The following is a 56,635-nucleotide window of genomic DNA, read 5'->3' as shown; positions in this document are numbered from 1 at the left end:
ATGCTGGTGCGCGGGCAGCAGGGCCCGACCGTCGCCCCGAGCCGCCCGCAGGACACGGATGTCCAGGTTGGCGTGGAACGGGACCCGGGCGCTGAGCTCTTCGATCGTCACGACCCCTCCCTCGACTATGCCAAGTGTCATAACCGTGTACTATGACACTCGTCATGGTCAAGCGAACGGAACGTGAACTGGGCACCCGCGACCGGATGGTCGCCGGGGCGGCGGATCTGGTGCGTATGCACGGAGTGCACGCGGCGGGCATCCGCCAGGTCGTGGCGCACGCGGACGCGCCGCGAGGATCGGTGCAGCACCACTTCCCCGGCGGCAAGGACCAGCTGATCGCCGAGGCGGTCGCCTGGGCCGGCCGGCACACTGAGGAAGCGCTACGCAAGGCAGACCCCGGGGAACTGATCCCCAGGGTCTGCGGCTACTGGCGAAAGTCGTTGCAGGACACGGACTTCCTCGCCGGCTGCACGGTCTTCGCAGCCGCGGTCGACGGCTCGGACCCGGTCCGCGCGGCCATCGTCACGGCCGTCGCCGGCTGGCGTGAGGCACTGGTGGCCAAGCTGTCCGGCGTCCCCGAGCCGAACCGCCTGGCCACCGTGATCCTCACCGCCGTCGAGGGCGCGATCCTGCTGGCCCGCGCGCAGCGGTCCGTCGCGCCGCTCGACGACGTGGAGGCGGAGCTCAGCTTCCTGCTTGCAGCCCGTACGACCCGACCAGCGTGACGTCGGAGCGCTCGGCCCCGCCGTCGATGCGGGCTTCGACGTCCTGCTGGAACTCCTTGAACGCGGCCGACCGCTGCAGCGGGTTGTCCTCGCCGTCGAACGTCGCGACGTGCACGAAGGTGACGCCGTCGGCCAGCCGGAACGTCGCGTAGCGCAGGCCGCCCGGGTCGTCGGCGTTGAGCTCCTGGAACACCGCCTCGACCAGGCGCTGGTTCTCCTCGGCGGCCTCCGGCCGGGTGCGGTAGCGGACCATCACTGACTTGCTCACTGGTTCCTCCCGATGGTGGTGTTCGCCAGTACCTACCCGGCAGCGGGGAAGAACTCATCGCGATGATTTCGGGGGCGGCGGCGAGTATGTACGTCGTGGACCTGAATGCCCATCGCCGTGAACTGCTCGCCCACTGCTACCGGATGACCGGTTCGGTGGTGGACGCCGAGGACCTGGTTCAGGAGACGATGCTGCGGGCGTGGCGGGCCCGCGAGGACTTCGACCCGGGGCGGGCGTCGCTGCGGACCTGGCTCTACCGGATCGCCACCAACGTCTGCCTGACCGCCCTCGAACGCCGCACCCGGCGACCGCTGCCGTCCGGTCTCGGCGGCGACACCTTCGATCCCGACACGGCCTTGGTGCGCGGCCCGGAAGTGCCGTGGCTGCAACCGATCCCGGACGCCCTGATCACCGATCCGGCCGCTGTCGTCGCGTCCCGGGGCAGCGTCCGGCTCGCGCTCGTGGCCGCCATGCAGCACCTGTCCGCACGGCAACGGGCCGTGCTGATCCTGCGTGACGTCCTCGCCTGGCCGGCGGCCGAAGTCGCCGACCTGCTCGACGTCTCCGTGGCCGCCGTGAACAGCCTGCTGCAACGGGCCCGCACCCAGCTCGCCTCCGTCTCGCCGGCCGAGGACGACACGACCGAGCCCGCATCCGCCACGCAGCGGGCCACGCTCGACCAGTTCGCCGCCGCCTTCGAGAACGCCGACGCCGCGCTGCTCACCCGCCTGCTGGCCGAGGACGTCACCCTGGAGATGCCGCCCCACCGCACCTGGTTCGCCGGCCGCCACGCCGTCGGCACATTCCTCGGACGGGTGATTCACTCCGGCTCCTGGCGACTGCACCCCACCCGCGCCAACGGCAGCCCCGCGTTCGGCACCTACCTGGACGGGCACGTGCACGGCATCACCGTGCTGGAGCTGGCCGACTCCACGATCACCCGGATCGTCGCATTCCACGACCCGGCGCTGTTCAAGACATTTGCCTTCGATCCGCACTGAAGCTTCAGGGTGTTGGATCACGGCCGCAGCGGGCATTCCAACAAGGCCAGCCTCGGCATCGGGGGGTAATCGTGTTCACGGTTGCGGTGAAGGCGCTGTCCTGGCCAGGGTGGACGGCATGGAGCCGACCGAGCTGTCCGCCAGGATCTTCCAGAACGCCGTCGGCGCGCTGGAGCTGTACACGATCTATCTCGGGGAACGCCTCGGCTACTACCGGACACTGGCCGCCGACGGCGCGCTGACGTCCGACGAGCTGGCCGAGCGGACCGGAACCGCCGAGCGGTACGCCCGCGAGTGGCTGGCCCACCAGGCCGCCGCCGGCCTGGTCGAGGTCGTCGAGCCCGACCGGTATCTACTGCCCGCCGGCCACGTGCCGGTGCTGGCCGACCCGTCGAGTCTGCTTTTCGGCACCACGATGAGCATCGAGCTGGTGCGGGCCTCGCGGCGGCTCGGCGACGTCGTCGACGCCTTCCGGACCGGCGGCGCGCCGTCCCCCACGACCTGGGAGCCCGAGGGCCGCTCGCCGTCCAACCGCGCCGCTTTCCTGAACCTGCTGGGTCAGGAGTGGCTGCCGGCGATCCCATCCGTCCACAAGCGACTGTCCGGCCCGGCCCGGGTCGCCGACGTCGCCTGCGGGCTGGGCTGGTCCAGCATCGCGATGGCCCTGGCCTATCCCGAGATCACCGTGCACGGCCTCGATCTCGACGCCCGGGCCATCGCCGCCGCCACCGCCAGCGCCGTCGAGTCCGGTGTGGACGATCGGGTCCGCTACTCCGCCACCGACGCCGCCACCGGCCTCGAAGGCTCGTACGACCTGGTCACGATCATCGAGGCCCTGCACGACATGTCGTACCCGGTGGCGGTGCTCGGCGCCGCCCGGAAGTCCTTGGCCGACGGTGGTTTCGTGCTCGTCGTCGACGAACGCACCGACCCCGAGCCCACCACTCCCGCCTCCCCGCGGGAGCAGTACCTCTACGGCTGGAGCGTCATCTCCTGCCTGCCCGACGCCATGGGCGTGCCCGATTCCGCCGCCACCGGCACCGTCATGCGGCCGGCCACCCTGCGCGAGTATGCCCTGGAGGCCGGTTTCCGCACGGTCGAGGTGCTGCCGGTCGAGGCCGACAAGTGGCAGTTCTACCTGCTGTCCAACTGAAAGCGGCGAGCCGCCCGGCGCGGGCGGCTCGCCGGACGGTCAGCCCAGGTCGCGGACCGCGTCGTCGATCAGGTCCACGATCGGCAGCGGCTGCGAGGCCAGCGACGCGTGGCCGGCGTTCAGCTCGATCACCTTGCGCGGGTTCATCCGCGCCGCCATCCGGCGCTCGTTGTCCGGGTGGATCATCCGGTCCTCTGTGGACACCTGGTACCACGCCGGCTTGTTGCGCCAGGCCGGCTCCCCGGCCGGGGAGACGTAGGCCGCGCCCAGCGGGGCCTTCTGGGTCACCGCCATGACCAGTGCCTCGTCGTCCGGCAGGTCCTGGCAGAAGGCCTGCTGGAACTCGTCCTGCTTGATCCACAGGTAGCCGTCCGAGTCCGGCGCGATGCTCGCCCCGCCCGGGGCCGGCACGACCTCGCCGATCGAGGCCAGGCTCTCACCCTTGTCCGGCGCGAAGGCCGCCACGTAGACCAGGCCCACCACGTTCGGCAGGTCGCCCGCCTCGGTGATCACCGCCCCGCCGTACGAGTGCCCCACCAGCAGCACCGGCCCGTCCACCTGCTTGATCATCTGCTGGGTGCGGGCCGCGTCGTCGGCCAGCGACGTCAGCGGGTTCTCCACCGCGTGCAGCGAGTCGTATCCCCGCCGGCGCAGCTCCGGGATCACCTTCGCCCAGTGGGCCGCACCGCCCCAGAAGCCGTGCACCAACACCACAGTCGGTTTGTTGGTGGCCATGTCCGGTTGCCTCCTCGGCTCGAATCGGGTGGACTCGTTCAGGCTACGAGGAGGATTGGACAAGAAGAATGCCCGTGAACCCAGATAACTTTGCCGTTCCCCCGGACGACGCCCTGTCGGACCTACTCCAGACCGTCCATCTGCAGGGCGACGGGATCGTCCGCTCCGCCACCGACCACCCGCGCCGGGACCGCCACCCCGCCGGCACCCGCATGCTGCACGTCGTCGAGCGGGGCGCCGTCCACCTCGACTTCCCCACCGCCTCCGCCACCGACCCGATCGACCTCGGCCCCGGCGACATGGCCCTGCTCGCCCGCGGCGAGGAGCACGTCGTCCGGGCCGACGACGCCGGCTGGGTCACCGGCACCTTCCTCGTCGACCATCTCGTCGCCGACCCCTTGCTCACCGTGCTGCCGGCCGCCGTCGTCATCCGGGCCGGCTCCCCCAACGGCTCGTGGGCCGCGCTGGGCCTGGAGCTGATGATCTCCGAGGTCAGCGCCCCCGGCCCCGGCTCCCGGGTCATGCTCTCCCGGCTGCTCGACCTGCTGTTCATCCGCTCCCTGCGGGTCTGGGCCTCCTCCGGTCTGCAGGCCAGCCCGGGCTGGCTCACCGCCGCCATGGACCCCATCGTCGGTCCGGTGCTGTCCGCCATCCACCGCGACCCCACCCGCGACTGGTCCGTCGACGACCTCGCCGCCCTGGCCGCCTTGTCCCGCTCCGCCTTCGCCACCCGCTTCACCGCCCTGCTCGGCCAGTCCCCCGGCGCCTACGTCCAGCGCCAACGCCTCGACCGCGCCGCCCACCTGCTCGCCTCCACCACGGAGCCCGCCGGCCGCATCGCCGCCCGCGTCGGCTACACCTCCGAAGCCGCCTTCAGCCGCGCCTTCGCCCGCGCCTACGGCGAACCCCCACGCACCTGGCGTCGCACCGTCAGATGACGACGCCAGGCGAACAGCCCGGCGCGTAAACGGGCTTGCGCTGGAGCGCACTCCAGGTGATGGGATGGAATCCATGACGAGGAACGGGCGACTGGCGCTGGTGACGGGCGCCAACAAGGGAATCGGTCGGGAGATCGCCCGTGGTCTGGGGCAGCTGGGATTCACGGTGCTGGCGTCGGCCCGGGACCTGCACCGCGGGGCGCAGACGGTGGCGGAGCTGGCTGACGACGGCCTGGACGTGCGGTTCCTGCAGCTGGACGTGACGGAGGAGGCGTCGGTCGACGCGGCGGCGGACCGGGTGGCGGCCGATTTCGGCTGCCTGGACGTGCTGGTGAACAACGCGGCCATCGCCAACGAGCTGGAGACGCTGCCGAGCATGACGGTGCTGGACGACATGCGCCGGGTGTACGAGACCAACGTCTTCGGCGTGGTGGCGATGACCAACGCGATGCTGCCACTGCTGCGCAAGTCCGACGCGGCGCGCATCGTGAACGTGTCGAGCCGGCTGGGCTCGATCTCGCAGCAGGCCGCGGCCGACACCGCGCTGGGGCTGTCGATGGCCTACGCCAGCTCGAAGTCGGCCCTGAACGCGATCACCGTGCACTACGCCCGGGAGCTGGCCGACACCCAGATCAAGGTCAACGCCTGCACGCCGGGCTATGTGGCGACCGACCTGAACGGGCACCGGGGCGTGCGCACGCCAGCCCAGGGCGCGAAGATCACCGTCGAGCTGGCCGTGCTGGCCTCGGACGGTCCGACCGGCGGCTTCTTCGACGAGGACGGCCCGGTCAGCTGGTAGGAACGACGTCCTTGCGCACCAGGCGATCCCCGCACGAGGAGCAGTCCAGCGCCGCGACGAAGTCGGTGCCGCAGGGCAGGTGCCGGTGGACCAGCGCCGGTCCCTCGGCGGCTCGGTACCACCGCTGCGCCCAGCCAACGAGGCACATCACGACCGGGAAGAAGGCCAGGCCCTTGGCGGTGAGCCGGTAGTCGTCGGCGAGCACGCCCAGGGCGTGCAGGGTGCGGATCCGGTCGGCGACCATGGTGGGCGAGGTGTTGAGGCACCGTTGGAAGTCGCTGAACCGGTGCACGCCCTGGAAGGCCGCGCCGACGAGGGCGGCGGACCAGCGATTGCCGATGAGCGCGGTGGTCTGCGGAAAGAAGGCGGCGTCGGACGATGGCCGCCGGGGGGCGCCATCGGCGGCGCGGCGGCGGGTGGTGGCTTCGGGGACCGAGCGCTCCCAGGAGCCTGACGGGCCGAAGCCGCCCTCCAGCGAGTGGTCGATGGCCAACACCGGTGTGTCGCAGGCGGAGCAGACCAGCACCGGGTCGAAGGGCTTGCCGCACGGGCGATGCACGCGACCGGGAAGGCGTTCGACGTGGCTGGCCACCCAGCGGTCCTCCCAGGCCCAGATGCTGAGCAGGATGGACCAGACGTCGGCGCCGCGCTCGGTGAGCCGATAGCCGTTGCCGCGCAGGAAAAGGCCGGCCTCGGTGAGGCGGTTGAGGCGGGCGGTGAGCACGGCGTTGGAGATGGGCAGCCGGGCCCGCCAGTCCACGAACCGGTCGGCCCCGAGCAGCGCCTCACGCAGGATGAGCAGGGACCACTCGTCGCCGAGCAGCCCCAGGGTCACCCCGATGGCGTTGCGCTGCCCGGCGGGCAGCTCGGTGACCTCAAGCACGCCAGCCCGGCAGGGATGAGCCGGGTGCCCACGTCGAGTGGGTGCCGCTGGAAATCCGTTCGGGCAGGCGGATCCGGGCGACGGGACCGTCGGACACCCGCTGGGCGTCGAAGACCAGGCACTCGGAGCGGTCGTTGGCCATGTCCGTGGTCAGGGTGACGAGATAGCCGTCGTCCTCGCCCGTCGACCCGACTCGGGGTGCGACGGCGGTTTCGCTGCCGTAGACGTTGTCGCCGAAGGAATAGCGCTGCTCGGTGCCGCTGACGAGATCGTGCTTGACGAGACCGTCGAACAGGAACCAGCCGGGTTTGCCGGTGGCGGCGTAGGTGTACCGGTATGGCCGGCCGCCGAGGCTGGGGTTGATCATGCCGAACTCGGTGATGGAGTCGGTGAGCTGCTCCTCCTTGCACTGCCCGGTGGCCAGGTTGAGCCGCCAGCGGTGCAGGCGGGTCTGGAGGCGGTCCAACGCCAGGAACCGGAAGATTCCCCGAAGACCTGCTTGCAGGGTCGAGCGTTGATACTGCACGGAGCCGGGTTGGCCGTTGTCGGCGGGCATGGGGTCGTGCTGGAAGAAGCCGTCGAGCACGATCTCGTCGCCCTCCTCGTACGCGTTGACCCAGTGCAGCACATACGTGGGATCGGCCTCGAACCAGAGCACCTCGTCGCTGCCGCCCCGGCGAGGCAGCACGCCGAGCCGCAAGGGCATGTCCCGGTGGAAGCGGGGCACGTGCACGCCTTTGGCCATCAGGTCGGCATCCCAGAACATGGGGCAGTCGTTGAAGATGGCGTAGTTCTCGGTGAACGCCATGTCGTGCGGCAGGCGCGGACCCGGCAGCGGCACATCGACGTAGTGCACCAGGGAGTCGTTGGCATCCACGACGCCGTAGTGCAGATACGGGGCCTCGGTGCTGTAGTTGAAGAACAGCAGCTCGCCGGTGTGGTCGTCGACCTTGGTGTGGGCGGAGACGCCGCAGTCGGGCGTCCACGGGGACTTGCCCAGGGTCTCCAGCGTCAGCGGGTCGATCCGGTACAGGTCTCCACATTGGTAGAAGCTGCTCAGGGCGACGCCGTTGTGCACCACGATGTCGGTGCTGGACGAGTCCTTCATCCGACCCCGGGCGCCCCAACCGTCCCGTGTGGACTGACCGGCCCGCTCGGCGATGCCGGCCCACAGCGGACCGCCGGCCTCGGCCTCGGCCAGGAAGCCGTCGGTGCGGACGAAGCTGTTGCGGTAGAAGGCCTTCCCGTCCCGGAAGCCGACCATGTGGATCATGGCGTCGCCGTCGAACGGGTGGTAGCGCTCGATCGCCGGATGCACCGGGTTCTCGGTGTTGCGCAGGTACACACCGTCCAGATCCGCCGGCAGCTCGCCCACGACCTCCAGGTCGTCGGCCCGCCACTCGGTGTGCTGCGGCCGCCACGGTCCGATCCGGTACGGGTGGTCGTCCTCCGCCGGCAGCGTCGACAGCACCCGTCCGACGATCTCAACGTCCATCCTGGCTCCCCACCACAAAAGTCACGGTTGTCGTCGTGCTGCCGCCGATGTTGAGCGTGCCGACCCGCCGGGCGCCCTCGATCTGGCACGCGCCGGCCCGCCCGGTCACCTGGCGGGTGGCGTCGAGCAGCATCCGCACGCCGGTCGCGCCGACCGGGTGCCCGCCGCCGATCAGGCCGCCGCTCGCGTTGACCGGAAACCGCCCGCCCCGCTCCAGCTCGCCGTTCTCGACGGCCTTCCAGCTCTCCCCCGGCCCGGTCAGGCCGAAATGATCGATCGCCAGGTATTCGGACATGGCAAAGCAGTCGTGCGTCTCGATTCCGTCCACCGATTCGATGCCGGCCCGGCCATAGGCGTCGAGAATCGCCTGCCGGACATGCGGCAGCACATACGGCTCGTCCCGGCTGCGGTCGAGCTTGGCCTGCAACGGCAGGCCCACGGTCCGGTGCCCCCAGCCCTCGATCCGGGCCGTGCCCGGCGTGCCGGCGCGCGGGTGGCGGTCGGAGACCAGCACCACGCCGGCGCCGCCGTCGGTGACCTGGCTGCACTGCTGGCGACGAACGCGGCCTTCGACGCGTGGATTGGCCGTGTCGTCGTCGGTGAAGCTGGCCGGCCCGAACTCCCAGGCCCGGGTCTGCGCCCTGGGGTTGGCCCGGGCGTTGCGGAAGTTCAGCGCGGCGATGGCGTTGAGGTGGGCGTCGTCGATGCCGTAGCGGCGGTCGTACTCCTCGGTGAGCAGGCTGAACATGTGCGGCCACATGTACTTGGCCTGCTGGCCCTCGTGCCCGACCCACGCCGCGGCCCCGAGGTACTGGGCGCTCAGATCGCCGGGCACGGTCTTCTCCAGCTCGACGCCCAGCACCAGCGCGCTGTCGTAGCGACCGGACTCCAGGTCGGCCATCGCGGCCAGGACGGCCACGCCGCCGGAGGCGCAGGCGGCCTCGTGCCGGGTGGCCGGCACGCCCCACAGCCGCTCGTCCATGGTCGCCGGCATGCCGCCGAGCTGCCCCTGGCCGGTGAACAGCTGACCGAAGGCGTTGCCGAGGTGGATCACACCGATCCGGCTCGGGTCGACCCGGGCGTCCACCAGGGTCTCCCGGACCACCTCCGCGACCAGGTCGGACACCTCAAGGCCGGCTCGCGGCCAGTTCAGCGCGAAGTCGGTCTGGTAGCCGCCGAGGACCCACACCATGCCGGCGATGCTACAACTAACAGAGTGACCGGGGTTACCCCCGAATCGGTGGCGCGAGCCGGACCGGGATCACGGCGGCCCGGGAGCGGGACTCGCGGAAATGCTGGCGCACCGCCATCCCGCCGACCGCGACCAGGGCGGCCAGGCCCAGCACCACAGCCGCCAGCGCGGAACGGCCGTTGAGCTGGAGCTGGCCGAGACTGTCGAGGACGAAGCCGGTGTAGACGCCCCAGCAGACGAAGGCCGTGCCCAGGGCGGCCGGCAGCGTCGTGGCCAGCGACACGGCGAAGGTGACCACCGCCAGCGCGACCAGCACCACGACGGGATGGGCGAACGCGCCGACCGCGGCCGATCCCAGCGCGACCGCGATCGCGGCGACGAAGCCGAGCGGGAAACCGAACCCGCCGGCCAGCAGGTGCTTGTCCATAGCCTCCAGTGCAGTCCACCGCGGCCCGGTCCGCGCCGCCCGTTGACACCGTCACTATGCGGTCGACCTGGACTTTGACGGGTTCCTGACACACGCGGAGGAGACATCCGTAGGCTGTACGGGTGACAAAGCATGGGGAGTACGACCCGCAGCAGAGTGGGCGGCATGCCGCGGCCGAGGGGGCCGAGCGGCATCCGCTGATCGACATGGACCGGGACCCCACGCCCGGCAAGGCCGACCACGCCCGTCCGGGCGAGGACGACGAGTAGAAAATTGCTCGGAAGGGGGCTTTCCTGGCGTTCAACGCCAGGAAAGCCCCCTTCCGAGCAGGTCCGGCGCGGTCAGGACCGGGCGGCGAGCCGCGCTCGCTGCCCGTCCACGGCGACCACGTCGCCGTCGACCAGCTGACGGCCGCGCCGGTTCTCGGCGCGGCCGTTCACCGTCACCTCTCCGTCTTCCAGCAGCTCACGGGCGTGCGTGCCGTCCTCGGCGAGGTCGGCGAGCTTGAGGAACTGGCCGAGCCGGATGGTGTCGTCGCTGATCTCCACGGTCCGGATGGGTGACGTGCTCATACCGACATGATCTCGCACCGGGCGGCCGGGCTAGGCTCGGGACGTGGCACAGGAGCATGTGGTCCTCCTGGACGAGGACGGTTACAACGTCGGCACCACCGCCAAGGCGACGGTCCACCACGCCGAGACCCCGCTGCACCTGGCGTTTTCCTCCTACCTGGTCGACGACGAGGGCCAGGTCCTGCTGACTCGGCGGGCCCTGTCGAAGGCCACCTTCCCGGGCGTGTGGACCAACAGCTGCTGCGGCCATCCGGCCGAGGGCGAGTCGATGGCCGACGCGGTGCGCCGCCGGGTCAAGGACGAGCTGGGCCTGGACGTGGCGCAGGTGGAGCTGATCCTGCCGCGGTTCCGGTACGTCGCCGAGCAGGACGGCATCGTCGAGAACGAGATGTGCCCGGTGTTCCGGGCGCGGGCCTACGGCGAGGTGGCCCGGGACCCGGCCGAGGTCGAGGACGCCCGCTGGGTGAGCTGGCCGGAGCTGCTGGGCATGATCGAGGACCCGCGGCTGTCCACGTGGTGCCGGCTCCAGCTGGAACAGCTGCGTGAGCTGGGCGAACGCCCGGCCGACTGGCCGGTCGGGGACCCGGCGCAGCTGCCGCCGGCCGCTACGCTCTGACCGGGGTTCGCAGCCGGGCCATGGCCGCGGCCCCGAGCAGCGGTCCGACGGCCAGCAGCGGCACGGCCAGCCGCCAGCCGACCAGGTCGGCGACCGCCGGCAGGGCCTGGATGGTGAGCACGCTGACCAGGAAGCCGATGGCGGTCTGCGCGGTCAGGGCGGTGCCGATGTACTCCTGGTCGGCGACCTCGGTCAACGCCGCCGAGAACTGGGCCGAGTCGGCGACGGCGGTCGCGCCCCAGGCGGCCAGCACCACCAGGAACAGCACGGGGTTGTCGAACACCAGCACCGAGGCGAGGCCGCAGCCGGCGCTGAGCAGCATGGCGATCATGGCCACGTGGGCGCGGCCGCGGCGGTCGGCCCAGAGGCCGGCGACCAGGCAGCCGACCAGGCCGTAGAGGCCGGCGACGACAAACGCGGCCACACCGATGCCCAGGCGGCCGTGCACCGCGTTGCTGGCCGCGAGATAGGCCGGCAGCCACGACCACAGGGCGTACAGCTCCCACATGTGGCCGAAGTAGCCGAGATTGACCAGCCGCTGCCGGGGGTCGCGGAACATCCGCGCCACGTAACGGGGATCGGGAACGCGAGCGGGTCTCATCGCCGGCCCCGATCGGACCAGCAGCAGCGACACCGCCGCGCCGACCAGGGCCAGCACCGACGCGGTGAGCAGGACGCCGCGCCACGGCAGCGTGCTCAGGCCGTTGATCAGCTGTGGGGCGGCCGAGCCGACCGCCAGCGCCCCGACCAGCAGCCCGAGGGCCGAGCCGCGGGCGTTCGGGAACCAGGACACGACGATCTTCATGCCCGGCGGGTAGACGCCGGCCATGCTGACGCCGGTGAGCAGCCGCAGAGCCAGCACCGTCCAGGCGTCGTGGGCCAGCAGCGCCAGGGCCGCCGTCGCCGCCACGCCGACCAGGGCGCTGAGGGTGATCAACACGTTCGGTGGAATCCGGTCGGCCAGGTTGGCCAGCGCCGAGCCGACCGCCCCCAGCGCGAAGCCGACCTGCACGGTCGCCGTCAGCCAACCGGCCTGCGCCCCGGACAGCGCGAACTCCGCCCGCAGCGCCGGGGCCACCGCCGAGGCGGAGAACCACAGCGCCAGCACCAGGACCTGCACGAGGGCCACCAGCCCCAGCTGCCACCGATGACCCATTCGGCCGAGGCTAGTGGTCCGCCCGCCGCCACCACGATCGGCCGGCCGGGTGACGGCCCGGTGTCAGGAAAGGACCTTTCCTGACGTTCAACGTCAGGAAACGCGCCTTGATCTTGGTCAGTGGCCGGGGGCCTGGAACATCACCGGGGCGACGGCGGGGGCGGTGCGGGGCTTGTCGGCCGGCGGCGTGTAGGTGAGCTGCTGGGCCGGCTCGGGCTCGGAGTCCGACTTCTTGGCGGTGAAGGCGGGCTGCACCGGCGCGGGCTTCTTCTCGGCCGCGGGCGTTTCCGTCGCCGCGGCGGCCGGCTTCTCCGGAGCCGTCTTCGCTGGGGACGCCTTCGGCGCCGAGGCCTTCTCCGCGGCCGGCTTCTGCTCCGACGCCTGATCCGCTACCGGCTTCTCGGCGGCCGCCTTCTTCTCGACCGCCAGCTTTTCCGCTGTCACCTTCTGCGGAGCCGACTTCTCCGGGGAAGCGTCGAGCACCGCCCGGGCCTGGTCGATCCACATCGTCCACATGACCTCGTCGCGGGTGCCCCGAACCTCGGCCCGCAGCGCGGACAGCGCGCCGCGGACCTGGGCGGCGAGCACCGAATCGGCGCGCACGTGGGCCCAGATCTGCTTGGCATCCGCGTCCCGGCGCTTGACCACCTGGCGGACCTTGTCCTGCAACACCGTCCTCGGCAGGCTCTGCCACTGCTCGACAACGGAGGCGGGAGTCGGGGGCATACGACAGCCATCCTTACAAGCTCGTGAAAACTAGTGCGGGCTGGACAAATGGCACCGCCCGGCCCGGACCCGATTCTAGCCGCCGTTCGCGGAGCGTGATGCCACGCTGGTCCGAAACGGTGAGCAACTTGCATGAAGACTACCCTGTGGGCAAATTATCAACCCCATGAGGCTGACCCCGCTGTCCGCACTCACCGCACTACTGGTCGTCGCCACGCTGACGACTCCACCCTCCGCCACCGCGGACACACCTCCCCCACCCGTCCAGGTCGACGGCGCCTCGAAGCCGATCGGCCCCGGCACCACCCTGTCCACTTTCAGCCGCGTCGACCCCAACGGCTGGCTGCGTGGCAACGTGCTGACCGCGGATCTGAGTGATCCACGGCTGACCGTCGGCCTGCTGACGCCGCCGGTGGTCGGCCAGGTTCAGACAGTCACCGCGATGGCCACCCGCCAGCACGCCTTCGCCGGTGTGAACGGCGACTTCTTCGACATCAACAACACCGGCGCGCCCCGCGGCATCGAGGTGTCGAACGGACAGATCATCAAGGGCCCGTGGACGGATCCGCAGCCGTGGCGGCCGTCGGTCGGCGTGGACACGGCCAAGCTGGGCAAGATCGTCAACGCTTTCCTGGACGGCTCGGTCACCCTGCCGGCCGGTTCGTTCCCGCTGGACGGCCTGAACCAGGAACAGGCGCCACCGAACGGTCTCGTGGTGTTCACGCCCGCGTGGGGCGCCGCCTCCCGGGCGTTCTACAACGTGACCAAGGTTCACGAACTGACCGTGGTGAACGGCATTGTCACCGCGCACGCCACCGGTTCCGGGGCCGGATCGATTCCGGACAACGGATTTGTGCTCGCCGGCACCGGAACCGACGCGGATCTGCTTGCCGCGACTCGCATCGGCGACCCGGTGTCGGTGACGTACAAGCCGCGGACCGAGCCGGCCGACACGTGGCAGGCGCTGCTGGGCGTCCGGGATGTCCTGGTGCGCGACGGCCAGTTGCAGACCCTGGACGACACGGCGCTCAACCCGGAGACGGCGGTCGGTTTCTCCCAGGACGGCAAGAAGATGCAGTTGGTGGTCATCGACGGGCGGACCACCGCCAGCCGGGGCGTGACCGAGCAGCAACTGGCCGTCATCATGCGGCAGCGCGGCGCCTACAACGCGGTTGTGATCGACGGCGGCGGCTCCAGCAGCCTGGTCAGCCGCGATCCCGGCACGCCGACCGTCTGGCAGCGCAACGTGCCGTCGGACGGCGTGGAACGCCAAGTGGGCAACGGCATCGGCCTGTTCGCCGCGGCCGGCAGCGGCCGGCTCACCGGCATCGACCTGGAGACCGGCGACAAGGTCTTCACGGGCTTGCACCGGCAGCTCAAGGCGACCGGCTACGACGAGGAGTACGGCCCGGCCGAGCTCGGCACACCAAGATGGCTCGGGGCCGACCGCAACGGCCTGGTCACCGGCGGCGAGCCCGGTTCTCGAACCGTCGCCGTGACCGCGAAGGGCGTCGTCCAGACCGGCAGGATCCAGGTGCTGCCCAGGCTGTCCCGGATCACCGCCACCCCGAACACCGTGTCGCTGCTGGCCGGCCAGACCGGTGTTGTGCAGGTCACCGGCTACGACACGATCGGCGACTCGGCGGCCATCGATCCCGTGGACGTGCAGCTGGACTACGACCGCTCGCTGGTCGACATCGCCCCCAACCCGGACGGCACGCTGGCCATCACACCGAAGGCGGCCCAGGGCACCGGCGTGGTCACCGTGCACGTCGGCGACCGGGTGACGGCGTTCGGCGTGAGCATCGGCCTGATCACCCAGCCGGTGACCGGTTTCGACGACGTGACCGGCTGGAAGTTCAGCTCCGCCCGCGGTTCCGGCTCGCTGTCGTCAACCCCCGGCCAGACCGGCAACGCCCTGGGGCTGAGCTTCGACTTCACGCAGTCGATCGACACCCGGACCGCCGTGGCCAGCGCGCCGACGCCGATCCCCACCACCGGGACCGTTCGACAGCTGGACGTCTCGGTCAACGGCGACGGCCAGGGCGAGTGGCTGGCCGCGCTGATCACCGACGCCAACGGGCAGAACAGCTCGGTGTACGGCGACCACGTGACCTGGAAGGGTTGGCAGCGAACGAGTTTCACCGTGCCGACCACGGTGAGGTACCCGATAACCGTGCGCGGCGTGGAGGCGATCGAGGCGACCAGGGCCCAGTACCGCGGGCACCTGGACTTCGACGACCTCACCGCCGGGGCGGCGCTGCCGGTCACCGTGCCGCCGGATCCGCCGGTCATCGACCCGATCGTCCGGGAACAGTCCACTTCGGACGGTGGGGTGGCGGTGCTGTCCGGCGTGACCGACCGGGCGCTGGCCGAAGTCGTCGCGTCCCACCCGAAGTTCCTGGTGGTCGACGGCCTCGGGACACAGGATCCCCGGCAGGCCAAGGCCGAGGTCGACGCCGCCGTGCAGGGCCGGTTCCCGGTCTACTACTCCCCCGGCCCGGACTGGGGGCCCGACTGGACGAGCGTGTTCGGGCCGGATCACCAGACGTTCGTGCGGGACGGCGTCCGCTATGTGCTGCTGAACTCGGCCACCGGCGCGCTGCGGACGTCCGACTACGGGCAACTCGCCGCCCTGAAGGGGCAACTGACCGGCCGGGTGGTGGTGATCACCCATGGCGTGACCGATCCGAACGAACGGCGAATGTTGGACGAATGGTTGCCGCACAACGCCGAAGTGATCGACGCGAACGGCCCGGTCCGGGTGGACCGCGACGAGGGCGTGCCGTGGATCCACGTGCCACCGGCCTCCACCGGCTGGACCACCGTGACCTCGCAGGTCCAGTTCCGGCCGGTGCTGGACGGGATCTCCGTCACAGTGACCAAGGACAAGATCACGGCGACTGGCGACCAGGGACTGCCGCTGCGCTACCCGATGAGCGTGACGTGGAGCGGCAGCCGTGGCGTGCACATCGGGGACACCACATGCCGTTGGGGTGACGTCCTGGCGTTCGATCCGGGCAGCGGGGCCTATCAGCGCTGCCGCCCGGGCCCGGCGTCGTTGACCATCACCGCCAACGACGCCAGTCAGACCGTCAAGCTGTGACCGTGATGCGGGGCTCAGCCGAGCCCCGCATCACTCACGCCTCGACGGCTTCGCGCTTGCGCACGAACAGCGAGCCGACCACACCGATCACGCCCAGGCAGCCGGCGACGACGAACGCCGCCCGCAGGCCGTTCGCGTCCGGCCCGGCCTCGGCGTTGACCGCGGCCACCGTCGCCACCGTGACGAACAGGGTCGTGCCCAGCGCGCCCATGACCTGCTGCAACGAGGACATGATCGCGCTGCCGTGCGAGTACAGCTGCTCCGGCAGGTCGTTCAGGCCGTCGGTGAACAGCGGCGTCATCATCAGGCCCAGTCCGGCCATCAGCAGCACGTGGATGCCGATCACCTCGGCCAGCGGCGAGGTCGGCCCCAGGGTGGCGAACAGCAACAGCGCGACCGCCATGGCGATCGCGCCCGGGATCACCAGCGGCCGCGCGCCGACCTTGTCGAACAGCGCGCCCACCGGCCGGCCCAGCAGGCCCAGCACCAGGCCGCCGGGCAGCACCGCAAGGCCGGTGACGAACGTGTTCTGGTGCAGCACCGTCTGCAGGTACAGCGGCAGCAGGATCGACGCCGCCCCGATCAGGCACATGAACAGCACGCTGGTCAGCACCACGGAGACGGTGAACTTGCGGTGCGCGAACGGCCGCAGGTCCAGCAGCGCCCGGTCCTCGCGCTGCAACAGCAGCTGACGCCACACGAACAGCACCAGCGCCACCGCGCCGATCACGATCGACACCCACGGCGGCAGCGGCTGGCTCGCCGGGTCGCCGCTGCCGGACAGCCCGAACAGCAGGCCGCCGAAGCCCAGCGCGGACAGGATCACCGACGGCACGTCCAGCGGCACCGCCCGGGTCTCGTGCTCCAGGCGCAGCAGGATCGCGCCGATCACCAGCGCCGCCAGCGACAGCGGCAGCACGACGCCGAACATCCAGCGCCAGCCCAGCGAGGCCAGCACCGCGCCGCCGATCGTCGGGCCGATGGCCGGGGCCACCGCGATGACGATCGTGATCGTGCCCATCGTCGCGCCGCGGCGCTCGGCCGGCACCAGCCGCATCACCGTGGTCATCAGCAGCGGCAGCATCACCGCCGTGCCGCAGGCCTGCACGATCCGGCCGGCCAGCAGCATCGGGAAACCCGTGGCCACCGCGCACAGCAGCGTGCCCAGGCTGAACGCGGTCAGCGAGGCCAGGAACACCTGGCGCGGCGTCAGCCTTTCCAGCATGAAGCCGGTGGTCGGGATCACCACCGCCATGGTCAGCAGGAAGCCGCTCGTCAGCCACTGCACCGTGGTCGTCGTGATGCGCAGGTCGATCGTGAGGTCCCGCAGCGCGACGCTGAGAATGGTCTCGTTGAGGATCATCACGAACGCCGACAGCACGAGGATGCCGATCAGCAGCCACGATCTGGACGGTGCGCGGCTGTCCACCGCGTGCGTGGTCGGCATGGTCTGTGTCATCAGTGGGGTCCCCCCGTCGGCAGCGCCCGCGGTCGATGGCGGCACCGGGCGCCGGCAGCGGTCACAGCAAAAAGGTCTGAGGCCACCATCATGTCACGATCGACGCGATCGGACGCCCGAATATTCCTGTTCTACACAGTGTTAACGGCCTCTCACGGTGTGCGTGCGCCCAACGTCATGAAGGGCCCTTTCCTGACGTTGAACGTCAGGAAAGGGCCCTTCATGACAGAAGAACTGCGTTACTTCTTGGCGAAGTCCTGGCGGCTGACCATGTTGGAGATCTGGCCGGCGTCCAGGGCGCGGGGCTCGGCCACGTGCACCATGGAGACGACCTCGCGGCCGAGCAGGCCGCTGCCGATCCAGCCGAACAGGATGCGCACCTTGCGGTTGAAGGTGGGCATCTTGGCCACGTGGTACGCGCGGTGCGCGGCCCAGGCGGTCCAGCCCTTGCCCTTGGTGTTGTAGACGTCGGCCACACCCTTGTGCAGGCCGAGGCTGGCCACCGCGCCGACGTTCTTGTGGAAGTAGTCGACGACCTTCTTGTCCCGCAGCGAGGCCAGGATGTTGTCGGCCAGCACCTTGGCCTGGCGCACGGCGTGCTGCGCGTTCGGCGGGCAGGTGGCCTCGGGGTCGGCGTCGCGCTTGGACAGGTCCGGCACGGCGGCGCAGTCGCCGGCCGCCCAGATCACGCCCTCGTGGCCCTGCACCTGCATGGCGGCGTTGGCCACCACGCGCTTGCGCTGGTCGAGCGGCAGGCCGGCCTCGGCCAGGACCGGGTTGGCGGTGACGCCGGCGGTCCAGATGATCGTGTCGCTGTCGTACTCGGTGCCGTCGGACAGCTGCACATGGCCGTTGGTCACGTTCTGCGCGAAGGTCTTGAGGTACACCTCGATGCCGCGCTGGCGCAGCTTGTCCACGGTGTACTCGCCCAGGCTCTCGCGGACCTCGGGCAGGATGCGCGGCGCGGCCTCGACCAGCACCCAGCGCATGTCGTTGGGCTCGATGGTGGAGTAGTACTTCAGCGCCGAGCGGGCCATGTCCTCCAGCTCGCCCAGGGCCTCCACGCCGGCGAAGCCGCCGCCGATGACGGTGAAGGTGAGCAGCTTGCGGCGGGTGGCGGCGTCGCTGGTGCTGGCGGCCAGGTCGAGCCGCGAGAGCACGTGGTTGCGCAGGTAGACGGCCTCGCCGATGGTCTTCAGGCCGATGCCGTGCTCGGCCAGGCCCGGGATCGGCAGCAGCCGGGTGACGGCGCCGAGAGCCACGACCAGGGTGTCGTACTCGACCTCGTCGACCGCGCCGCTCTCGGTCTTGACGGTGACGACCTTGCGGTCGGGGTCGACCGCGGTGACCCGGGCGGTGCGCACGTGGCAGCGGTCCAGGGTGCGGCGCAGCGGCACGGTGACGTGGCGGGGCTCGATGGAGCCGGCGGCCGCCTCCGGCAGGAACGGCTGGTACGTCATGTGCGGCTGCGGGTCGATCACCGTCACGGACGCCTCGTTGGAACGCAGCTTCTTCTGCAAGCGCAGCGCGGTGTAGAGGCCGACGTAGCCTCCACCGAGAACGACGATTCGAGCGGGCTGCTTGCTGCTGGCCACGGCCAATCCCCTCCGGGTTGGATACACCAATGCACTGAATGCACCGACGTACTGAGTGTAGAGCTGTATCGTGTCAGCCATGGGCCTTTCTGACAGTGACGTCAGCCACGCACCGGATACGGCACCACGCAAACGGGTGCACACGAAGGCTCGACTACTCCGTGCGGCGGTCGAGGTCCTCGCGGAGCGTGGCTACCACGCGTCCTCGATCGACGAGATCTGCGCCCGGGCCGGCTACACCCGAGGGGCGTTCTACTCCAACTACAGCAGCAAGGACGAGCTGGTGGTGGAGGTGTTCGACCAGTACGCGACCCAGCGCCGGGAGCGGCTGGCGGTGCTGGCGGCCAGCGACGTGACGCCGGACACCCTGGCCCGGGAGCTGCTGGAGCTCAACGAGCAGGACAGCGCGCTGAGCACGGTGATCCTCGAGTTCCGCATCCACGCGATCCACAACTCGACCCTCGTCACCCGTTTGGACCAACACGACGACGAGGCGTCCACGGCGTTCGGTGAACTTCTGGCGAAAGTCCTACCGTCGGACTCGGCACTGGCCTCGGTGCCGCCCAAACAACTGGCGACGTTTCTGCTGGCGCTGCGCGCCGGCACGCTGACGCGCATCCTGCACGGCGGAACCAGCGCCCTGCAGGCCAACGAGGCGTTCCACACCGTGCTCAGCAAACTCATCTCGATCAAATGATCGAGACTATGACCTTGACTACCCTCTGTGGAGAAACATCCCCAGGTAGGGCGTAGGATGTGGGACGGCCCGCGGCTGCTGTCAGCCGGTTCGCGGGTATTGGCCCGTCTGGCACACTGTTTGAGTGGAAACCCACTCGGGGGTACGCCTCACATGATCAAACAGCAGAACACTGCTTGCCCGGACACCGACGAGTTTCTCGCCGCGGTGGATATCCGTGCTGGTCAGCGCGTATTGCAGGTCGCGGTCGGTGATCGTCTACTCGATCCGGACGAGGTCCCGACCGTCTCCGGCGACGCGGCCTACTTCGGCGACCCCACGGGCGCCCCGTACGACCGCATCGTGGTCACCGCGGGGGTGGCCGGCATCTCGCCGCACTGGCTCGATCAGCTGGCCCCGGGTGGCGTCATCTACGCCCCGGTGGCCCACGGCGGCATGCACCCGGTGCTCGCCGTCACCAAGCGCGCCGCCGGCCCGCACGCCCGCCCGGTGCTGTGGGGCGACTTCCCGCCCGCCACCGGCCTGCTCCGCCCGGACGCCCTGTTCCACGACCCGCACCGCGTGCTGCGCGGCCCGGCCACCTACCGGGTGCCCGGCGGTCATCTGGACCTGAACGAGGACAACTACCAGGACCTCTGGTTCTTCCTCGCCGCCCGCGACGCCCGGATCACCCGGGCCGAGTTGGACGACCCGGACTTCGATCCGGCGATGGGCCGGCTGGCCAAGCACGAGCCGGCGCACGGCACCGCCTGGATCCAGACCGACGGGTCCATTGTGGCCGCCGGCGACAGCAACACCGCGCTGGCCGTGGTGAACCTGCTGCTGGCCCAGGCGACCCAGTGGGACAAGACGCTGGACCGGCCGCAGTTCACCCAGTGGCAGTGCGGTTTCCAGCTCGACCAGCTGGTCAGCCACCCGCTGTGGCTGCCGCACCGGTGGCAGCTGTCCACTCCGGTCACCAGGGTCAGCCCCGTCGAGCCGCGAGCGCGTCGCTGGCCGTCAGCGACGCGGCCAGCGGTGACGTCGCCGCCCCGACCGCGACCAGCTGCGGCCCCCAGCCGCTGAGCGTCACCTCGACCTCCGTTTCGCGCAGGGCTCGGCGCACGCCGTCCAGGTAGGGCGGCGCCGCCCGTCCGGCCAGTACTACGCGGTCCAGGTCGAGCAGGTTCACCAGGTCCATCACGGCCACGCCGAGAATGTCGCCGGCCCAGGCGGTCTCGGCGTGGTCGAGCCGCGCGAACCGGGTCAGCACCAGGGCTTCCGGGGCCGGCTCCGCCAGTGCCCGGGCCACCACCGCCGCCGGCCCGCACAGCGCCTCCAGGCAGCCACGCCGGCCGCACGCGCACAGCGGGCCGTCCAGCTCCTTGATCATGTGCCCGAACTCGCCGGCGTTGGTCCGGCCGCCGCGGTAGACCTTGCCGTCCAGCACCAGGCCCGCGCCGATGCCGGTGCCGACGTAGATCATCGCCGTTTCCCGCGGCACGTCCGTGGTCCACAGCTCGGCCAGCACCGCCGCGTTCGTGTCCTTGTCGACGATCACCGGCAGGTCCAGTTCGGCCGTCAACATCGGACCGAGCGCGGCGTTTTCCCAGCCGGGCAAGCGATTCGCGTGGTGCAGCACGCCGGTGCGGTGGTCGACCGGGCCCGGGCAGCCGACACCGACGCCGGCCAGCGTGCTCGGGTCCACTGTGGACGCCAGCGCGCGGATCGGCGCGGCCAGCTCGCCGATCGAGCCGACCAGTCCGGGCCGGTGCTCGGCGGCGACGACCTGGCCGGCCAGGTCGACCAGCACCAGCCGCAGCTCGTCCCGGTCGAGGTGGACGCCGACGGCGTGCCGGGCCGACGGCACCAGTCGCAGCAGCGTGGTCGGCCGACCGACGGTCGGGGCGGCCTGGCCCGACTCGGCGACCAGCCCGCCCTCGATCAGCCGGCCCACGATCTTGGACACCGCCTGCGCGGTCAGGCCGGTGGCCGACGCCAGGTCGACGCGGCTGACGCCGTCACGGCGCCGGATCAGGTCGAGCACCAGCGCCGCGTTGTGGTCGCGCAACGCGCCCAGGTTCGCCCCTGGTCTGTGATTCGTTCCGGGTTTGCTTTGCATTTACGCAACAGTGTTGATTAACTCGGGCCATGCACGCAAGCACCGATCTGCGGGTGGGGCTGCTCGGCTACGGCATCGCGGGCGCCGTGTTCCACGCGCCGCTGATCGCGGCCACCCCCGGCCTGCGGCTGTCCGCCGTCGTGACGGCCAACCCCGAACGCCAGGCCCAGGTCGCCGCGGACCACCCCGGCACCCTCGTCCTCGACCACGCCGACCAGCTCTGGAGCGAGGAGCTGGACCTGGTGGTCGTCGCCACCCCCAACCGAACCCACGTGCCGCTGGCCACCGCGGCCCTGGACGCCGGCTTCCCGGTGGTCGTGGACAAGCCGTTCGCGCCGACCGCGGCGGAGGCCCGCAAGCTGGCCGCGCGGGCCGCCGAGCTCGGCCTGCCGCTGGCGGTGTTCCACAACCGCCGGTGGGACAACGACTTCCTGACCGTCAGGCAGCTCATCGACGCCGGCGAGCTCGGCGCCGTGCACCGCTTCGAGTCCCGGTTCGAGCGCTGGCGGCCCACTCCCAAGGCCGGCTGGCGGGAGCTCGGCGACCCGGCCGAGGCCGGCGGCGCGCTGTACGACCTCGGCTCGCACCTGATCGACCAGGCCCTCCAGCTGTTCGGCCCGGTCCGCTCGGTGTACGCCGAGCTGGACCGTCGCCGCGCCGGCGTGCAGGTCGACGACGACTCGTTCGTCGCCCTGACGCACAAGAGCGGCGTCCGCTCGCACCTGTGGATGGGGGCGGTGACCCCGCAGCTCGGGCCGCGGATGCGGGTGCTCGGCGACAAGGCCGGGTTCACCAAGTACGGGTTGGACGGGCAGGAGGACGCCCTGCGCGCGGGCAACCGTCCCGGCGGTTCCGACTGGGGCGTCGAGCCCGCGGAGCGGTCCGGCCGGCTCGGCGTGGACGGCGACCTGCGGACCGTGACCTCCGTTCCCGGCGCGTACCAGGACTTCTACGCCCAGATGCGGGACGCCGTGCGCGGCGAGGGACATGTCCCGGTCACGCCCGAGGAGGCCATCGCCGTGCTGGAGGTCATCGAGCAGGCCCGCTCGGTGGCGTGAGAGTCTGTCGGCTGACTCGTTCGGCGGCAGGAGAGCACATGGCACGGCGGCTGTTTCCCGACACCAAGCGCACCATCGGCGCCGGGACGCTGGCGGCCCTGATCGTGATCGGCGTCGACGTGTTCGGCGGCCTCTACGCCGGCGCGATGGCCTGGCAGAAGATCGTCTCCATCGCCGGGGCCTTCGTTTTCCTCGGCGTGATGGTGGTGGCCATCCGCAACCTGGGCACCATGGTCGTGCGGCACACCCAGTCGCACATCGGGATCAGCCACGCCGGCATCATCCGGCTGGGGATTTCCCTTGTCGGCTACCAGGTCGCCGTGGTCACCGCGCTCGGCATGCTCAACGTCGGCATCGGCCAGCTGCTGGTCGGCGGCGCCCTGACCGGCGTGGTCGTCGGCATCGCCTGCCAGCAGTCCCTGGGCAACCTGTTCGCCGGGCTGGTGCTGCTGGTGTCCCGGCCGTTCAACATCGGCGACCAGATCGTCGTGCACTCCGGGGCGCTCGGCGGGCCGCACCTGGGCATGGTCACCGAGATGGGCCTGATGTACGTCGTGCTGGAGACCGACGACGGCGTGATCCGGCTGCCCAACAGCGCCGTGCTCGCCGCCGGCGTCGGTCCCCGCCCGGCCAAGGACCCCGAGCCGGCGCCGGCGGTCGCCCCCGACCCGGCCAAGGGCTTGGCGCAGTGAAGGTTCGCCCCGTTTCCTTCCCGGTCCTGGTCGACCAGCTCGCCGACCGCATCGCCGATCTTTCCCCTTCCCGCCTCCGGGTTCTGGTCGACGCCGCACCCGCCGCCCGGCCGGCCGACCTCGCCGACGCCCTCGTCGATCCCCTGCGGTTGCGCGGCCGTTCCGTGCTTCGCGTGTCCGCTCAGGACTTCCTGCGGCCGGCGTCGTTGCGTTTCGAGCGCGGCCGCACCGATCCCGACTCCTACTTCGACGACTGGCTCGACATCAACGGCCTGGCCCGCGAAGTCCTCGATCCCGCCGCCCCCGACGGTTCCGGCTCGGTGCTGCCGTCCTTATGGAACGCCGAGACCGACCGGGCCAGCCGTGCGTCCTATGTGGACTTTCCTTCGAGCGGAATCGTCCTACTGGACGGCGCTTTGCTGCTCGGCCGCTGGCTCCCCTTCGACCTCACCGTCCACTTGGACCTGTCCCCCGCCGCCCTCCGGCGTCGGACTCCCGCCGAAGACCGCTGGACCCTGCCCGCCTTCGACCGCTACCGCGCCGAAGTCGAACCCGGGACGGTGGCCGACGTCGTGGTCAAGGTCGACGACCCCAACCACCCGGCCGTCATCGACCGCTGAGGGCCTAGGCAGCCAGCGGAACGCGGCTGGGGGTGCGGACGCGGCGGATGAGGCGGGCGTACGAGGCGATCATGCGACGACGGCTGAAGTGGGTGCGGCTGGCCCGAAGGGCAGGGGCGAACTGCGCACGGTGGGCGAGGGCTTCGGTCCAGGCGGCGGCGATGGCCTCGGGGTCGGGCGGGGTGATCAGGCCGCAGCCGGCGACAATGGCGGCGCAGTCGCCGACGTCGGTGGCGACCGGGATGGCGCCGCACATCATGCCCTCGATCAGGCACAGCGGGGCGGCCTCGCCGAACGAGGACGTCAGGGCCACGATGTCGGCGGCGGCGTAAAGGGTCTGAGGATCGTCGCGCACGCCGAGGCGATGCAGCCGTGGCGACGACTCCAGGCCGACCAGGGCCAGGTCGGCGGTGAGGTGCGGGTTGGCGGCGGTCATGCCGGCCCCGCACATGATGACGTGCGCATTCGGTTGCGCGGCAAGGAAAGCCGCGGCGGAGGCCAGGAACAGGGGCACGTTCTTCATCAGGTCGTAGCGAGCGGCGAAGGCGATCACCGGGGCGTCGGGGGCGATGCCCAGCGCGCGGCGCAGCCGGGCCCTGACCCAGCGATCGGGGCGGAAGCGGCGCGGATCGACGCCGTTGGGGATCACCTCAAGCAGTTCGGCCGGGATACCGGCGGCTTGGTAGGCGGCACGGGTCGATTCGGCGCAGCACACCAGCGCGGCGATGGCCCCGGTGTCCACGGCGGTGCGCAGCTCGGCCAGTGCCGGCCCCTGGTTCTCGGGATCGGAGCGGTGCAGGCAGGTGATCACCGGCCGGCCGCCGACCCCGGCCTGGTTGACCAGCCGCAGCGGCTGTTCCTTGAGCGTGAGGACAACGTCCACATCGGACATTGCCCGCTCGAACACGGCCAGCTCCGCCGCGTCGAAGTCGACCGGCCCGGCGAAGCCGTCCCGCAGCGCGGACACCGAAAGACCGGCAGCGACCAGCTTTCGGTAGCTGGCGTCGTCCTGCATCCGCTGCACCGTCGCCTCGCGGTGCGCCTGCCCGTGGATGCTCAGGACCCGATGCCGCTGGCCGTGGCCATGCAGGCCGGCCAGCACATCGCTGTGCAGAATGCGCGCTCCACCGCTGAAGAACCCCTCGTAGAGGGACAGCACCCTGATGTCTCCGGCCACCCGCACATGGTGTGGCACCCGGTGTTACGCGCCTCGCGCCCGGCGAAAACGTCGTGTGAATTCACCACGGGGACGGGGCGTAGTCCTTGAGGAAGCAGCCGTACAGGTCCTCGCCGGCCTCGCCGCGCACGATCGGGTCGTAGACGCGGGCGGCGCCGTCGACCAGATCCAGCGGGGCGTGGAAACCCTCGTCGGCCAGGCGGAGCTTGGTCGGGTGCGGCCGTTCGTCGGTGATCCAGCCGGTGTCGACGGCGGTCATCAGGATGCCGTCCTGGAGCATCTCGCCGGCGCTGGTGCGGGTGAGCATGTTCAGGGCGGCCTTGGACATGTTGGTGTGCGGATGGCCGGCGCCCTTGTAGCCGCGGCCGAACTGGCCCTCCATGGCGGAGACGTTGACGACGTACTTGCGTCGGGCCGCGGCGGCGGCCATCGCCGGGCGGAGGCGGCTGACCAGGATGAACGGGGCGGTCTGGTTGCACAGCTGCACTTCCAGCAGCTCGACCGGGTCGACCTGGTCGACGGTCTGGGTCCAGCTGTTGACGGACGCCAGGTCGGGCTGGAGGCCGCCGGCGTCGACGGCGGTGCCGGCGGCGTAGCGGGCGAGCGAGGCGGAGCCGGCGGTGAGGGCCAGCGAGGTCACTTCGGCGGCGAGCGAGGTGAGCGCGGTGCCGGCCAGAGCCAGCGGGTGCTGGTCGTGGGCGCTGCCGAGGGTGAGCATCTCCGGCAGCGGGCCGGCGGGCAGCGGATCCGACTCGGCCGCGACCAGCAGGGAGTACGAGCCGGGCGAGCGGCGCACGGTCTGCGCGGCGTTGTTGATCAGGATGTCCAGCGGCCCGGCGGCGGCGACGGTGTCGGCCAGGGCCACGACCTGGGCCGGGTCACGCAGGTCGACGCCGATGACGCGGAGCCGGTGCAGCCAGTCGGCGCTGTCCGGCATGGCGGCGAACCGGCGCACGGCGTCGCTGGGGAACCGGGTGGTGATGGTGGTGTGCGCACCGTCCCGCAGCAGCCGCAGCGCGATGTACATGCCGATCTTGGCCCGGCCGCCAGTGAGCAGCGCGGTCCGCCCGGTCAGGTCGGTGCGGGCGTCCCGCTTGGCCCGGTTGAACGCCGCGCAGTCCGGGCACAGCTGGTGATAGAAGGCGTCCACCTCGGTGTACCGGTTCTTGCAGACGTAGCAGGAGCGGGGCCGCAGCAGGGTGCCGGCGGTCGCGCCGACAGTGGTGGACACCAGCGGGATGCCCTGCGTCTCGTCGTCGATCCGCACCGGGGAGCCGGTCGCGGTGGCCGCCGTCACCTCGCGGTCGGCCTCCGTCACGGCGCGGCGGGCCTGGCTGCGCCGCTCGCGCCGGGCCTCCTTGGCGATCTGGGAGGAGGCCCTGCGCACCCGGATGGCCGTCGGGTGCCCGGCCGGCAGCTTGGTCACCGCCGCGAGCACCTTCAGGCACGTCTCCAGCTCAACAGGGTCGATCTCGGGCATGCCCGGCACTCTAACGTTGACCCGGTGACGATGTTGACAGGCAAGACGGCCTTGGTGACCGGCGCCACGGGCGGGATCGGGGCCGGCATCGCCGCCCGGCTGGCCGCGCACGGCGCGCGGGTCATGGCGCACTACCGCTCACGGCCGCCCACGCAGCCCGATGTCCTTGCCGTGCAAGCGGATCTGCGGAAGCCGGCCGAGGTGGACCGCCTGCTGGCCGAGACCCTGGACCGGCTCGGCGGGCTGGACATCGTGGTCAACAACGCCGGGGTGCAACCGGTGCAGCCGCTTTCCGAGCAGACGCTGGCCGACTGGCGGGCGGTGTTCGCCGGAACCGTCGACACGGCCTTTCTCGTCACGAAAGCGGCCGCAAACCTCATGGTCGGGCGGGGCGGCGGTGCGATCATCGCCATCGGCTCGATCGAGGGCACGCTGCCGGCCGTCGGCCACGCCCACTACGCCTCGGCCAAGGCCGCGCTGCTCATGCACACCAAGGCCGCCGCGCTGGAGTACGGGCCGCACGGCATCCGCGTCAACGCCGTCTCCCCCGGCCTGATCTCCCGCCCCGGCATCGAGGATGCGTGGCCCGAGGGCGTGGCCAGCTGGACCGAGCATGCCCCGCTGGGCCGGCTCGGCACTCCCGAGGACGTCGGCGACGCCTGTGTGTTCCTCGCGTCCGACCTGTCGCGCTGGATCACCGGCCAGAACCTGACCGTCGACGGCGGCATGTCGGTGAGGCCGGCGTGGTAGCCGACATCGTGCGGGCGCTCGGCCTTGAGCCGCTGCCCGTCGAGGGCGGGCACTGGGCGCAGACCTGGCGGGACGCCAACGGCACCGCCATCTACTACCTGCTGAGGTCGCCGGAGTTCTCGGCCCTGCACCGCTTGGCGCACCCCGAGATCTACAGCTTCCACGCCGGCGCGCCGGCCCGGATGTTGTTGCTGCACCCCGACGGCACGATCACCCGGCCCGTCCTCGGCATCGACTTCGCCGCCGGCCAACGTCCCCAGGTCGCGGTGCCGGCCGGCGTCTGGCAGGCGACCGAGACCACCGGCGAGTGGACCCTGCTCGGCACCTTCATGGCCCCGCCCTACACCGACGACTGCGTCACCTTCGCCAACGCCGGACTGGCCCACACCTACCCCTCAGCCACCACCGACATCCACCGCCTCCTCGCCTGACACGCCCGCGAGTCCCGCTCTCAGGCAATCGAATGTCGAGTTCCGACAGTCCGAAAGTCGACATTCAGTTGCCCCAGAGCGGGACTCGCGGGGGGTTCTAGGGGCGGGCGGGGGCGGTGGAGCCGCGGACCACCAGTTCGGGCTCGAAGAGGAGCTCCTCGGTCGACACGGCGGCGCCCTCGATCTGGTTGACCAGGAGCTCCACGGCAGCCCGGCCCATGGCCTCGATGGGCTGGCGGACGGTGGTCAGCGGCGGGTCGATGCAGTTCATGAACGCCGAGTCGTCGTAGCCGACCACGGAGACGTCGCCGGGCACGGTGAGGCCCTTGCGGCGGACGGCCCGGATGGCGCCGAGGGCCTGCGGGTCGCTGGCGCAGACGATGCCGGTGATGTCCTGGCCCAGCAGCTTGGCCGCCGCCGCGTGACCGCCTTCCAGCGAGAACATGGTGTGCTGGATGGCGTCGTCGGGGATTTCCACGCCGGCGCGGGCGGCATGCGCGAGGAACGCCGCTTGCTTGCGGCGCGAGGGCATGTGGTCTGGCGGCCCGAGCACCATGCCGACCCGGGTGTGGCCGAGCGAGAGCAGGTGCCCGAGAGCCTGCTCGGCGGCGACCGCGTCGTCACAGGCGACCACGGGGAAGGCCAGGTCCTCGACGGCCGCGTTGACCAGCACCGCCGGCAGCTTCCGGTTGGTCAGCCGCAGGTAGTGCTCGTGCGAGGCGTCGGCCTGGGCGAACTGCCCGCCGGCGAACACCACCCCGGACACGTGCTGCTGCAGCAGCAGCTCCACGTACTCGGCCTCGGACACGCCGCCGGCCGTGCGGGTGCACAGCACGGGGGTGAAACCCTGCTGGGCCAGGGCGTTCCCGACCACGTCGGCGAACGCCGGGAAGATGGGATTCTGCAGCTCGGGCAGCACCAGGCCGACCAGCCGGGCCCGCTCACCGCGCAGCTGGGTGGGCCGCTCGTAGCCCAGCACGTCCAGCGCGGTGAGCACGGCGGCCCGGGTGGCCTCGGAGACCCCGGGCTTGCCGTTGAGCACGCGGCTGACGGTCGCCTCGCTGACTCCGACCTTCTGCGCGACCTCGGCAAGGCGTCTTGTCATGCCGCAACTATACGACAGGTGGCGCAAGCAGCTTGCAGTCACTTGCGGCGAGTCGACGGCCCACAACGCCGTTCGGGGCAATCACGTCACGATCTTGCAATCTCGTGTCAACATATTGCGGCTGCGTGTCCAGAAGACCTATGGTGTGCGCCACACTCCGAACGTCAGGGGAGACCGCCTGATGCGTACCGACAGATTTCGGACCACCACCGCGTTAGCGCTGGCCACCGGCCTGGTCGTGGGCCTGACCGCCGCCTGCAGCGGCGGCGCCGACCAGCAGGCCGGTGGGCCGGTGACGATCACCATCGACGGCCAGCCGCCGCAGACCCAGCCGTTCGACCGCAAGATCTTCGACGCCGACGTGGCCGCCTTCGAGAAGGCCCACCCGGACATCAAGGTCACCGCGCACGAGGGCTTCATGGACCCCAAGACGTTCTCCGCCAAGCTGGCCGGCGGCCAGCTGGAGGACGTCTTCTACGTCTACTTCACCGACCCGGCCAACCTGATCGCCCGCCACCAGGCCGCGGACATCACCGACTACGTCAAGGACGTCCCGCACGTCAGCGACATCCAGCCCGCGCTGCTGGACGTGTTCAAGGACGCGCAGGGCCACGTCTACGGGCTGCCCACCGCCAACTACTCGATGGGCCTGCTCTACAACCGGACCCTGTTCACCAAGGCCGGCCTCGACCCGGACAAGCCGCCCACCACCTGGGACGACGTCCGCACCGACGCCAAGAAGATCGCCGACCTCGGCAACAACACCGTCGGCTTCGCCGACTACTCGGCCAACAACCAGGGCGGCTGGCACTTCACCGCCTGGATGTACGCCGAGGGCGGGGACATCGCCAAGAAGGACGGCAGCACCTGGAAGGCCGACTTCGACAACGCCAAGGGCAAGGCGGCCCTGCAGACCTTGCACGACATGCGCTGGACCGACAACTCGATGGGCAGCAAGCAGCTGCTGCAGATCGAGGACGTGCAGCGCATGATGGGCGCCGGCCAGCTGGGCATGTACCTGGCCGCGCCGGACAACATCCCGACCCTGGTCAACCAGTTCAAGGGCAACTACAGCGACTACGGCCTGGGCGCGATGCCCGGCACCGGCACGCTGATCGGCGGCGAGGGGTACATGATCAACCCCAAGGCCACGCCCGCGCAGATCAAGGCCGGCCTGACCTGGATCCAGTGGAAGTACCTGAACCCGGAGCGGGTCAACTCCGAGGTGCTCAACACCTACAAGGAGCAGGGCCAGCCGGTCGGCCTGCCGGTGCCGCCGGTGCCGGACCTGTACACCGGGACCGTGCGTGACCAGCAGCAGGCCGCCAAGGAGAAGTACGCGACCGTGCCGGTCAGCAACTACAAGCCGTACCTGGACGGCGCGCAGAAGCTCAAGGGCAGCCTGGAGCCGCCCAACGCCCAGCAGGTCTACGCGATCCTCGACACCGTCATGTCCACGGTGCTCACCAACAAGGACGCGAACTTCGACCAGTTGCTCTCCGACGCGAGCCAGAAGGTGAACTCCGTGCTCGCGACGGTGAAGTGAGCACCGCCGTCCGGTTGCCGTCGGCCGCGCTCGGGGTGCGGCCGACGGGCCGGCTCCGGCGCCGCCTGCGGGAGAACATCACCGCCTACGGCCTGCTGTGCGCGGCCCTGCTGGTGTTCGCCGGCTTCTCCTGGTACCCGATCGTGCGCGGCGTGCTGCTCAGCTTCCAGCAGGTCAACTTCATCACCGCGCCGACCTGGGTGGGCCTGGAGAACTTCCAGAAGCTGTTCGCCGACCCGCAGTTCTGGGAGGCCTGGCAGAACACGCTGCTGTTCACCGGGCTGGCGCTGGTGTTCGGCTTCGCGGTGCCGTTCGCGGTGGCCGTGCTGCTCAACGAACTCCGGCACGGCAAGGCCTACTTCCGTTTGGTGGTCTACCTTCCGGTGATGCTGCCGCCGGTGGTGGTGGCGCTGCTGTGGAAGTGGTTCTACGACCCCGGTCCGGGCCTGTTCAACACCGCGCTGCACGCGGTCGGGCTGCCCGCCCTGAGCTGGCTGGACTCCCCCACCACGGCGATGCTGTCGCTGGTGCTGGTGTCCACCTGGGCCAACATGGGCTCGGCGACGCTGATCTACCTGGCCGCGCTGCAGACCATTCCCGGCGACCTGTACGAGGCGGCCGAGCTGGACGGGGCCGGCCTGTGGCGGCGGCTGTGGCACGTCACGATCCCGCAGACCCGGTTCGCGCTGCTGGTGATGCTGCTGCTGCAGATCGTGGCCACCATGCAGGTGTTCACCGAGCCGTACATCATGACCGGCGGCGGGCCCGGCGACTCCACGGTCACCGTGTTGCTGCTGCTGTACAAGTACGCCTTCTTCTACAACGACTTCGGCACGGCCAGCGCGCTGAGCCTGCTGCTGTTCGTGGTGCTCGGGGTGTTCGGCCTGTTCTACGTCCGGCTGACCAGGAGGGCCGACTGATGCGCACTCTCGTGTCGCCGTCCCAGCTGCGCAGCCCGCGCGGGAAAGCCGTCTACTGGACGGTTTTCACCATCGTCGCCGTCGCCTTCACGGCCGCGTTCGTGTTCCCGCTGATCTGGCTGGTGCTGGGCGCCCTGAAGTCCGCGACCGAACTGGCCCGGGTGCCACCGACGATCCTGCCGCAGAGCCCCAACTTCGGCACCTACGGCGAGGCCTGGGACTTCATGAGCCTCGCGCACTTCTTCCTCAACACGATCATCGTGGTGGTCGGCGCGTGGCTGGTGCAGCTGGCGGTGGACGTGCCGGCGGCGTACGCGCTGTCGAAGCTGAAGCCCAAGCTGGGCAACGTGGTGCTGGGCATGATGCTGGCCACGCTGATGCTGCCCACCTCCGCGCTGCTGGTGCCGACCTACCTGACCATCACCGACGTGCCGCTGCTGGGCGTGAACCTGGTCAACAACCCGCTGGCCATCTGGCTGCCGGGCGCGGCCAACGCGTTCAACATCTATCTGCTCAAGCGGTTCTTCGACCAGATCCCGGGCGAGCTGATCGAGGCGTCCACTCTGGACGGAGCCGGGCCGATCAAGACCATGGTGCGGGTGGTGCTGCCGCTGTCGCGGCCGGTGCTGGGCGTGGTCTCCATCCTGTCCGTCGTCACCGCGTGGAAGGACTTCATCTGGCCGCTGCTGGTGTTCTCCGACCCGCAGGCGCAGACGCTGTCGGTCGCGCTGCAGCGGTTCGCCCCGGACACCCCGATCAACCTGATCCTGGCCGGGCTGGTGCTGGCCAGCGTGCCGACGATCGTGCTCTTCCTGATCTTCCAACGGAACATCCTTGCTGGCCTCACCGCGGGCAGCGTCAAGGGCTGAGGAGACAATGTGACCGAAAGTGGATCGGCGTGGTGGCGTGGTGCGTCCATCTACCAGGTGTACGTGCGCAGCTTCGCCGACGGCAACGGCGACGGCACCGGCGACCTGACCGGGCTGCGCCAGCACCTGCCGCACATCGCCGGCCTGGGGGTCGACGCGATCTGGCTGTGCCCGTGGTACCCGTCGCCGAACGCCGACTCCGGCTACGACGTGTCGGACTACCGGGACATCGAGCCGTCGTTCGGCACGCTGGCCGAGGCCGAGAAGTTCATCGAGGAGGCCCACAGCCTGGGCCTGAAGGTGATCATCGACATCGTGCCCAACCACTGCTCCGACCAGCACCGGTGGTTCAAGGAGGCGGTGGCGGCCGGTCCGGGCTCGCCGCAGCGGGAGCTGTTCTGGTTCCGCCCGGCCAGCCCCGAGCCGCCCAACGACTGGCAGTCCCGGTTCGGCGGCTCGGCCTGGAGCCGGGTGCCCGACGGCGAGTGGTACCTGCACCTGTACGCCCCGGAGCAGCCCGACCTGAACTGGGAGAACCCGGTCGTGCGCCAGGAGTTCCGCGAGGTGCTGCGGTTCTGGTTCGACCGCGGGGTGGACGGTTTCCGCATCGACGTGGCCGACGGCCTGGTCAAGGACGGCGCGCTGCCGGACGTGCACGGGCGCACTGAGGGACAACTGCCGTTCTCGGACATGGACGGGGTGCACGAGATCTACCGGGAATGGCGGCGCATCGCCGACTCCTACCCCGACCCACGGGTGTTCGTCGGCGAGATGTGGCTGCCCGACCAGGAGCGGTTCGCCCGCTACCTGCGGCCCGACGAGCTGCACTCGGCGTTCAACTTCGACTTCCTGTCCTGCCCGCTGGAGGCCGACAAGCTGCGCGCCGTGATCGACTCGACCCTGGAGGCGCACGCCCTGGTCGGCGCGCCGGCGACGTGGGTGCTGTCCAACCACGACACCACCCGGCACGTCACCCGGTACGGCCGGGCCGACACCTCGTTCAGCTTCGCCGACCGGCAGCAGGGCGCGCCGACCGACCTGGAGCTGGGCACCAGACGGGCCCGGGCGGCGGCGCTGCTGAGCCTGTCGCTGCCCGGCGGCGTGTACGTCTACCAGGGCGAGGAGCTGGGGCTGCCCGAGGTGGAGGACCTGCCGGACGAAGCCCGTCAGGACCCGGTGTTCAGCCGCACCAACGGCGCCGACCCGGGCCGGGACGGCTGCCGCGTGCCGCTGCCGTGGGGCGGAGAGTCGGCGCCGTACGATTTCGGCGGCGGCGACACCTGGCTGCCGCAGCCGGGCGACTGGGCCCAGTACACGGTGGCCGCCGAGGGCGCCGACGACAACTCGATGCTGCGGCTCTATCAGAAGGCATTACGGCTGCGCCGTGAGCTGCCGTCGCTGGGCGACGGGACGCTGACCTGGCTGCCGTCCTCGGACGGGGTGCTGGCGTTCGCCCGGGACGACCACTTCACCTGCGTGGTCAACCTGTCCGGGGCCACCGTCGACCTGCCCGAGCACACCGAGATCCTGCTGGCCAGCGGTCCCCTCGCGGACGGCCGCCTCCCCGCCGACACCGCCATCTGGTTGTCCCACTGAACACCGCGAGTCCCGCTCTCCGGCAATCATGATGCGAGTTTCGGAACTCGACATTCAGTTGCCCGAGAGCGGGACTCGCGGGTTCTTGAACGAACCAGTTGAATCACTAGAGCGACTTAGTTCACAAGCTTCGGTTTAGCGGGTTCCCCTACCATCGGTTCGCATGACGACGCCGTCCAAAACCGGACCGGCGGAACTGCCGCTGGCCGGCGAGTTCCCGCAGGTGGACCGCGCGCAGTGGCGCCGGTCGGTGGAGGCAGTGCTGCGCAAGTCGGGGGTGCTCGGCGAGGACGAGCACCACGACTCCCCGGAGGACCTGCTCGCCACCGCCACCTACGACGGAATCACCATCAGCCCGCTCTACACCGCCGACGACGACGCCCCGGCCGCCGGTTTCCCCGGCATCGCCCCGTACGTGCGCGGCGGCAGCCCGCAGGGCTCGGCGGCCGGCGGCTGGGACGTCCGGCAGCGGCACGCCGACCCGGATCCGGCCCTGACCAACCGCGAGGTGCTGGCTGACCTGGAGTGCGGCGCCAGCTCGACGTGGCTGGTGCTCGGCGACGGCGCGGTGCCCATAGACCAGCTCGGCGACGCCCTCAACGGCGTGTACCTGGACCTGGCCGGTGTCGTGCTGGACGCGGGCCCGGAGTTCGCGGCCGCCGCCGAGGCCTACTTCGAGGTGCTGGACGTGCAGCCCAGCGCCGCGATCGGCAATCTCGGCATCGACCCGCTCGGCGTGCACGCCCGCACCGGCGCGGCCCCCGACCTGGACGCGGCCGTCGAGCTGGCGGTGCGGACCTCGCGGACCCATCCCAAGCTGCAGGCGATCGTCGTGGACGCGCTGCCCTATCACGACGCCGGTGGCAGCGACGCCGAGGAACTGGGCTGCTCCATCGCCGCCGGCGTGACCTACCTGCGAGCCCTGACCGCCGCCGGCCTCGACGTCACCACAGCGGCCCATCTGCTGGAATTCCGTTACGCGGCAACGGCCGACCAGTTCATGACCATCGCCAAGCTGCGCGCCGCGCGCCGGCTGTGGACCCGGGTCACCCAGGTCAGCGGCGCGCCCGTGGCCCAGCGGCAGCACGCCGTGACGTCGTCGGCGATGCTGACGCAGCGGGACCCGTGGGTGAACATGCTGCGCACCACCCTGGCCTGCTTCGCCGCCGGCACCGGCGGCGCGGACGCCGTGACCGTGCAGACGTTCGACGCCGCGATCGGCCTGCCGGACCAGTTCTCCCGGCGCATCGCCCGCAACACGCAGGCGCTGCTGCTGGAGGAGTCGCACCTGGGGCAGGTGATCGACCCGGCCGGCGGCTCCTGGTACGTGGAGCGGCTGACCGACGACCTGGCCCGCGCCGGCTGGGCCTGGTTCCAGGAGATCGAGCGGGCCGGCGGCGCCGTCGAGGCGTTTCCCCTGGTGCGGGAACGACTTGAGCAGACCTGGCAGCGTCGCGAGCAGAACATCGCGCACCGCGAGGACGCCCTGACCGGCGTGTCAGAGTTCCCCAACCTGGCCGAGAAGCCGGTGCAGCGCAAGCCGTTGCCGCCGGTCGCCACCGGCGGCCTGCCGCGAGTCCGCTACGCCCAGGCGTTCGAGGAGCTGCGGGACCGCTCGGACGCCCAGCTGGCGGAAACCGGCGCACGGCCGCAGATCTACCTGGCGACGATCGGCCCGGTGGCCGTCCACACTGGACGGTCGACGTTCGCGGCCAACCTGTTCAACGCCGGCGGCCTCGAGACGCCGGCCGGCTCCGTCGAGGACTTCCCCGGCGGTGTCGCCTGCGTGTGCTCGTCCGACAAGCTCTACGCGGACCAGGCTGCCGACGCGGTCGCCGCGCTGAAGAAGGCCGGCGCGAAGCACGTGTTCCTGGCCGGCAGCCCCAAGAAGTGGGCCGACACCGGCGCGGACGCGTTCATCTTCGTCGGCTGCGACGCGCTTTCCGTGCTGCACACGACCTATGGTCAGCTGGAGGGGACGAAATGATCCCGAACTTCGCCGACGTGCCGCTCGGCGATCCGGAGGTCGCGGGCGGCGCCGACGACTGGCGCAAGGCGCTGCACGAGGCCACCGGCAAGGACACCGACGCGCTGGTGTGGGAGTCCCCCGAGGGCATCGGCGTCAAGCCGCTGTACACCGCCGAGGACCTGGCCGGCCTGGACTTCCTGGGCACCTACCCGGGTGTCGCGCCGTACCTGCGCGGGCCGTACCCGACGATGTACGTGAACCAGCCGTGGACCATCCGGCAGTACGCCGGCTTCTCCACCGCCGAGGAGTCCAACGCCTTCTACCGGCGCAACCTGGCCGCCGGCCAGAAGGGCCTGTCGGTGGCGTTCGACCTGGCCACCCACCGCGGCTACGACAGCGACCACCCCCGGGTGGCCGGCGACGTGGGCATGGCCGGCGTGGCCATCGACTCCATCTACGACATGCGCCAGCTGTTCGACGGCATCCCGCTGGACCGGATGAGCGTGTCGATGACCATGAACGGCGCGGTGCTCCCGGTGCTGGCGCTGTACATCGTGGCCGCCGAGGAACAGGGGGTGGCGCCCGACCAGCTGGCCGGGACCATCCAGAACGACATCCTCAAGGAGTTCATGGTCCGCAACACCTACATCTACCCGCCGCAGCCGTCGATGCGGATCATCTCGGACATCTTCGCGTTCACCTCCCAGCGGATGCCCAAGTACAACTCGATCTCCATCTCCGGCTACCACATCCAGGAAGCCGGCGCGACCGCCGACCTGGAGCTGGCCTACACCCTGGCCGACGGCGTGGAGTACCTGCGGGCCGGCGTCGGCGCGGGGCTGGACGTGGACAAGTTCGCGCCGCGGCTGTCGTTCTTCTGGGCCATCGGCATGAACTTCTTCATGGAGGTGGCGAAGCTGCGGGCCGCGCGGCTGCTGTGGGCGAAGCTGGTGAAGACGTTCGATCCCCGCAACGCCAAGTCCCTGTCGCTGCGCACGCACTCGCAGACCTCGGGTTGGTCGCTGACCGCTCAGGACGTCTACAACAACGTCGCGCGCACCTGCGTCGAGGCCATGGCCGCCACCCAGGGGCACACGCAGTCCTTGCACACCAACGCCCTGGACGAGGCGCTGGCCCTGCCGACCGACTTCTCGGCCCGCATCGCGCGCAACACCCAGCTTGTGCTGCAACAGGAATCGGGCACCACGCGGGTGATCGACCCGTGGGGCGGCAGCGCGTACGTGGAGCGGCTGACCTACGACCTGGCCCGGCAGGCCTGGGCCCACATCACCGAGGTCGAGCAGGCCGGCGGCATGGCCAAGGCCATCGACGCCGGCATTCCCAAGCTGCGCGTGGAGGAGGCGGCGGCCCGCACCCAGGCCCGCATCGACTCCGGCCGGCAGCCGGTGATCGGCGTGAACAAGTACCGGTTGGACGCCGAGGAGCAGATCGAGGTCCTCAAGGTCGACAACCACGGCGTGCGGGCCCAGCAGATCGAGAAGCTGCGGCGGCTGCGCGAGGAGCGGGACGAACAGTCCACTCAGGACGCGCTGGCCGCGCTGACCCGGGCCGCCGGCGGCGAGGGGAACCTGTTGGAGCTGGCCGTGAACGCGGCCCGGGCCAAGGCCACCGTGGGCGAGATCTCCGACGCGCTGGAGAAGGTGTACGGGCGGCACGCCGGGCAGATCCGTACCATCTCCGGCGTGTACCGCGACGAGGCCGGGACCGGCGGCAACGTGTCCGAGGTGCTGGCGCGGGTCGCCGAGTTCGAGGGCGAGGAGGGCCGGCGGCCGCGGATCCTGGTGGCCAAGATGGGCCAGGACGGGCACGACCGCGGCCAGAAGGTGATCGCCACCGCGTTCGCCGACCTCGGCTTCGACGTGGACGTGGGCCCGCTGTTCCAGACGCCGGCGGAGGTGGCGCGGCAGGCCGTCGAGGCCGACGTGCACATCGTCGGCGTGTCGTCGCTGGCGGCGGGGCATCTGACCCTGGTGCCGGCGCTGCGGCAGGAGCTGGACGCGCTGGACCGGGAGGACATCATGATCGTGGTCGGCGGCGTCATCCCGCCGGCCGACTTCGCCGCCCTGTACGAGGCCGGCGCGGTCGCGATCTTCCCGCCGGGCACGGTGATCGCCGAGGCCGCCATGGGCCTGCTGGACCGGCTCGCCGAGCAGTTGGACCACGCTGCCGATGGCTCGTAAGCCCATCGACGTCAAGGAGTACGCCAAGGGCGTGCTCGACGGCTCGCGGACGACGCTGGCCCGGGCCATCACCCTGGTGGAGTCGACCAAGCCCGCGCACCGGGAGCTGGCCCAGCAGCTGCTGGTGGAGCTGCTGCCGCACGCCGGAGGGGCGCACCGGGTCGGCATCACCGGGGTGCCCGGCGCCGGCAAGTCCACGTTCATCGAGGGCCTCGGCACCCAGCTGACCGAGGCCGGGCACCGGGTCGCCGTGCTGGCCGTGGACCCGTCGTCGAGCAGGACCGGCGGCAGCATCCTCGGCGACAAGACCCGGATGGCCCGGCTGTCGGTGGACGACCGGGCCTTCGTGCGGCCGTCCCCCACCTCCGGCACCCTCGGCGGCGTGGCCCGGGCGACCCGGGAGTCCATCGTGCTGGTCGAGGCGGCCGGCTACGACGTCGTGCTGGTGGAGACCGTCGGCGTCGGCCAGTCCGAGATCGCCGTGGCCAACATGGTCGACTGCTTCCTGCTGCTGGCATTGGCCCGCACCGGGGACCAGTTGCAGGGCATCAAGAAGGGCGTCCTGGAACTGGCCGACGTGGTCGCCGTCAACAAGGCCGACGGCCCGCACGAGCAGGACGCGCGCAAGGCCGCCCGGGAACTCACCGGGGCCATGCGTCTGCTTCGCGGGCCCGCCGGCGCGCCGAAGGTGTTGACGTGCAGCGGTCTCACCGGCGACGGGCTCGATGTCGTGTGGGAGACCGTGCGTGCGCACCGGGCCGGGCTGGACGCGTCCGGTGAGCTGGCCAGTCGTCGCAGGCAGCAGCAGGTCGACTGGACGTGGTCCATGGTCCACGACCAGCTTTTGGCTTCGCTGCACGGAGATCCGGCCGTCCGGACGCTGGTGCCCGAGCTGGAGCGACGGGTGCGGGACGGGCAGCTGACCGCGACGCTGGCGGCCGAGCAGATCCTCCAGGCGTTCCGCGAGTCGCGGTGATCGAGCCGGATCCACGGTTTCGGGCGGACTTCGACCGGCTGGTCGCCGACGAGGGGCTGGACGACGTCGCCGGGTTCCGGCGGCCGATCGAGTCGGTGGACGAGGTGCCGCTGTACTCGCGGCTGGGCCAGGTCCTGTTCCTCGGCCGGCTGGCGAACCGTGAGCGGGCGGCGCAGTTGATCACGGCCGGGGCGTGGCAGCTGGGCCGGCTGCGCACGGGTCTGGCCGATCTCGGCCCGGACTTCCGGTGTCTGCTGGTGCTCCTGGACGGCGAGCGGCTGGACGAGGACGGCCTGGTCACGCCGGCGATCTGGTACACGCACCGCTGGCGCGAGCTGTCGCCGCGACTGCGACTCGGGCCGGCGCGAAGCGATCTGGCGAGGTTCGCGGCCGAGGTGCTGGGGCCGGACGCGCTGGTGGAAGAGGCGGTCACCGACGGCATAGGGCGCGTGTACATCGACGTGTGACGCACCAGCCTTGCAAGCGGAACCAGTTCCGGTTACCTTCGCGAGGGTAACCGGAACTGACTCCGCTTAGGGGGAGCTGTGATCACCACACCGTTCGGGGCGCTCAGCACGGCCGAGGAGGTGCTGGCCGGGGCCGATCTGACCGGCCAGCGGGCCGTCGTGACCGGCGGCGCGTCGGGCATCGGCCGCGAGACGGCTCGGGTGCTGGCGCAGGCCGGTGCCGAGGTGACGATCGGGGTCCGCGACCTCGCCGCCGGCACGAAGGTCGCCGAGGAGATCGGGGCCACCGCCGCCTCGCTGGACCTCGCCGACCAGGCCTCGGTCCGAGCCTTCGTTCAAGCCTGGCAAGGCCCGCTGCACATCCTCGTCCTCAACGCGGGCGTGATGGCCACCCCATTGGGGCGCACGAAGGAGGGCTGGGAGCTCCAGTTCGCCACCAACCACCTCGGACACTTCGCCCTGGCCACGGGCCTACGCGACCGCCTCGCCGAGGGCGCGCGGGTGGTGGCGGTGAGCTCGGTCGGCCACATCAACGGCGACGTGCTCTGGGACGACCCGAACTTCGAACACCACCCGTACGACCCGTGGCAGGCCTACTCCCAGTCGAAGACGGCGAACGTCCTGTTCGCGGTCGAAGCCGCCAAGCGCTGGCCGGGCATCGCGGTGAACGCCCTCAACCCGGGCCGGATCACCAGCACGAACCTGGGGCGGCACATCGGGGACATCGGCAACAGCCCCACCTCCTTCGACGCGAAGAGCACGGACGTGTCGTGGAAGACGATCGAGCAGGGTGCGGCGACATCGGTCCTGCTGGCCGCCTCGCCACTGGTGGAAGGCGTGACGGGCAAGTACTTCGAGGACTGCGCCGAGGCCGGCCCGCACCAGCCCGGCATCCGCCGGGGCGTCGCCGCCCACGCGCTCGACCCGGACCACGCGGCCCGCCTGTGGCAGCTATCGCTCGACCTTCTGCACCACTGAGATGATCTCCGGGCTGTCCGGCGTCAGTGGCCCGCGCTCCCAATCGCCGTACTGTGCAACGGGAACCAACCCGGCCTCGACCACTAGATCGGACAGGCGTTCGGCCGAGATGAAGCGGAGTTGCCCCCGGTCGGCCCGCTTCCAGTCGTCGGCGACGATGTTCTCCACCACATCAACAACATCGCCGACGATCGGCTGCACCTCGTAGAAAACCCGAACCGACTTGCCCTCCCACGGGAAGTCGTAACCGGACTCGGACCAGCGTTCCCATTCCCGCACAAGGGGATTGCGGGTCTCGAACACGAACCGCCCGCCCGGCTCCAACGCGTCCCGCACGCCGCGCAGCGTGGCCAGCACGTCGTCATCGGTGAGCAGGCACTGAAAGGCGTGCCCGGTCATCACGGCGAGATCGAAGCCGGCCAAGGAAACCGTGGACATGTCACCGTGCATCCACTCGATGTCGGCGTGGCGACGGGCCTGCGCCAGCATGTCGGCATCGGGGTCGACGCCGACGAGCCGGCCGCGATGCCCGGCCGATCGGGCCTGCGACAACAAGGTTCCCGTCCCACAGCCCACATCCAGCACGGACGGAGCACCCAGCACCAGGTCGAGATAGAACCGATCGTCCGACCGACCCGACCACGGGTTCATCGCGTTGTACAGCTCGGCAGCCTCGGGCACGCCCCGAGGCTAGCCGGGCGTACAAGCGAATTTCACGACAGCGGCTGGTCCAGCACGGCCTTGAGGTTGCTGAAGGTGTCGATGGAGTACTTGCCGTGGTAGCGCCCCATGCCGCTCTCCCCGACCCCGCCGAACGGCAGCGTCGGCACCGAGATGTGCAGCACCGGCAACCCGAAGCCGACCGCGCCCGAGGAGGTCTCGGTGAGGATGCGCTCCCGGACCGCCTCGGACTCGGTGAAGGCGTACAGCGCCAGCGGCTTGTCCCGGCCGGTGACGAAGGCGATGGCGGCGTCGAGGTCGGGCACGGAGATGATGGGCAGGATCGGCCCGAAGATCTCCTCGCCCATCACCGGCGCGTCCGGCGCCACGTCGGCCAGCACGGTGGGCGCGATGTACTTGGTGTCGCGGTCGGTCTGCCCGCCGACGACCACCCGGCCGCTGGGCAGCAACTTGCTCAGCCGGTCGAAGTGCCGCTCGTTGACGATGCGCCCGTACACCGGGCTGTCCGCCGGCTGGTCGCCGAACCGGGCGCGCACGGCCTCGGCCAGCGCCGGCTCCAGCTTGGCCCCGATGTCGCCGACGGCCAGCACGAAGTCGGGGGCGACGCAGGTCTGGCCGGCGTTGAGGAACTTGGTGCGCACCAGCCGCTCGGCGACGACGGCCGGGTCGACGTCGGCGTCGACGATCACCGGGCTCTTGCCGCCGAGTTCGAGGGTGACCGGCGTCAGGTGCTTGGCCGCCGCGGTCATCACGATCCGGCCGACGATGCCGTTGCCGGTGTAGAAGATGTGGTCGAACTGCTGCTCCAGCAGCGCGGTGGTCTCCGGGATCGCGCCCTCCACCACGGCGACGCCCTCGGGGTCGAGGTACTGCGGCACGTAGCGGGCGATCGCCGCCGTGGTGGCCGGGGACAGCTCGCTCGGCTTGACCACGGCGGCGTTGCCGGCGGCCAGCGTGCCGACCAGCGGGGCCAGGGCCAGGTGCAGCGGGTAGTTCCAGGGCCCGATGATCAGCACCAGCCCGAGCGGCTCCCGCACGACGGTGCCGCGCCCGGGCAGCAGGTTCGACGGCAGCTCGACGTCCTCGGCCGCGACCCAGGCGTCCAGGTTCTCCAGGGTGTGGTCGATCTCCCGGCAGATGAAGCCGATCTCGGTACGGCGGGCCTCGTCGCCGTTCTTGCGCAGGTCGGCCCACAGCGCTTCGGCGAACGCGTCCTCCTGCTCGGTCAGCATGGCCCGCAGCGCGGCGAGCTGCTCGCGCCGCCACGACAGCGGCTTGGTGCGCCCGGTCCGGAACGCGGCGCGCAGCCGGTCGACGACAGCCGGAATCTCCGAGAGGACATCGGTCATGGCTCCGAGCCTAGCTCGGAACCGGACCGCCGGACATGCCCCTACCCTCGGATCCGGTGGAACTCACCTGTTCGGTCAGAGCCACTGCGGCCGGGACGACCCTCGCGGCACCAGCGGCACGGCGTAGCGGCCGGGGGTCAGCGACATCCGCACCTGCTCGGTGACGCCCTGGTACTCGCCCAGCGGAGTGTCCACAGTGAACGTCTCCGGGTCCAGGTACCGGTGCTCCTCAACGGATCCCGCGACCTCGGCGGCGTACCCCTTGTCGAAGACGCCCATGCTCAGGATCCACAGCGCGGCCCTGGTCAGCGACACGTGCACCCGGTAGCTGCCGCCCTCGACCGCCCGCCGGGCCAGCGCCTCGGCCGCGCCGGTGGCCATCAGCCAGGACACGATGTAGTCGTTCACAACCAGGATCGGCGGCAACGCCGGGCCCGCGGCGTCGCCCTCCAGGTTCATCATGCCGACCAGGCTGCCGGCGGTCTGGTCGAAGCCGACCCGGCCGGCCCACGGCCCGCGCTCGCCGTTCAGCGACGCCGTGACGTGCACGATCCCCGGCCGGACCGCCGCCGCCTGCTCGGCCGAGACGCCGATCTGCTCCAGATAGCCGGGCCGCCGGTTCGCGTAGAACACATCCGCGCCGGCCAGAAGACTAGTGACAACACCAGAATCGGCGCGCGGATCGATGGTCGCCGAGCGGGTGCCGACGTTGGCCGTGATGTAGGTGACGTCGTGTTCCAACTCGTTGGTGCGCCACAGGTTCAGCACGTCCGCGCCGTGCAGGGCGAGCGCCCGGCCGGCCCCGGCGCCGGCGATCACGTGGCCCATGCCGAGCGCGCGGATCCCGGCCAAGGGCTGATCGATCTGGGGCAGCTCCACGCCACCAGGCAGCGGCTCCGGGTCGGAGTTGCCGATCTTGGTGATCTCGATCAGCGGCAGGTCCTCGATGCCGGTGTGCTCGGCCAGGAACTCCTCGGTGGAGCGCAACATCGGCAGCACGACGCCGGCCTGCACGGCCGCCGCCTCCAGCTCGCGGGCGTCCCACTTGGACACCGCCTGGGCCACCCGCTCCGGGTCGTCCGGCACGTCCAGCAGCTTCTGGGCGGCTACCTTGATCTTCGGGTACGGGTTGAGCGGCATCACCCAGCGGTCGTCGGCGGTGCGGTAGAAGCCGAAGGCGAAGGCGTTGGTGGGATTGGCCGCCGAGACCGGGAGGTGGCCGTTGAGCTTCTCCCACTTGCGGTCGTAGAACGGGCACAGCCGGTGCGGGGTGACCCGCAGGTCGACGGAGATGTCCTGGCCGTCGCCGCCGCGCAGCCGCCACAGCTTGGCCATCGCCGCCGACTTGGCCACCAGGGCGATGCCGGCCGCGCCGCCGAGCCGCAGCGTGCTGGGCACCACCGGGTCGGCCCCGACGAAGGTGATCTCGCCGCCGGTGTCGGCCGGGCTCATCCCGATGCCGGCCAGCAGCTCGGCCAGTTCGGCGTGCGGGTCGAACGCGTCCGTGGTCAGCGGGTTCGCGACCGCGGCGGCCACCTTCTCAGTCAGCGACATGTCCCCAGGCTCCTAGTCGCGCAGCAGCTTCTCTACCTCGTCGATGGTAGGGCCAGTGGCCGGTCCCCGTCGGGTGACGGAGATCGCTGCCGCCGCGTTGGCCCGCCGCGCCGCCGCCAACGGGGACCGCCCCGCCGCCAGGCCGGCGATGAACGCCCCGGCGTGCGCGTCGCCGGCTCCATTGGTGTCCACAGGCCGGACCGGGAAGCCCGGGACCGTCGCCACGCCGTCGGCGGTCGCCACCACGCAGCCGCCGGCACCGATGCGCACGATCGCGTTGCGCCGCCGCAGCGACTCGACCGCTTCGACCAGATCGTCCATTCCGGTCAACAGCTTGGCCTCGCGCTCGTTGCAGCTGATCCAGTCGGCCCGGTCCAGCACCGGTTTCAGCACGGTCTCGGGAATCTCCGCGGCCAGCGGCCCGGGATCCAGCACAACGATGACGCCTGGATCCACTGTGGACAGCCAGGAGCTGACCGCCGGGCCGTTCACCGGCAGCGCCAGGCCGTAGCCCGACACGTACACGATGTCGTCCGGGAACAGCCGGATCCGGCGCAGGTCGTCGGGCCGCAGCTGGCCTTCCGCACCGAACGTCGTCGCGAACGTCCGCTCCCCCTCGGCGTCGACCAACGCCACCGTGACACCGGTGTCCATGGTGGGCAACGGTGGTTGGAGGACGTCGATCCGCTCCTGCGCCAAGCGTTTGCGGGCCAGGTCGCCGAACGGGCCGGTGCCGTGCATGCCGCCGTAGGCCGAAGGAAGTCCCTGCCGGGCGGCCGCCGTGAGCACGTTGAAGCCGCCGCCCACCTCGGTGCCGCCGCCCGAGGCCAGCACGTCGCCACCGCGCTCCGGCAGATGTGGCACGTACATCACGAGGTCGACGATCACCTGACCGACGTGCACCAGCCGGCTCATCCGCGCAGCGCCAACAACTCCGCGGTCAGGCCGGCCAACGGAAGGTCGTTGACCGCGTGGATGGTGCGCACCGCCTCGCCGGGGAACGCGTCCTCGCCATGGCACGCGCCGGCGATCGCCCCGGCCATCGCGGCGATCGTGTCGCAGTCACCGCCCAGCGAGGCGGCGAGCAGGCAGGCCCGCCACGGATCATCCGGATGCACGGCCAGCACGGCAAAAGCGGCCGGCACCGACTCCTGGGTGGCCACGCTGGTGCCGACCAGGCGATAGATCAGGTCGGCCGCCTCGCCCGGCGCCATGCCCTCGACAAGCTCGCTGGCCCAGGCCAACCGGGTGCCGACATCGCCGGCGGCGATCCAGTTGCCACGGCCGACAGCGAGCCGGGCAGCCTCGGCCGCGACCTTCGTCGCCTCACGGACGTCTGCACCGGCGATGCCAGCGCTGACCGCCGCCGCAACGGCAGCCGCGCCGGACAGCGCGACGCCGGTGTTGTGGGTGACCCAGCTCGCCTCGACGACACTGTCCACAAGCGACTGAAGATCGTCGGTCGGATACGCGATGCCGACCGGGGTGATGCGCATCGCGGCACCGTTGGTCGTGCCGAACCGGCCGGCCTTCTCCAGGCTCTCGCCGGCCGCCACCGCGCTGACCGCGGCCTTCGTGGACGGTCCGAGCAGGTCCAGTGAGCCCCGCCGGCGCATGTCCTCCTCCCACGCCAACAGATCCGCGGCCAGCCGGCGCGGGTCGACGCGGCCGTCGCCGGCGATCAGCAGCCGGGCCAGCAGCACCGCCTGCTCGGTGTCGTCGGTGATCGAGCCGGCGGCCATGCCCGGGGCGATCGGCTGGTCGGCCGGGCCGGGCTCGAAGCCGGTGAGCACGCCGTAGCGGGCCTGGATGGCCTCGCGCGGCATCGACTGGGTGGGCATGCCGAGCGCGTCGCCGATGGCCAGGCCGGTGAACGCGGCCAGCGCGCGGCTCACTCCAGCCCGCCGAACTTCAGGTGCAGCCGGAACCGGTCGGGATCGAGCAGGCTCTCCGTGTGCTCCACGAAGCGGCCAGCGCGGTCCCGGCACAATCGTCGGGCGCGCAGGAAACGCTCCCCCGGCGCGCGTCCGAGCACGGCCGCCTCCAGTTCGCTGATCCGCCCCAACTCGACCCACTCCTCCCCCTGTTCCGGCAGCAGCCCCTCGGCCCGCAGGACGTCGTACAGCGATCCGTCCAGTCCGGACTCGGGCAGCGTGCCCATTCGGCCGACAGCCTCGACCCTCGTGCACTCGAAGGAGATCGCCGGTCCGTCCACAATGGAGCGGACCCGGTCGATCGCCACGAACTCCGGACCGGCGCCGAAGCGCTCGGCCATCTCCGCGTCAGTGACGCGTTCCAGCCGGATGACCTCGACCCTGGTGTGCACGCCCTGCTGGGCCAGCGCCCGGGTCCAGCCGATCCGGTCGTCCAGCGGGCGGTCGTCGAAGGTGACGAACGAGCCCTTGCCGGAGTGGGTGGCGATCAGGCCGCGGCTGCCCAGCTCGGCCAGCGCCTGCCGGATCGTGTTGCGGCTGACCGCGAACCGGCTGGCCAGCACGTGCTCGCCGGGCAGCCGGGCGCCGCGCGGCAGCCGGCCGCGGCGGATCTCCCGAGCCAGCTCGTCGGCGATCTGCTCGTACTTCAGGCGCAGCACGACAGCACCTCGTCCATGGTTTTGACCTCGACGTGCGGGCTGTAGCCGCGGGCGATGTCTAACGCGCGCTCGTGCGCCTCGCCGTTCATGCCCGCGCAGGCGTCGGCCACGATCCAGGTCACCTGGCCCGCGTCGGCCGCGGCCAGCGCCGTGGACAGCACACAGCAGTCGGTCGCCACCCCGGCCAGCACCAGCACATCGGCCCGGCCGACCCGCTTGGCCAGCTTCGGACCCCACTTGCCAAACGTGGTTTCGTCCACTGTGGCACCCTCGAATCCGTCCACCAGCCGGTATATCTCGGCGTACGGCGGCTTCAGCGCGAACGGCCAGCGCCGGTAGTATAGCCGCCACGCGCGCAGCGGCTTGGCCGGCGCGACGAACCGGGTGAACGTGACGTCGTCGAACGCCGCCACCAGTTTGCCAACCGGCGCCAGGATGTCGGCGAAACCGGGCGTGAACCACTCGCTTTCCGGGTCGGCGAACACGTTCTGCATGTCGATCACGGCGAGATGGGCCCTCATGCGGCCACCAGTTCCTGCGCGCGGACGCGGGACCGCTGCGACACCCAGGCGGCGACGAAGGCGATCACCAGCGCCGCCAGCACGCCCAGGTTCGCCTCCGCCCACGCGCCGTCGCGGCCGCCGAGACCGAGCGGCTCCAGCAGATATCCCTGCCAGGACAGCCAGTTCGCGTAGGTGTTGGTGACCAGGCCCCAACCGACCACGGTGGACACCAGCACGATGCCCACCACCGGCCAGTTCACGCTGCCGTAGCGGCCCTTCGCGTCGTACAGGTCGGCCTCGGCGTAGCCGCCGCGGCGGGCGGCGATGTCGGCCAGCATCACGCCGCACCAGGCGGCGATCGGCGTGCCGAGGGTGATCAGGAAGCCCTGGAACGGGCCGAGGAAGCTGTCGGCGAAGAAGGCCACATAGACCGTGCCGAGGACCATGATCGTGCCGTCGATCAGCGCCGCCACGAAGCGCGGGGCCTTCAGGCCGGCGGCCAGCAGGGCCAGGCCCGAGGAGTAGATGTTCAGCACGCAGCCGCCGACCAGGCCCAGCACCGCCACGATCACGAACGGCACCAGGTACCAGGTGGGCAGCACGCTGGCCAGCGCGCCGATCGGGTCGTCGGCGATGGCCTTGTTCAGGTCCGGCGAGGAGCCGGCCAGCAGCAGGCCCGCGACCAGCAGCACCACCGGGGCCAGGGCCGAGCCGAACGTGGTCCAGCCGATCACCGCGCGGCTGGAGGCGTTGCGCGGCAGGTAGCGGGAGTAGTCCGCCGCCGCGTTCACCCAGCCCAGGCCAAACCCGGTCATCAGGAACACGAGTGCGCCGACCATGCTGGCCGCCGACCCGCTCGGGATGGCCGACACCTTCGCCCAGTCGATGTGTGGGATGACAAAGGCGATGAACACCACCGTGAGCACCGCCGTGACGATGGTGATCACCGTCTGCATGCGCATGATCAGGTCGAAGCCCATCACGCCGCCGCCGACCGTCAGCAGCGCGACCACCAGCAGCGCCACGATCTTCACCACCGGGCCGCCGCCCCAGCCGAGCTGCGTGAACACCGTGGCCGTGGCCAGGGTGGCCAGCACCGTCAGCACCGTCTCCCAACCGACCGTCAGCACCCAGGAGATCGCCGTGGCCACCCAGTTGCCGCGCACCCCGAAGGCCGCCCGGCTCAGGATCATCGTCGGGGCCGAGCCCCGCTTGCCCGCCACCGCGACGAAGCCGCACAGCAGGAAGGAGAAGACGATGCCCACCACGCCGGCGATCACCGCCTGCCAGAACGAGATGCCGAAGCCCAGCGTGAACGACCCGTAGCTCAGGCCCAGCACGGACACGTTCGCCGCGAACCAGGGCCAGAACAGCTGTCTCGGTGTCCCCTTGCGCTGGTCGTCGCCGATCACGTTGATGCCGTTGGCCTCCACCTGGAGGGCAGCCGAGTCCGCACCGGGCATTTCGGGTGACTCCTTGATCCTGTCCAGACCTGTCCAGTTGCGCGGACCATACGCCCGCTCCCACCCGCCGGCAACACGGGGTGGAGCCCTTGGCGCGCGGAGTGTTCCCGACCGAACAGTGGAACCGGTTTCGTCGGCGGAAATTCGGGGCCGGGAGCGGCCGGACGTGTGCTGGCAGGCCCTGGGCACGTCGCAGGTGTTCTGCGGCCAGATCGCGTTGCTGGAGAAGCACAGCACGAAGCAGCCGAGCGGGGTCCCGGACACCGGCTGGGACGAGGTGCGGATCGACCCGCCGGTGCTCCGGGAGTTCCTGCGCGTGACGCTGGAGGACTGGTTCAAGGACATCACCGACGCGCCGCACATCAGCTGCTAGCGCCGCTGAGCCGCCGGAGAACCAGGTGATGCCCACGGCGACCGGGCGGCCGGCGTTGATCTCACTGGCGATCTGCGCGAGGGTCAGATTGGCGGGCCGGTAGCCGGCGTGGTTGCCGACCGTGCTGAGAGCGTCGGTCACGCCGCCGGACTTGAGATAGCGCCGGTCGATCCCGAGGGCCGAATCGTCGAGGACATACCGGGCGTTGCTGTTGTACGGGTCCGCGTAGCGGCTCGCCAGCTGCGGGTTGGCGTTGAGGGCCGGCTCCCGAGTTGGCTCAGATTGGTGCGCAAGTGTGTGGTGGATGTGGCCGAGCGATGGTCTGCAAAAGCTGTTTACGCTTGACCACACTGAGTTCGGTGACCTGCTGCGGTGACGCGCTAGTGGCCACGAGCTCATGCACAGCGACACGCATCAACGCGGCGTCTCCGCGAGCAGGCCTCACCAGCCGCTCGAGCCCGTCCGAGATTGTTTCGGCAGCGAGAAATCCGTTGGTGGTTTCGCGGACGGTCTTCCTAGGGTGTGGACCATGACGGACGAGGGGCAGCCCACTTCCATCGACGAGGACGCCTATATCCGGAGCCCATCGGGATTTTTCGCGCACTTGCGCGAGACGCAGCCGGTCGCAGCGGTGCAGATACCGGGCTACGGGCGGATGTGGGTCGTCACGCGCTACGAGGACGTGCGCGCCGGCCTGGCCGATCCACGGCTTGCCAAGGACCGGCACCACTGGCCCACCGGCCCGCGGACTTGGCCGAGCCAGGCAGTGAACCTGCACGCGCACATGCTCCACCGGGACCCGCCGGACCACACGCGGCTGCGCGGCCTCATGCAGAAGGCGTTCACGCCGCGGCGTATCGCGCAGTTGCGGCCGCGCACCGTGGAAATCACCGAAGCGTTGCTGGCGGACATGGCGTCGACGGGCGGGGGCGGCGACATCGTCGACCTGCTCACCCGTTTCGCCCGCCCGCTGCCGATCACAGTGCTCAGCGAGCTGTTGGGTGTGCCGGCGGCCGATCGGACGTGGATCGAGGTCGCAGTGGTCGACTACGACAACGGCAAGGACCGCGAGCGCGTCACCCGGGATCTGGCCGTCTACTTCACGGACCTCATCGCGGCCAAGCGTGCCGAGCCCGGCGACGACCTAGTCTCGGCGCTCGTGCGGGTTCGCGATGAGTCCGACCCGGCTGACGCCGCCCTCACTGACACCGAACTGCTCTCCGGCGTGTTCCAGCTGGTCATGGCCGGGTTCGACACCACCGTCAACCTCATCGCCTCCGGCACCCTGGCGCTGCTGACCCACCCCGAGCAGATGACCCGGCTGCGCGAAGAACCGTCGCTGCTACCGGCCGCCATCGAGGAACTGCTGCGGTACACGAACCCGCTGAACCACGCGACCGAACGGTTCACCGTCACGGACGTGGCCATTGGCGGCGTGGCGATCCCGGCCGGCGAATGGGTCCTGCTCGCGACCAGTTCCGCGAACGGGGATCCGGACCGGTTCCCCGCCCCGGAGCGACTCGACTTCGGCCGCGAGCCGGGCGGGCACGTCTCCTTCGGCCACGGCATTCACTACTGCCTGGGCGCACCCCTGGCGCGGATGGAGGCGCAGGTCGCGTTCGGCGCGCTGCTCACGCGTTTCCCGAAGCTGTCGCTCGCCGGCACACCGGAGGACCGACGGTGGCGCCCGGGCAGCTTGATGCACGGCCTGGAAGCCCTCCCCGTGCGCCTGGCGTGATCAGACGGCACCGGCCTGGTCGAGCCGACTGGGTACTGTGTCCCCACATTAGTGCGCACCTTCCGCTCCAATGAGCCGAGGACATGCAGGTCACAGCGTCGCGCTGTCCCTGTACCCAGAACCGTGAGCCAACTCAGGAAGGACATCACCGACGCGCCGCACGTCAGCTGCCAGCGCCGCTGAACCCCCGACCGCCTCGCGACACTCCGTTGGCCGGCAAAGCACCCACTAGGACTTGGTGAAGGCGTATCCGTCCAGGGTCGCGCCGCCGAAATAGGTCGCCGGGAAGGCCCCGAACTCGACGAAGGACTGACCGTTGGCGGGGTCGAGGATCAGCAGCCCTTCGCCCTGGACCCCGGCTATGACCACAACGTGTGAGCCCCCGGAGAACCAGGTGATGCCCACGGCGACCGGGCGGCCGGCGTTGATCTCACTGGCGATCTGCGCGAGGGTCAGATTGGCCGGCTGGTAGCTGGCATAGTTGCCGACCGTGCTGAGAGCGTCGGTCACGCCGCCGGACTTGAGATAGCGCCGGTCGATCCCGAGGGCGGAGCGATGTTCTCCACCGTGATCGACGCCGCACCGATGAAACGGTGCTCATCACTCGCCGGCGTGGTCACCGCGTACTCCGACGCGGTGACAAGCACAACCGAGTCATGGTTGATGGCGCCCCAGTTGAAATTCAGCGTCACCCGCCCCTGGAACGGCCCCCAGTCCGAAGTCCGCGAGCAGCGATGCCCGCACACACCGAGCGTGCCGCCCTGTCTGCGACCGAAAGGGCAGTGAACGCCACGACCGAATTGGGCCGTTCACCGCCGCACAAAATTCCCGCCGAGCCTCAGGTCAGCTGACGGCATTCGTCAGGATCGCGCATGACGACCCAAGAGGTGGCCCAGGCCGGGACGGCTTCGCGGTGGTGGAGGAGGCGCCAGAGGCGGTCGCGGGAGAAGGGGGTCTCGTGGGGGCGGACGCCGAGGGCGCGGCGCAGGGCGTTGCCGAGGGCGGCGGGGACGGGGTTGAAAGGGCTCTCGCTCATGGACTTGGCGCCGAAAGGCCCGAGGTCGTCGAAGGTTTTGGCGAAGAGGACCTCGGTGGGCGGGACGTCGGCCATCTGGGGAACGCGGTAGGTGCGCAGGACTGGAGTGAGCAGGGTGCCGTCAGGGGAGACCAGAACCTCCTCGTACAGCGAAGCGCCGATGGCCTGGGCGACGCCGCCCTCGACCTGGCCACGGCACTGCTCGGGGTTGATGACCGTGCCGGCGTCGGCGGCCTGCGCGGACTGGAGGATCCGCACCGAGCCGGTGCGGGTGTCGACGGCGACGCGGAAGCCGTGGACATTCCAGGCCAGGGAGCGGAATTCGCCCAACTCGTCGCCATGGGCGAAGGCGGTGTCACCGTCCCGGTTGGCCGAAGGACAGGCGTCGATGGCTTCGGGGAAGCCGACGACCCGCGAAGGGGTGCGGATGCCGTCGGCGAAAAGGGAGCAGGCGGAGGGGTCGGAGCCGGTGACTGAGGCGGCGGCATGGAGCAGCAGTCCACGGAGGGCCAAAGCGGCGGCGTGCAAGGCTTTGCCAGCGACAGTGGTGCCGGCGGAGGCGAAAGCGCCGGTGTCGTAGACAGCGCCGTCGGTGTCGGAGTTGGTCAGCCGCACCCGGTCCGGCCTGGTGGCCATGTCGGTGGAGACGATCTGGGTGTGCACGGTGGTGGTGCCGTTGCCGAACTCGCTGGTGCCGACGCCGGCGATGTAGGTTCCGTCGGGCTGGATCGACAGCGTGGTACGGGAAACATGCCCCCGAGGCGCCATGGTGGCGATCATGGCGACGGCCATGCCCTCGCCGACCCGCCAGTGTTCGCCCGCCGGCACGGGCACGCCGTTGCCGCGAACGAGGGCCTGCTGAACGAGATCCAGGCACTGGCCGAGACCGTAGCTGCCGTAGACCAGCCCGTCGTCGGCAGGATGGGCCTCCACCAAGGGATCGCCGTTGCGGACGGCGTTGATCCGCCGCAGCTCGAACGGGTCGACGTCCAGGGCGAGGGCGAGCTCGTCCATCGCGGACTCGACGCCGAGAATCACCTGGCCCAGACCGTAACCACGGAAGGCGCCGGACGGGATGTTGTTGGTGTACACGGATTCCGCGTCGACCCGTTTCACCGGAACGTTGTACAGGCTGATGGATTCGGCGCAGCTGTGGAACAACACGCCCGGCCCGTGGTTGCCGTAGGCCCCGGTGTCGGCGAGCACATCCAGCTTCACCGCGCTGAGCCGGCCGCCGCGATCCGCGCCGAGGGTGACGCGGACGCGGAACGGGTGGCGAACCGAGGTCCGCAGGAACTCCTCGGGCCGGCTCATCTCGTACATCGCCGGCTTGCCGGTGCGCAGCACCACCAACGCCACCAGGTCCTCGGCGAACATCTCCTGCTTGCCGCCGAAGCCGCCGCCGACCCGCTTGGTGAACACCCGCACCCGCTCCTCCGGCAGGTCGAGCAGCCGGCACAGGGTGCGCCGGGTCAGGAACGGCACCTGGGAGCTGGTCCGGATCACCAGCCGGCCGTCCTCGTCGAGCCAGCCGAGGCTGCCGTGGGTTTCCAGCTGCGCGTGGGAAACCCGCTGCGTACGCCATTCGCCGTGCACGGTGACGTCGGAGTCGGCCAGCGCCTGGTCGACATCGCCGCCGACACCGTCGTGCAGGGACGCGACCACGTTGCTGTCGAACAGTTCTGGATGCAGCACCGGCGCTCCCGGCGTCCGGGCCTGCTCCGGATCGTGCACGGCGGGCAGCACGTCATAGGTCACGTCGATCAGGCGGCAGGCCGCCTCGGCGATCGCCGCCGACACGGCAGCCACCACGGCGACCCGCTGCCCTTTGAAGCGCACGACATCGTCGAGGACGCGGGTGTCGTGCGGGTCGTCGAGGCGATGTTCGTGCTGTGCCGTGGAAAACAGCGTCTTCGGCACGTCGCGGTGATCGAGGATCAGTTCAACCCCGGGTAGCGCCAAGGCTTTCGACGAGTCGATGTCGACGATCCGGGCATGCGCGTGCGGCGAGCCGAGCACGCGGATGTGCAGCGCGCCGGGCAGCTCCACGTCGAAGGTGTACGGCTCGGTCCCGGTGACCACCCGCTCGGCGGCGGGCGGCCGCGCCGAGGCGCCGACCACCGACTTCGGTTCCTCGGCAACAGGCTGAACTTCCGAGAGCCCCTGGGCGATGGACTGCCGGATGGACCGGTAACCCGTGCAGCGGCACAGGCTTCCCTTCATCAGCCGGGGCAGGTCGTCGAGCTGGTCGGCCCTCAGGGTCGACGCGGTGACGATCTGGCCCGGGGTGCAGAAACCGCACTGGAAGCCGAAGTTCTCGACGAACGCCCGCTGCATCGGGTGCGGCTCGTCGACGGTGCCCAGCCCGGACACCGTGGTGACCGATCGGCCTTCGGCCCGCCGCGCCGGATAGACGCACGAGTGCACCGGGGCGTCGTCGACCAGCACCGTGCACGCGCCGCAATCGCCGGCGTCGCAACCCTTTTTGACCTCGAAGTGGGCCAGGTCGCGCAGGAACGTCCGCAGGCACTGGCCCGGTCGCGTGTCGCCGGCGCATGGCGCGCCGTTGATGTTCAGCTCCACGGCAGCAGCTCCTGTCGGATCTCTTCCAGCAGCACGGCGCTGACCGCACGACGCCAGTCGGCCGCACCCAGGGGATCGGTGTAGTAGCCGGGCGCATCCTCGGCGTCGGAACGCAATCGAGCCGCCGCGGGCAGTTCGCGGTAGCGGAGCACGACGGGACGCAGCGTCGCGGCGGTGATGGTGAAGACCGCCCCACCAGAGTCGAGACGACCGGTGAGCACTGCCCCGCTCCGGCCCAGCTCGGCCAGGGCGATCTTGCGGAAGCCGGTGCGGGCCCGCAGCGCGCGGGCCGGAATGTCGATGCGCCGCACCACATCGCCGTCAGCCAGGTTGTTGGTTCCGTTGCCGGTGCAGATCTCCGCGACCGGGATCGTGTACTCGCCGCCGTCGGCGGTCCAGACCAGCGCGGTGGCGTCCAGGGCAACCGCCAGCGACACCATCGCCGCGGCGGCGTACGAGCGGCAGATGTTGCCGCCGACCGTCGCCACGTTCCATATCTTGAACGACGCCAGCAGCGCGCTGGCGGCCTGGAAGAAGACCGGCTGTGGGAGCCGGGACAGCTCGGCGATCGTGCAGGTGGCGGCGACGGACAGCCCGCGAGACGTGCGCTCGATCGCCGGCCAGCCCATGGTGGTCAGGTCGACCAGACCGGTCAGGTGCGGCTGCGGCTCGGAGAACAGCCAGGTGCCGCCGCCGAGGAACGTCTCGCCCGCGGCCAGCACGAGATCGGCGCGGGTGCGGGCCGAGCGGACGGTCTCGATCGTGTTCAGGTCCATCGCCCCACCCCGTCAAGATCGGCTGCGGGCCCCAGTACACCCGCGCGGCTCCGCCCGTCACCACGGTCGCCGCGCACGAAGCCGGCAGCGGCAATTCGGTCGATCATCCAAACCGATGAGTAGGATCGGGCCCGTGCAGGTCAGGCAGCTGCTGGAACTCGCCGATCTCGGCGTTGCGCCGCTCTGGGCGCCGGACGAGACGCTGGCCCGCGCGGTCACCGGGGTCACCACCGCCGACGTGGCCGACCCGGCGTCCTACCTGTCCCCCGGCGAGATCGTGCTCACCGGCCTGGTCTGGTGGCGGCCGGAGGATGCCGGCGCGGCCAGGGCATTCGTGTCCACGGCCCGGGCGGCCGGCACGGTCGCGCTGGTCGCCGGCGAAGGCGTGCACGGCCCGGTGCCGGCGGAGTTCGTCGCGGCGTGCCGAGATCAGGGGCTCCCGCTGTTCTCGGTGCCGCGAGGCACCCCGTTCCGGGCGATCATCGACCGGATCTACCTCTGGCTGTGGACGGACCTCGGCGAATCCCTGCCCTCGACGGTCCGGACCGAACTCCTCGACGCCGTCACTCTCGACGATGTGCTGACCACCGCCGTCCAGCGCCTCGGCCTGCCCGGCTTGGCCCTCGTGTCCGCCACCGGCCGGGTGCTCGCCGGCGGCGAATCCACCGACGGCCAACGTCTCCCGATCGGACCGGAGCCGAGGTCCCCGTTCGACGGCTGGTGGTTGTGCGTGTCCCAGCACCGGCCGGTTCTCGACGAGATCGTCGCCCTGTTGTCCCTACGGGCCACGCGGCACCGGGCTCACCTCGCCGCGCAGGCCAAGGCGGTGGCCGAACTGCTGGCCAACGAGGCCACGGCCGGCGAGATCACGCCGGTCCTGGTGCGAATCCCGCACGCGCCAACGACTTGGGCGGTCGACGCGGCCAACGAACTGCTCGCGGCGTCCGGAATGACGTTCGTCGTGGGCGAGGCCGGGCCAGGCGAAGCGCTCGGCCTCGCGGACACCCCACCGGAACAGCTCCTCCAGTGGTGCACCGACCAGCTTCCGCTCCTCCAAGCCCTTGTCCCCGAACGCATTGCCGTCGGCATCGGCCCGAGCACCGACGACCTCGCGGCGGCCCTCGCCGGCGCCCGCCATGCCGCCAACGCCGAACAACAACCATGCGCGGTCGCCGGCATGACCAGCCTGGGCACCGTGCTGGCAGGCCTGTCTTCCTTGGTGGCGCAACACTTTCAGGCGAGCACTATCGGCCCGTTGATGGCCTACGACGCTGCGAACAACACCCAGCTGCTCCAGACCCTGCGGACCTTCCTGGACCACGGCGCGTCATGGACCCGCACCGCGGCCGCCATGCACCTGCACGTCAACACTGTGCACTACCGGATCGAACGGGTGGAGGCGCTGACCGGCCGCCGGGTGTTGGACCCCGGCGACCGGCTCGACCTCCACGCCGCCCTACTCCTGCTCTGACGCTGGGAAGGGGGCTTTCCTGGCGTTGAACGC

At 70.7% G+C, this 56,635-nt stretch carries 55 protein-coding genes (1 of these 55 cut by a window edge); 27 read left to right on the top strand and 28 right to left on the bottom strand.

Annotated features, from left to right (window positions below):
• Window positions 1-111, bottom strand: partial view of a YiiD C-terminal domain-containing protein gene (locus tag JJ691_RS02335; RefSeq protein WP_211767141.1) — the 5' portion only. It extends 309 nt beyond the left edge of the window; 111 of the gene's 420 nt are visible here — the first part of the coding sequence; the start codon lies at window positions 109-111; the stop codon falls past the left edge of the window.
• 53 nt (window positions 112-164) lie between these two features.
• On the opposite strand from JJ691_RS02335, the gene JJ691_RS02330 reads away from it, so the two are divergent.
• The gene (locus tag JJ691_RS02330) at window positions 165-728 is read left to right on the top strand and encodes an LmrA/YxaF family transcription factor (RefSeq protein ID WP_211767140.1); all 564 of its coding nucleotides are present in this window, start codon (window positions 165-167) and stop codon (window positions 726-728) included.
• Here JJ691_RS02330 and JJ691_RS02325 read toward each other — a convergent pair.
• Complete coding sequence (locus JJ691_RS02325) at window positions 688-996, bottom strand: hypothetical protein (RefSeq protein WP_211767139.1); 309 nt, start codon at window positions 994-996, stop codon at window positions 688-690. The genes JJ691_RS02330 and JJ691_RS02325 overlap by 41 nt on opposite strands.
• A gap of 86 nt (window positions 997-1,082) precedes the next feature.
• Here JJ691_RS02325 and JJ691_RS02320 point away from each other — a divergent pair, with 86 nt between their 5' ends.
• Together JJ691_RS02320 and JJ691_RS02315 are read left to right on the top strand one after the other, a co-directional pair.
• A complete protein-coding gene (locus tag JJ691_RS02320; RefSeq protein WP_249227634.1) occupies window positions 1,083-1,997 on the top strand; it encodes an RNA polymerase subunit sigma-70 in 915 nt (304 codons plus the stop codon).
• Between the two features lie 118 nt (window positions 1,998-2,115).
• On the top strand, window positions 2,116-3,150 hold the full coding sequence (locus tag JJ691_RS02315; RefSeq protein WP_211767137.1) for a class I SAM-dependent methyltransferase: 1,035 nt from the start codon (window positions 2,116-2,118) through the stop codon (window positions 3,148-3,150).
• Between the two features lie 39 nt (window positions 3,151-3,189).
• On the opposite strand, the gene JJ691_RS02310 is transcribed toward JJ691_RS02315, so the two are convergent.
• Window positions 3,190-3,885 (bottom strand): alpha/beta hydrolase, encoded by a 696-nt coding sequence (locus JJ691_RS02310; RefSeq protein WP_211767136.1) that lies wholly within the window; start codon window positions 3,883-3,885, stop codon window positions 3,190-3,192.
• A gap of 74 nt (window positions 3,886-3,959) precedes the next feature.
• Between JJ691_RS02310 and JJ691_RS02305 the strand changes: the two genes are divergently transcribed.
• Together JJ691_RS02305 and JJ691_RS02300 are read left to right on the top strand one after the other, a co-directional pair.
• Window positions 3,960-4,823 carry an AraC family transcriptional regulator gene (locus tag JJ691_RS02305; protein ID WP_211767135.1) on the top strand — a complete coding sequence of 288 codons (864 nt, stop codon included), beginning with the start codon at window positions 3,960-3,962 and terminating at the stop codon, window positions 4,821-4,823.
• A gap of 73 nt (window positions 4,824-4,896) precedes the next feature.
• Window positions 4,897-5,622 (top strand): SDR family oxidoreductase, encoded by a 726-nt coding sequence (locus JJ691_RS02300; RefSeq protein WP_249227633.1) that lies wholly within the window; start codon window positions 4,897-4,899, stop codon window positions 5,620-5,622.
• Here the strand turns inward: JJ691_RS02300 and JJ691_RS02295 are convergent.
• The 4 genes from JJ691_RS02295 to JJ691_RS02280 are packed head-to-tail and all read right to left on the bottom strand — an operon-like array spanning window position 5,612 to window position 9,619.
• On the bottom strand, window positions 5,612-6,505 hold the full coding sequence (locus JJ691_RS02295; RefSeq protein WP_249227632.1) for a winged helix-turn-helix transcriptional regulator: 894 nt from the start codon (window positions 6,503-6,505) through the stop codon (window positions 5,612-5,614). The genes JJ691_RS02300 and JJ691_RS02295 overlap by 11 nt on opposite strands.
• A complete protein-coding gene (locus JJ691_RS02290; RefSeq protein ID WP_211767133.1) occupies window positions 6,498-8,000 on the bottom strand; it encodes a carotenoid oxygenase family protein in 1,503 nt (500 codons plus the stop codon). The genes JJ691_RS02295 and JJ691_RS02290 overlap by 8 nt, the downstream gene beginning before the upstream one ends.
• Window positions 7,990-9,192 carry an acetyl-CoA acetyltransferase gene (locus JJ691_RS02285; protein ID WP_211767132.1) on the bottom strand — a complete coding sequence of 401 codons (1,203 nt, stop codon included), beginning with the start codon at window positions 9,190-9,192 and terminating at the stop codon, window positions 7,990-7,992. Before JJ691_RS02285 ends, JJ691_RS02290 begins: the two co-directional genes overlap by 11 nt.
• 34 nt (window positions 9,193-9,226) lie before the next feature.
• Window positions 9,227-9,619, bottom strand: coding sequence for a hypothetical protein (locus tag JJ691_RS02280; protein ID WP_211767131.1), 393 nt, complete (start codon window positions 9,617-9,619; stop codon window positions 9,227-9,229).
• 122 nt (window positions 9,620-9,741) lie between these two features.
• Here JJ691_RS02280 and JJ691_RS02275 point away from each other — a divergent pair, with 122 nt between their 5' ends.
• On the top strand, window positions 9,742-9,888 hold the full coding sequence (locus JJ691_RS02275) for a hypothetical protein (protein WP_211767130.1): 147 nt from the start codon (window positions 9,742-9,744) through the stop codon (window positions 9,886-9,888).
• Between the two features lie 72 nt (window positions 9,889-9,960).
• Here JJ691_RS02275 and JJ691_RS02270 read toward each other — a convergent pair whose 3' ends face one another.
• Entirely contained in the window at window positions 9,961-10,191 is a 231-nt protein-coding gene (locus JJ691_RS02270) for an RNA-binding S4 domain-containing protein (protein ID WP_211767129.1), read from the bottom strand.
• Between the two features lie 43 nt (window positions 10,192-10,234).
• On the opposite strand from JJ691_RS02270, the gene idi reads away from it, so the two are divergent.
• Entirely contained in the window at window positions 10,235-10,807 is a 573-nt protein-coding gene (idi, locus tag JJ691_RS02265; RefSeq protein WP_211767128.1) for an isopentenyl-diphosphate Delta-isomerase, read from the top strand.
• Here the strand turns inward: idi and JJ691_RS02260 are convergent.
• Window positions 10,797-11,963, bottom strand: a complete 1,167-nt coding sequence (locus JJ691_RS02260; protein ID WP_211767127.1) for an MFS transporter — start codon at window positions 11,961-11,963, stop codon at window positions 10,797-10,799. The two genes, idi and JJ691_RS02260, sit on opposite strands and share 11 nt — an antisense overlap.
• Window positions 11,964-12,080: 117 nt before the next feature.
• Window positions 12,081-12,689 (bottom strand): hypothetical protein, encoded by a 609-nt coding sequence (locus JJ691_RS02255; protein ID WP_211767126.1) that lies wholly within the window; start codon window positions 12,687-12,689, stop codon window positions 12,081-12,083.
• A 166-nt stretch (window positions 12,690-12,855) separates the two neighbouring features.
• On the opposite strand from JJ691_RS02255, the gene JJ691_RS02250 reads away from it, so the two are divergent.
• Complete coding sequence (locus JJ691_RS02250) at window positions 12,856-15,795, top strand: phosphodiester glycosidase family protein (protein WP_211767125.1); 2,940 nt, start codon at window positions 12,856-12,858, stop codon at window positions 15,793-15,795.
• Between the two features lie 34 nt (window positions 15,796-15,829).
• On the opposite strand, the gene JJ691_RS02245 is transcribed toward JJ691_RS02250, so the two are convergent.
• Window positions 15,830-17,254, bottom strand: coding sequence for an MDR family MFS transporter (locus JJ691_RS02245; RefSeq protein ID WP_211767124.1), 1,425 nt, complete (start codon window positions 17,252-17,254; stop codon window positions 15,830-15,832).
• Between the two features lie 239 nt (window positions 17,255-17,493).
• Window positions 17,494-18,849, bottom strand: a complete 1,356-nt coding sequence (locus JJ691_RS02240) for an NAD(P)/FAD-dependent oxidoreductase (protein ID WP_249227631.1) — start codon at window positions 18,847-18,849, stop codon at window positions 17,494-17,496.
• 136 nt (window positions 18,850-18,985) lie between these two features.
• Between JJ691_RS02240 and JJ691_RS02235 the strand changes: the two genes are divergently transcribed.
• Both JJ691_RS02235 and JJ691_RS02230 read left to right on the top strand, forming a co-directional pair.
• Entirely contained in the window at window positions 18,986-19,546 is a 561-nt protein-coding gene (locus JJ691_RS02235) for a TetR/AcrR family transcriptional regulator (RefSeq protein WP_211767122.1), read from the top strand.
• 153 nt (window positions 19,547-19,699) lie between these two features.
• Window positions 19,700-20,611: a protein-L-isoaspartate O-methyltransferase family protein gene (locus JJ691_RS02230; RefSeq protein ID WP_211767121.1), complete on the top strand. Its 912-nt coding sequence runs from the start codon at window positions 19,700-19,702 to the stop codon at window positions 20,609-20,611.
• On the opposite strand, the gene JJ691_RS02225 is transcribed toward JJ691_RS02230, so the two are convergent.
• Entirely contained in the window at window positions 20,511-21,596 is a 1,086-nt protein-coding gene (locus tag JJ691_RS02225) for an ROK family transcriptional regulator (RefSeq protein WP_249227630.1), read from the bottom strand. The two genes, JJ691_RS02230 and JJ691_RS02225, sit on opposite strands and share 101 nt — an antisense overlap.
• 80 nt (window positions 21,597-21,676) lie before the next feature.
• Here JJ691_RS02225 and JJ691_RS02220 point away from each other — a divergent pair, with 80 nt between their 5' ends.
• From JJ691_RS02220 to JJ691_RS02210, 3 genes are read left to right on the top strand one after another with little or no spacing between them, the layout of a single operon-like run.
• Window positions 21,677-22,705 (top strand): Gfo/Idh/MocA family protein, encoded by a 1,029-nt coding sequence (locus JJ691_RS02220; protein WP_211767119.1) that lies wholly within the window; start codon window positions 21,677-21,679, stop codon window positions 22,703-22,705.
• 38 nt (window positions 22,706-22,743) lie between these two features.
• Window positions 22,744-23,397: a mechanosensitive ion channel domain-containing protein gene (locus JJ691_RS02215; RefSeq protein WP_211767118.1), complete on the top strand. Its 654-nt coding sequence runs from the start codon at window positions 22,744-22,746 to the stop codon at window positions 23,395-23,397.
• The gene (locus JJ691_RS02210) at window positions 23,394-24,017 is read left to right on the top strand and encodes a uridine kinase (RefSeq protein ID WP_211767117.1); all 624 of its coding nucleotides are present in this window, start codon (window positions 23,394-23,396) and stop codon (window positions 24,015-24,017) included. Before JJ691_RS02215 ends, JJ691_RS02210 begins: the two co-directional genes overlap by 4 nt.
• A 4-nt stretch (window positions 24,018-24,021) precedes the next feature.
• Here the strand turns inward: JJ691_RS02210 and JJ691_RS02205 are convergent, their stop codons facing one another.
• Together JJ691_RS02205 and JJ691_RS02200 are read right to left on the bottom strand one after the other, a co-directional pair.
• Window positions 24,022-25,194, bottom strand: coding sequence for a glycosyltransferase (locus JJ691_RS02205; RefSeq protein ID WP_211767116.1), 1,173 nt, complete (start codon window positions 25,192-25,194; stop codon window positions 24,022-24,024).
• 61 nt (window positions 25,195-25,255) lie between these two features.
• Window positions 25,256-26,674, bottom strand: coding sequence for an SDR family NAD(P)-dependent oxidoreductase (locus JJ691_RS02200; protein ID WP_211767115.1), 1,419 nt, complete (start codon window positions 26,672-26,674; stop codon window positions 25,256-25,258).
• Window positions 26,675-26,704: 30 nt separating this feature from the next.
• Here JJ691_RS02200 and JJ691_RS02195 point away from each other — a divergent pair, with 30 nt between their 5' ends.
• Together JJ691_RS02195 and JJ691_RS02190 are read left to right on the top strand one after the other, a co-directional pair.
• Entirely contained in the window at window positions 26,705-27,424 is a 720-nt protein-coding gene (locus JJ691_RS02195) for an SDR family NAD(P)-dependent oxidoreductase (RefSeq protein WP_306291382.1), read from the top strand.
• Window positions 27,418-27,855 (top strand): cupin domain-containing protein, encoded by a 438-nt coding sequence (locus tag JJ691_RS02190; protein ID WP_211767113.1) that lies wholly within the window; start codon window positions 27,418-27,420, stop codon window positions 27,853-27,855. Before JJ691_RS02195 ends, JJ691_RS02190 begins: the two co-directional genes overlap by 7 nt.
• 97 nt (window positions 27,856-27,952) lie before the next feature.
• Here JJ691_RS02190 and JJ691_RS02185 read toward each other — a convergent pair whose 3' ends face one another.
• Window positions 27,953-28,960, bottom strand: coding sequence for a LacI family DNA-binding transcriptional regulator (locus JJ691_RS02185; RefSeq protein WP_211767112.1), 1,008 nt, complete (start codon window positions 28,958-28,960; stop codon window positions 27,953-27,955).
• Between the two features lie 181 nt (window positions 28,961-29,141).
• On the opposite strand from JJ691_RS02185, the gene JJ691_RS02180 reads away from it, so the two are divergent.
• The 9 genes from JJ691_RS02180 to JJ691_RS02140 all read left to right on the top strand — a co-directional run bounded on the left by JJ691_RS02180 (window position 29,142) and on the right by JJ691_RS02140 (window position 40,482).
• Complete coding sequence (locus tag JJ691_RS02180; protein WP_211767111.1) at window positions 29,142-30,506, top strand: ABC transporter substrate-binding protein; 1,365 nt, start codon at window positions 29,142-29,144, stop codon at window positions 30,504-30,506.
• Entirely contained in the window at window positions 30,503-31,426 is a 924-nt protein-coding gene (locus tag JJ691_RS02175; RefSeq protein WP_249227629.1) for a carbohydrate ABC transporter permease, read from the top strand. The genes JJ691_RS02180 and JJ691_RS02175 overlap by 4 nt, the downstream gene beginning before the upstream one ends.
• Window positions 31,426-32,295, top strand: a complete 870-nt coding sequence (locus tag JJ691_RS02170; protein ID WP_211767110.1) for a carbohydrate ABC transporter permease — start codon at window positions 31,426-31,428, stop codon at window positions 32,293-32,295. Before JJ691_RS02175 ends, JJ691_RS02170 begins: the two co-directional genes overlap by 1 nt.
• A gap of 9 nt (window positions 32,296-32,304) precedes the next feature.
• Entirely contained in the window at window positions 32,305-33,891 is a 1,587-nt protein-coding gene (locus JJ691_RS02165; protein WP_211767109.1) for a glycoside hydrolase family 13 protein, read from the top strand.
• 163 nt (window positions 33,892-34,054) lie between these two features.
• Complete coding sequence (locus JJ691_RS02160; protein ID WP_211767108.1) at window positions 34,055-35,878, top strand: methylmalonyl-CoA mutase subunit beta; 1,824 nt, start codon at window positions 34,055-34,057, stop codon at window positions 35,876-35,878.
• Window positions 35,875-38,061 (top strand): methylmalonyl-CoA mutase, encoded by a 2,187-nt coding sequence (gene scpA, locus JJ691_RS02155; RefSeq protein ID WP_211767107.1) that lies wholly within the window; start codon window positions 35,875-35,877, stop codon window positions 38,059-38,061. The genes JJ691_RS02160 and scpA overlap by 4 nt, the downstream gene beginning before the upstream one ends.
• Window positions 38,051-39,037 (top strand): methylmalonyl Co-A mutase-associated GTPase MeaB, encoded by a 987-nt coding sequence (meaB, locus tag JJ691_RS02150; protein WP_211767106.1) that lies wholly within the window; start codon window positions 38,051-38,053, stop codon window positions 39,035-39,037. The genes scpA and meaB overlap by 11 nt, the downstream gene beginning before the upstream one ends.
• Window positions 39,034-39,504 carry a hypothetical protein gene (locus tag JJ691_RS02145; protein ID WP_211767105.1) on the top strand — a complete coding sequence of 157 codons (471 nt, stop codon included), beginning with the start codon at window positions 39,034-39,036 and terminating at the stop codon, window positions 39,502-39,504. Before meaB ends, JJ691_RS02145 begins: the two co-directional genes overlap by 4 nt.
• A gap of 78 nt (window positions 39,505-39,582) precedes the next feature.
• Entirely contained in the window at window positions 39,583-40,482 is a 900-nt protein-coding gene (locus tag JJ691_RS02140; RefSeq protein WP_211767104.1) for an SDR family NAD(P)-dependent oxidoreductase, read from the top strand.
• Here JJ691_RS02140 and JJ691_RS02135 read toward each other — a convergent pair.
• The 8 genes from JJ691_RS02135 to JJ691_RS02100 form a co-directional block, all read right to left on the bottom strand.
• On the bottom strand, window positions 40,456-41,163 hold the full coding sequence (locus JJ691_RS02135; protein ID WP_249227628.1) for a class I SAM-dependent methyltransferase: 708 nt from the start codon (window positions 41,161-41,163) through the stop codon (window positions 40,456-40,458). The genes JJ691_RS02140 and JJ691_RS02135 overlap by 27 nt on opposite strands.
• Window positions 41,164-41,195: 32 nt before the next feature.
• Entirely contained in the window at window positions 41,196-42,512 is a 1,317-nt protein-coding gene (locus tag JJ691_RS02130) for an aldehyde dehydrogenase family protein (RefSeq protein ID WP_211767103.1), read from the bottom strand.
• 75 nt (window positions 42,513-42,587) lie between these two features.
• Window positions 42,588-44,066 carry a CoA transferase gene (locus JJ691_RS02125; RefSeq protein ID WP_211767102.1) on the bottom strand — a complete coding sequence of 493 codons (1,479 nt, stop codon included), beginning with the start codon at window positions 44,064-44,066 and terminating at the stop codon, window positions 42,588-42,590.
• Window positions 44,067-44,078: 12 nt separating this feature from the next.
• On the bottom strand, window positions 44,079-44,981 hold the full coding sequence (locus JJ691_RS02120) for a PfkB family carbohydrate kinase (RefSeq protein ID WP_211767101.1): 903 nt from the start codon (window positions 44,979-44,981) through the stop codon (window positions 44,079-44,081).
• Window positions 44,978-45,907 (bottom strand): ADP-ribosylglycohydrolase family protein, encoded by a 930-nt coding sequence (locus tag JJ691_RS02115; protein WP_211771225.1) that lies wholly within the window; start codon window positions 45,905-45,907, stop codon window positions 44,978-44,980. The genes JJ691_RS02120 and JJ691_RS02115 overlap by 4 nt, the downstream gene beginning before the upstream one ends.
• 50 nt (window positions 45,908-45,957) lie before the next feature.
• Complete coding sequence (locus JJ691_RS02110) at window positions 45,958-46,659, bottom strand: GntR family transcriptional regulator (protein ID WP_211767100.1); 702 nt, start codon at window positions 46,657-46,659, stop codon at window positions 45,958-45,960.
• The gene (locus tag JJ691_RS02105) at window positions 46,647-47,180 is read right to left on the bottom strand and encodes a cysteine hydrolase family protein (RefSeq protein WP_211767099.1); all 534 of its coding nucleotides are present in this window, start codon (window positions 47,178-47,180) and stop codon (window positions 46,647-46,649) included. Before JJ691_RS02105 ends, JJ691_RS02110 begins: the two co-directional genes overlap by 13 nt.
• Window positions 47,177-48,625, bottom strand: coding sequence for a purine-cytosine permease family protein (locus JJ691_RS02100; protein WP_211767098.1), 1,449 nt, complete (start codon window positions 48,623-48,625; stop codon window positions 47,177-47,179). Before JJ691_RS02100 ends, JJ691_RS02105 begins: the two co-directional genes overlap by 4 nt.
• A gap of 166 nt (window positions 48,626-48,791) precedes the next feature.
• Between JJ691_RS02100 and JJ691_RS02095 the strand changes: the two genes are divergently transcribed.
• Entirely contained in the window at window positions 48,792-48,998 is a 207-nt protein-coding gene (locus tag JJ691_RS02095) for a hypothetical protein (protein ID WP_211767097.1), read from the top strand.
• A gap of 397 nt (window positions 48,999-49,395) precedes the next feature.
• Window positions 49,396-50,736 carry a cytochrome P450 family protein gene (locus tag JJ691_RS02090; RefSeq protein ID WP_249227626.1) on the top strand — a complete coding sequence of 447 codons (1,341 nt, stop codon included), beginning with the start codon at window positions 49,396-49,398 and terminating at the stop codon, window positions 50,734-50,736.
• A gap of 228 nt (window positions 50,737-50,964) precedes the next feature.
• Here the strand turns inward: JJ691_RS02090 and JJ691_RS02085 are convergent, their stop codons facing one another.
• From JJ691_RS02085 to JJ691_RS02070, 4 genes are all read right to left on the bottom strand, one after another.
• Window positions 50,965-51,246 (bottom strand): papain-like cysteine protease family protein, encoded by a 282-nt coding sequence (locus tag JJ691_RS02085; protein WP_211767096.1) that lies wholly within the window; start codon window positions 51,244-51,246, stop codon window positions 50,965-50,967.
• Window positions 51,243-51,428, bottom strand: coding sequence for a hypothetical protein (locus JJ691_RS02080; protein WP_211767095.1), 186 nt, complete (start codon window positions 51,426-51,428; stop codon window positions 51,243-51,245). Before JJ691_RS02080 ends, JJ691_RS02085 begins: the two co-directional genes overlap by 4 nt.
• 146 nt (window positions 51,429-51,574) lie before the next feature.
• On the bottom strand, window positions 51,575-54,355 hold the full coding sequence (locus JJ691_RS02075; protein ID WP_249227625.1) for a molybdopterin-dependent oxidoreductase: 2,781 nt from the start codon (window positions 54,353-54,355) through the stop codon (window positions 51,575-51,577).
• Window positions 54,346-55,131: an FAD binding domain-containing protein gene (locus JJ691_RS02070; protein ID WP_211767094.1), complete on the bottom strand. Its 786-nt coding sequence runs from the start codon at window positions 55,129-55,131 to the stop codon at window positions 54,346-54,348. The genes JJ691_RS02075 and JJ691_RS02070 overlap by 10 nt, the downstream gene beginning before the upstream one ends.
• Window positions 55,132-55,264: 133 nt before the next feature.
• On the opposite strand from JJ691_RS02070, the gene JJ691_RS02065 reads away from it, so the two are divergent.
• A complete protein-coding gene (locus tag JJ691_RS02065) occupies window positions 55,265-56,602 on the top strand; it encodes a PucR family transcriptional regulator (RefSeq protein ID WP_211767093.1) in 1,338 nt (445 codons plus the stop codon).
• Window positions 56,603-56,635 lie beyond the last annotated feature (33 nt).

This window comes from Kutzneria sp. CA-103260, from assembly GCF_018263855.1.
Classification (GTDB): Bacteria; Actinomycetota; Actinomycetes; order Mycobacteriales; family Pseudonocardiaceae; genus Kutzneria.
This window is presented reverse-complemented; position numbering and strand designations above follow the sequence as displayed.

Excerpts from the sequence above, each read along its gene's own strand:
- JJ691_RS02330 (WP_211767140.1), top strand. The coding sequence starts at position 165 with ATGGTCAAGCGAACGGAACGTGAACTGGGCACCCGCGACCGGATGGTC.
- JJ691_RS02320 (WP_249227634.1), top strand. The coding sequence starts at position 1,083 with ATGTACGTCGTGGACCTGAATGCCCATCGCCGTGAACTGCTCGCCCAC.
- JJ691_RS02315 (WP_211767137.1), top strand. The coding sequence starts at position 2,116 with ATGGAGCCGACCGAGCTGTCCGCCAGGATCTTCCAGAACGCCGTCGGC.
- JJ691_RS02310 (WP_211767136.1), bottom strand. The coding sequence starts at position 3,885 with ATGGCCACCAACAAACCGACTGTGGTGTTGGTGCACGGCTTCTGGGGC.
- JJ691_RS02300 (WP_249227633.1), top strand. The coding sequence starts at position 4,897 with ATGACGAGGAACGGGCGACTGGCGCTGGTGACGGGCGCCAACAAGGGA.
- JJ691_RS02290 (WP_211767133.1), bottom strand. The coding sequence starts at position 8,000 with ATGGACGTTGAGATCGTCGGACGGGTGCTGTCGACGCTGCCGGCGGAG.
- JJ691_RS02285 (WP_211767132.1), bottom strand. The coding sequence starts at position 9,192 with ATGGTGTGGGTCCTCGGCGGCTACCAGACCGACTTCGCGCTGAACTGG.
- JJ691_RS02280 (WP_211767131.1), bottom strand. The coding sequence starts at position 9,619 with ATGGACAAGCACCTGCTGGCCGGCGGGTTCGGTTTCCCGCTCGGCTTC.
- JJ691_RS02270 (WP_211767129.1), bottom strand. The coding sequence starts at position 10,191 with ATGAGCACGTCACCCATCCGGACCGTGGAGATCAGCGACGACACCATC.
- JJ691_RS02260 (WP_211767127.1), bottom strand. The coding sequence starts at position 11,963 with ATGGGTCATCGGTGGCAGCTGGGGCTGGTGGCCCTCGTGCAGGTCCTG.
- JJ691_RS02255 (WP_211767126.1), bottom strand. The coding sequence starts at position 12,689 with ATGCCCCCGACTCCCGCCTCCGTTGTCGAGCAGTGGCAGAGCCTGCCG.
- JJ691_RS02250 (WP_211767125.1), top strand. The coding sequence starts at position 12,856 with ATGAGGCTGACCCCGCTGTCCGCACTCACCGCACTACTGGTCGTCGCC.
- JJ691_RS02245 (WP_211767124.1), bottom strand. The coding sequence starts at position 17,254 with ATGACACAGACCATGCCGACCACGCACGCGGTGGACAGCCGCGCACCG.
- JJ691_RS02230 (WP_211767121.1), top strand. The coding sequence starts at position 19,700 with ATGATCAAACAGCAGAACACTGCTTGCCCGGACACCGACGAGTTTCTC.
- JJ691_RS02220 (WP_211767119.1), top strand. The coding sequence starts at position 21,677 with ATGCACGCAAGCACCGATCTGCGGGTGGGGCTGCTCGGCTACGGCATC.
- JJ691_RS02215 (WP_211767118.1), top strand. The coding sequence starts at position 22,744 with ATGGCACGGCGGCTGTTTCCCGACACCAAGCGCACCATCGGCGCCGGG.
- JJ691_RS02200 (WP_211767115.1), bottom strand. The coding sequence starts at position 26,674 with ATGCCCGAGATCGACCCTGTTGAGCTGGAGACGTGCCTGAAGGTGCTC.
- JJ691_RS02195 (WP_306291382.1), top strand. The coding sequence starts at position 26,705 with ATGTTGACAGGCAAGACGGCCTTGGTGACCGGCGCCACGGGCGGGATC.
- JJ691_RS02185 (WP_211767112.1), bottom strand. The coding sequence starts at position 28,960 with ATGACAAGACGCCTTGCCGAGGTCGCGCAGAAGGTCGGAGTCAGCGAG.
- JJ691_RS02180 (WP_211767111.1), top strand. The coding sequence starts at position 29,142 with ATGCGTACCGACAGATTTCGGACCACCACCGCGTTAGCGCTGGCCACC.
- JJ691_RS02170 (WP_211767110.1), top strand. The coding sequence starts at position 31,426 with ATGCGCACTCTCGTGTCGCCGTCCCAGCTGCGCAGCCCGCGCGGGAAA.
- JJ691_RS02160 (WP_211767108.1), top strand. The coding sequence starts at position 34,055 with ATGACGACGCCGTCCAAAACCGGACCGGCGGAACTGCCGCTGGCCGGC.
- scpA (WP_211767107.1), top strand. The coding sequence starts at position 35,875 with ATGATCCCGAACTTCGCCGACGTGCCGCTCGGCGATCCGGAGGTCGCG.
- meaB (WP_211767106.1), top strand. The coding sequence starts at position 38,051 with ATGGCTCGTAAGCCCATCGACGTCAAGGAGTACGCCAAGGGCGTGCTC.
- JJ691_RS02130 (WP_211767103.1), bottom strand. The coding sequence starts at position 42,512 with ATGACCGATGTCCTCTCGGAGATTCCGGCTGTCGTCGACCGGCTGCGC.
- JJ691_RS02125 (WP_211767102.1), bottom strand. The coding sequence starts at position 44,066 with ATGTCGCTGACTGAGAAGGTGGCCGCCGCGGTCGCGAACCCGCTGACC.
- JJ691_RS02120 (WP_211767101.1), bottom strand. The coding sequence starts at position 44,981 with ATGAGCCGGCTGGTGCACGTCGGTCAGGTGATCGTCGACCTCGTGATG.
- JJ691_RS02115 (WP_211771225.1), bottom strand. The coding sequence starts at position 45,907 with ATGCCCACCCAGTCGATGCCGCGCGAGGCCATCCAGGCCCGCTACGGC.
- JJ691_RS02105 (WP_211767099.1), bottom strand. The coding sequence starts at position 47,180 with ATGAGGGCCCATCTCGCCGTGATCGACATGCAGAACGTGTTCGCCGAC.
- JJ691_RS02100 (WP_211767098.1), bottom strand. The coding sequence starts at position 48,625 with ATGCCCGGTGCGGACTCGGCTGCCCTCCAGGTGGAGGCCAACGGCATC.
- JJ691_RS02090 (WP_249227626.1), top strand. The coding sequence starts at position 49,396 with ATGCACAGCGACACGCATCAACGCGGCGTCTCCGCGAGCAGGCCTCAC.
- JJ691_RS02070 (WP_211767094.1), bottom strand. The coding sequence starts at position 55,131 with ATGGACCTGAACACGATCGAGACCGTCCGCTCGGCCCGCACCCGCGCC.